Annotated in this window: 57 protein-coding genes (2 of these 57 only partly in view); 41 read left to right on the top strand and 16 right to left on the bottom strand. The window is 64.0% G+C overall.

Annotation, left to right across the window (positions count from 1 at the left end; all coding sequences use genetic code 11):
- The 4 genes in view from AWB79_RS24750 to AWB79_RS24735 are tightly spaced (at most 30 nt apart) and all read left to right on the top strand, a layout consistent with a single transcriptional unit that may run on beyond the window.
- Positions 1-449 carry the 3' end of an ABC transporter permease gene (locus AWB79_RS24750; protein ID WP_061170068.1) on the top strand. It extends 1,432 nt beyond the left edge of the window, so the window shows 449 of its 1,881 coding nt (coding positions 1,433-1,881); its start codon lies off the left edge, out of view; it ends in the stop codon at positions 447-449.
- Positions 446-1,231 carry an ABC transporter ATP-binding protein gene (locus tag AWB79_RS24745; protein ID WP_061170067.1) on the top strand — a complete coding sequence of 262 codons (786 nt, stop codon included), beginning with the start codon at positions 446-448 and terminating at the stop codon, positions 1,229-1,231. The genes AWB79_RS24750 and AWB79_RS24745 overlap by 4 nt, the downstream gene beginning before the upstream one ends.
- Positions 1,228-1,935: an ABC transporter ATP-binding protein gene (locus AWB79_RS24740; RefSeq protein WP_061170066.1), complete on the top strand. Its 708-nt coding sequence runs from the start codon at positions 1,228-1,230 to the stop codon at positions 1,933-1,935. Before AWB79_RS24745 ends, AWB79_RS24740 begins: the two co-directional genes overlap by 4 nt.
- Positions 1,936-1,965: 30 nt before the next feature.
- Entirely contained in the window at positions 1,966-3,153 is a 1,188-nt protein-coding gene (locus AWB79_RS24735; RefSeq protein ID WP_061170065.1) for an ABC transporter substrate-binding protein, read from the top strand.
- A gap of 3 nt (positions 3,154-3,156) precedes the next feature.
- On the opposite strand, the gene AWB79_RS24730 is transcribed toward AWB79_RS24735, so the two are convergent.
- A complete protein-coding gene (locus tag AWB79_RS24730) occupies positions 3,157-3,729 on the bottom strand; it encodes a DNA-3-methyladenine glycosylase (protein ID WP_061170064.1) in 573 nt (190 codons plus the stop codon).
- 59 nt (positions 3,730-3,788) lie between these two features.
- On the opposite strand from AWB79_RS24730, the gene AWB79_RS24725 reads away from it, so the two are divergent.
- The 15 genes from AWB79_RS24725 to AWB79_RS24655 all read left to right on the top strand — a co-directional run bounded on the left by AWB79_RS24725 (position 3,789) and on the right by AWB79_RS24655 (position 17,506).
- Complete coding sequence (locus AWB79_RS24725) at positions 3,789-4,232, top strand: low affinity iron permease family protein (protein ID WP_061170063.1); 444 nt, start codon at positions 3,789-3,791, stop codon at positions 4,230-4,232.
- Between the two features lie 462 nt (positions 4,233-4,694).
- Positions 4,695-4,868 (top strand): Flp family type IVb pilin, encoded by a 174-nt coding sequence (locus AWB79_RS24720; RefSeq protein WP_061170062.1) that lies wholly within the window; start codon positions 4,695-4,697, stop codon positions 4,866-4,868.
- Positions 4,869-4,944: 76 nt separating this feature from the next.
- Positions 4,945-5,472 (top strand): A24 family peptidase, encoded by a 528-nt coding sequence (locus tag AWB79_RS24715; protein ID WP_061170061.1) that lies wholly within the window; start codon positions 4,945-4,947, stop codon positions 5,470-5,472.
- Positions 5,473-5,484: 12 nt separating this feature from the next.
- Positions 5,485-6,432: a Flp pilus assembly protein CpaB gene (gene cpaB / locus AWB79_RS24710; RefSeq protein ID WP_061170060.1), complete on the top strand. Its 948-nt coding sequence runs from the start codon at positions 5,485-5,487 to the stop codon at positions 6,430-6,432.
- Between the two features lie 275 nt (positions 6,433-6,707).
- Positions 6,708-8,057: a type II and III secretion system protein family protein gene (locus AWB79_RS24705; RefSeq protein ID WP_061170112.1), complete on the top strand. Its 1,350-nt coding sequence runs from the start codon at positions 6,708-6,710 to the stop codon at positions 8,055-8,057.
- A gap of 10 nt (positions 8,058-8,067) precedes the next feature.
- Positions 8,068-8,442, top strand: coding sequence for a CpaD family pilus assembly lipoprotein (locus AWB79_RS24700; protein WP_061170059.1), 375 nt, complete (start codon positions 8,068-8,070; stop codon positions 8,440-8,442).
- Positions 8,443-8,461: 19 nt separating this feature from the next.
- Positions 8,462-9,682: a CpaE/TadZ family protein gene (locus AWB79_RS24695; protein ID WP_061170058.1), complete on the top strand. Its 1,221-nt coding sequence runs from the start codon at positions 8,462-8,464 to the stop codon at positions 9,680-9,682.
- Positions 9,682-11,103, top strand: a complete 1,422-nt coding sequence (locus AWB79_RS24690; protein ID WP_061170057.1) for a TadA family conjugal transfer-associated ATPase — start codon at positions 9,682-9,684, stop codon at positions 11,101-11,103. The genes AWB79_RS24695 and AWB79_RS24690 overlap by 1 nt, the downstream gene beginning before the upstream one ends.
- Positions 11,100-12,074 carry a type II secretion system F family protein gene (locus tag AWB79_RS24685; RefSeq protein WP_061170056.1) on the top strand — a complete coding sequence of 325 codons (975 nt, stop codon included), beginning with the start codon at positions 11,100-11,102 and terminating at the stop codon, positions 12,072-12,074. Before AWB79_RS24690 ends, AWB79_RS24685 begins: the two co-directional genes overlap by 4 nt.
- Positions 12,071-13,039: a type II secretion system F family protein gene (locus AWB79_RS24680; RefSeq protein WP_061170055.1), complete on the top strand. Its 969-nt coding sequence runs from the start codon at positions 12,071-12,073 to the stop codon at positions 13,037-13,039. Before AWB79_RS24685 ends, AWB79_RS24680 begins: the two co-directional genes overlap by 4 nt.
- Positions 13,036-13,911 (top strand): tetratricopeptide repeat protein, encoded by an 876-nt coding sequence (locus AWB79_RS24675; RefSeq protein ID WP_061170054.1) that lies wholly within the window; start codon positions 13,036-13,038, stop codon positions 13,909-13,911. Before AWB79_RS24680 ends, AWB79_RS24675 begins: the two co-directional genes overlap by 4 nt.
- A 26-nt stretch (positions 13,912-13,937) precedes the next feature.
- Positions 13,938-14,399 carry a TadE/TadG family type IV pilus assembly protein gene (locus tag AWB79_RS24670; protein ID WP_232470994.1) on the top strand — a complete coding sequence of 154 codons (462 nt, stop codon included), beginning with the start codon at positions 13,938-13,940 and terminating at the stop codon, positions 14,397-14,399.
- A complete protein-coding gene (locus AWB79_RS24665) occupies positions 14,396-15,076 on the top strand; it encodes a TadE/TadG family type IV pilus assembly protein (protein WP_061170052.1) in 681 nt (226 codons plus the stop codon). Before AWB79_RS24670 ends, AWB79_RS24665 begins: the two co-directional genes overlap by 4 nt.
- Positions 15,073-16,929: a TadE/TadG family type IV pilus assembly protein gene (locus AWB79_RS24660; protein WP_061170051.1), complete on the top strand. Its 1,857-nt coding sequence runs from the start codon at positions 15,073-15,075 to the stop codon at positions 16,927-16,929. Before AWB79_RS24665 ends, AWB79_RS24660 begins: the two co-directional genes overlap by 4 nt.
- A gap of 73 nt (positions 16,930-17,002) precedes the next feature.
- Entirely contained in the window at positions 17,003-17,506 is a 504-nt protein-coding gene (locus AWB79_RS24655) for a DUF6496 domain-containing protein (RefSeq protein ID WP_061170050.1), read from the top strand.
- Here AWB79_RS24655 and AWB79_RS24650 read toward each other — a convergent pair.
- Positions 17,491-18,423 (bottom strand): LysR family transcriptional regulator, encoded by a 933-nt coding sequence (locus tag AWB79_RS24650; RefSeq protein ID WP_061170049.1) that lies wholly within the window; start codon positions 18,421-18,423, stop codon positions 17,491-17,493. The genes AWB79_RS24655 and AWB79_RS24650 overlap by 16 nt on opposite strands.
- Before the next feature lie 115 nt (positions 18,424-18,538).
- Between AWB79_RS24650 and AWB79_RS24645 the strand changes: the two genes are divergently transcribed.
- Together AWB79_RS24645 and AWB79_RS24640 are read left to right on the top strand one after the other, a co-directional pair.
- The gene (locus AWB79_RS24645) at positions 18,539-19,309 is read left to right on the top strand and encodes a transporter substrate-binding domain-containing protein (protein WP_061170048.1); all 771 of its coding nucleotides are present in this window, start codon (positions 18,539-18,541) and stop codon (positions 19,307-19,309) included.
- 10 nt (positions 19,310-19,319) lie between these two features.
- On the top strand, positions 19,320-20,447 hold the full coding sequence (locus AWB79_RS24640; protein ID WP_061170047.1) for a succinylglutamate desuccinylase/aspartoacylase family protein: 1,128 nt from the start codon (positions 19,320-19,322) through the stop codon (positions 20,445-20,447).
- A gap of 15 nt (positions 20,448-20,462) precedes the next feature.
- On the opposite strand, the gene AWB79_RS24635 is transcribed toward AWB79_RS24640, so the two are convergent.
- Positions 20,463-21,530 (bottom strand): tartrate dehydrogenase, encoded by a 1,068-nt coding sequence (locus tag AWB79_RS24635; protein ID WP_061170046.1) that lies wholly within the window; start codon positions 21,528-21,530, stop codon positions 20,463-20,465.
- A 134-nt stretch (positions 21,531-21,664) separates the two neighbouring features.
- On the opposite strand from AWB79_RS24635, the gene AWB79_RS24630 reads away from it, so the two are divergent.
- From AWB79_RS24630 to AWB79_RS24615, 4 genes are all read left to right on the top strand, one after another.
- Complete coding sequence (locus AWB79_RS24630; protein WP_061170045.1) at positions 21,665-22,555, top strand: alpha/beta fold hydrolase; 891 nt, start codon at positions 21,665-21,667, stop codon at positions 22,553-22,555.
- 186 nt (positions 22,556-22,741) lie between these two features.
- A complete protein-coding gene (gene uvrA, locus AWB79_RS24625) occupies positions 22,742-28,555 on the top strand; it encodes an excinuclease ABC subunit UvrA (RefSeq protein WP_061170044.1) in 5,814 nt (1,937 codons plus the stop codon).
- Entirely contained in the window at positions 28,545-28,964 is a 420-nt protein-coding gene (locus AWB79_RS24620) for an ACT domain-containing protein (protein ID WP_061170043.1), read from the top strand. Before uvrA ends, AWB79_RS24620 begins: the two co-directional genes overlap by 11 nt.
- Before the next feature lie 11 nt (positions 28,965-28,975).
- Entirely contained in the window at positions 28,976-30,256 is a 1,281-nt protein-coding gene (locus AWB79_RS24615; protein WP_061170042.1) for a DUF445 domain-containing protein, read from the top strand.
- A gap of 624 nt (positions 30,257-30,880) precedes the next feature.
- Here the strand turns inward: AWB79_RS24615 and AWB79_RS24610 are convergent.
- Together AWB79_RS24610 and AWB79_RS24605 are read right to left on the bottom strand one after the other, a co-directional pair.
- On the bottom strand, positions 30,881-31,369 hold the full coding sequence (locus AWB79_RS24610) for an NUDIX domain-containing protein (RefSeq protein WP_061170041.1): 489 nt from the start codon (positions 31,367-31,369) through the stop codon (positions 30,881-30,883).
- 551 nt (positions 31,370-31,920) lie between these two features.
- The gene (locus tag AWB79_RS24605) at positions 31,921-32,853 is read right to left on the bottom strand and encodes a M23 family metallopeptidase (protein WP_061170040.1); all 933 of its coding nucleotides are present in this window, start codon (positions 32,851-32,853) and stop codon (positions 31,921-31,923) included.
- A gap of 514 nt (positions 32,854-33,367) precedes the next feature.
- On the opposite strand from AWB79_RS24605, the gene AWB79_RS38940 reads away from it, so the two are divergent.
- Positions 33,368-33,709 (top strand): OmpA family protein, encoded by a 342-nt coding sequence (locus AWB79_RS38940; protein ID WP_061170039.1) that lies wholly within the window; start codon positions 33,368-33,370, stop codon positions 33,707-33,709.
- Positions 33,688-35,139, top strand: a complete 1,452-nt coding sequence (locus tag AWB79_RS24595) for an aldehyde dehydrogenase family protein (RefSeq protein ID WP_061170038.1) — start codon at positions 33,688-33,690, stop codon at positions 35,137-35,139. Before AWB79_RS38940 ends, AWB79_RS24595 begins: the two co-directional genes overlap by 22 nt.
- A 102-nt stretch (positions 35,140-35,241) precedes the next feature.
- Here AWB79_RS24595 and AWB79_RS24590 read toward each other — a convergent pair whose 3' ends face one another.
- Positions 35,242-35,580, bottom strand: coding sequence for a hypothetical protein (locus tag AWB79_RS24590; RefSeq protein WP_061170037.1), 339 nt, complete (start codon positions 35,578-35,580; stop codon positions 35,242-35,244).
- Between the two features lie 87 nt (positions 35,581-35,667).
- Complete coding sequence (locus AWB79_RS24585) at positions 35,668-36,624, bottom strand: LysR family transcriptional regulator (RefSeq protein WP_232470993.1); 957 nt, start codon at positions 36,622-36,624, stop codon at positions 35,668-35,670.
- A gap of 464 nt (positions 36,625-37,088) precedes the next feature.
- Between AWB79_RS24585 and oxlT the strand changes: the two genes are divergently transcribed.
- The 5 genes from oxlT (at position 37,089) to AWB79_RS24560 (ending at position 41,630) form a co-directional block, all read left to right on the top strand.
- The gene (oxlT, locus tag AWB79_RS24580) at positions 37,089-38,435 is read left to right on the top strand and encodes an oxalate/formate MFS antiporter (protein ID WP_061170035.1); all 1,347 of its coding nucleotides are present in this window, start codon (positions 37,089-37,091) and stop codon (positions 38,433-38,435) included.
- A gap of 12 nt (positions 38,436-38,447) precedes the next feature.
- Complete coding sequence (locus tag AWB79_RS24575) at positions 38,448-39,386, top strand: LysR family transcriptional regulator (protein ID WP_061170034.1); 939 nt, start codon at positions 38,448-38,450, stop codon at positions 39,384-39,386.
- A 161-nt stretch (positions 39,387-39,547) separates the two neighbouring features.
- Positions 39,548-40,561: a 2-dehydropantoate 2-reductase gene (locus tag AWB79_RS24570; protein ID WP_061170033.1), complete on the top strand. Its 1,014-nt coding sequence runs from the start codon at positions 39,548-39,550 to the stop codon at positions 40,559-40,561.
- 114 nt (positions 40,562-40,675) lie between these two features.
- The gene (locus AWB79_RS39660) at positions 40,676-40,897 is read left to right on the top strand and encodes a hypothetical protein (protein ID WP_061170032.1); all 222 of its coding nucleotides are present in this window, start codon (positions 40,676-40,678) and stop codon (positions 40,895-40,897) included.
- Positions 40,887-41,630, top strand: a complete 744-nt coding sequence (locus AWB79_RS24560; protein ID WP_061170031.1) for a GntR family transcriptional regulator — start codon at positions 40,887-40,889, stop codon at positions 41,628-41,630. The genes AWB79_RS39660 and AWB79_RS24560 overlap by 11 nt, the downstream gene beginning before the upstream one ends.
- A gap of 258 nt (positions 41,631-41,888) precedes the next feature.
- On the opposite strand, the gene sucD is transcribed toward AWB79_RS24560, so the two are convergent.
- Together sucD and sucC are read right to left on the bottom strand one after the other, a co-directional pair.
- Entirely contained in the window at positions 41,889-42,761 is an 873-nt protein-coding gene (gene sucD, locus AWB79_RS24555) for a succinate--CoA ligase subunit alpha (RefSeq protein ID WP_061170030.1), read from the bottom strand.
- Entirely contained in the window at positions 42,758-43,960 is a 1,203-nt protein-coding gene (gene sucC / locus AWB79_RS24550) for an ADP-forming succinate--CoA ligase subunit beta (RefSeq protein WP_061170029.1), read from the bottom strand. Before sucC ends, sucD begins: the two co-directional genes overlap by 4 nt.
- A 38-nt stretch (positions 43,961-43,998) precedes the next feature.
- Between sucC and AWB79_RS24545 the strand changes: the two genes are divergently transcribed.
- The 5 genes from AWB79_RS24545 (at position 43,999) to AWB79_RS24525 (ending at position 49,511) form a co-directional block, all read left to right on the top strand.
- Complete coding sequence (locus tag AWB79_RS24545; protein WP_157695837.1) at positions 43,999-44,235, top strand: hypothetical protein; 237 nt, start codon at positions 43,999-44,001, stop codon at positions 44,233-44,235.
- 144 nt (positions 44,236-44,379) lie between these two features.
- On the top strand, positions 44,380-45,642 hold the full coding sequence (gene frc, locus AWB79_RS24540) for a formyl-CoA transferase (RefSeq protein WP_061170027.1): 1,263 nt from the start codon (positions 44,380-44,382) through the stop codon (positions 45,640-45,642).
- A 98-nt stretch (positions 45,643-45,740) separates the two neighbouring features.
- Entirely contained in the window at positions 45,741-47,945 is a 2,205-nt protein-coding gene (locus tag AWB79_RS24535; protein WP_232470992.1) for an acetate--CoA ligase family protein, read from the top strand.
- Positions 47,946-48,018: 73 nt separating this feature from the next.
- Positions 48,019-48,798 (top strand): fumarylacetoacetate hydrolase family protein, encoded by a 780-nt coding sequence (locus AWB79_RS24530; RefSeq protein ID WP_061170026.1) that lies wholly within the window; start codon positions 48,019-48,021, stop codon positions 48,796-48,798.
- An 11-nt stretch (positions 48,799-48,809) separates the two neighbouring features.
- Positions 48,810-49,511, top strand: a complete 702-nt coding sequence (locus tag AWB79_RS24525) for a hypothetical protein (RefSeq protein ID WP_061170025.1) — start codon at positions 48,810-48,812, stop codon at positions 49,509-49,511.
- A gap of 97 nt (positions 49,512-49,608) precedes the next feature.
- Here AWB79_RS24525 and AWB79_RS24520 read toward each other — a convergent pair whose 3' ends face one another.
- From AWB79_RS24520 to AWB79_RS24510, 3 genes are all read right to left on the bottom strand, one after another.
- On the bottom strand, positions 49,609-49,863 hold the full coding sequence (locus tag AWB79_RS24520) for a CsbD family protein (protein WP_061170024.1): 255 nt from the start codon (positions 49,861-49,863) through the stop codon (positions 49,609-49,611).
- 85 nt (positions 49,864-49,948) lie between these two features.
- Complete coding sequence (locus AWB79_RS24515; RefSeq protein ID WP_061170023.1) at positions 49,949-50,305, bottom strand: response regulator; 357 nt, start codon at positions 50,303-50,305, stop codon at positions 49,949-49,951.
- Positions 50,302-51,831 (bottom strand): ATPase domain-containing protein, encoded by a 1,530-nt coding sequence (locus tag AWB79_RS24510; RefSeq protein ID WP_061170022.1) that lies wholly within the window; start codon positions 51,829-51,831, stop codon positions 50,302-50,304. Before AWB79_RS24510 ends, AWB79_RS24515 begins: the two co-directional genes overlap by 4 nt.
- A 254-nt stretch (positions 51,832-52,085) precedes the next feature.
- Here AWB79_RS24510 and AWB79_RS39655 point away from each other — a divergent pair, with 254 nt between their 5' ends.
- Positions 52,086-52,514, top strand: coding sequence for a hypothetical protein (locus AWB79_RS39655; protein ID WP_157695836.1), 429 nt, complete (start codon positions 52,086-52,088; stop codon positions 52,512-52,514).
- 115 nt (positions 52,515-52,629) lie between these two features.
- Positions 52,630-53,277 carry a DUF2968 domain-containing protein gene (locus tag AWB79_RS24500; RefSeq protein ID WP_061170020.1) on the top strand — a complete coding sequence of 216 codons (648 nt, stop codon included), beginning with the start codon at positions 52,630-52,632 and terminating at the stop codon, positions 53,275-53,277.
- Between the two features lie 20 nt (positions 53,278-53,297).
- Here AWB79_RS24500 and AWB79_RS40845 read toward each other — a convergent pair whose 3' ends face one another.
- Positions 53,298-53,429: a hypothetical protein gene (locus AWB79_RS40845; protein WP_269768002.1), complete on the bottom strand. Its 132-nt coding sequence runs from the start codon at positions 53,427-53,429 to the stop codon at positions 53,298-53,300.
- Between AWB79_RS40845 and AWB79_RS24495 the strand changes: the two genes are divergently transcribed.
- Positions 53,428-54,042: an OmpA family protein gene (locus AWB79_RS24495; protein WP_061170019.1), complete on the top strand. Its 615-nt coding sequence runs from the start codon at positions 53,428-53,430 to the stop codon at positions 54,040-54,042. The two genes, AWB79_RS40845 and AWB79_RS24495, sit on opposite strands and share 2 nt — an antisense overlap.
- 22 nt (positions 54,043-54,064) lie before the next feature.
- Here AWB79_RS24495 and AWB79_RS24490 read toward each other — a convergent pair whose 3' ends face one another.
- From AWB79_RS24490 to AWB79_RS24480, 3 genes are read right to left on the bottom strand one after another with little or no spacing between them, the layout of a single operon-like run.
- A complete protein-coding gene (locus tag AWB79_RS24490) occupies positions 54,065-54,580 on the bottom strand; it encodes a methylated-DNA--[protein]-cysteine S-methyltransferase (protein WP_061170018.1) in 516 nt (171 codons plus the stop codon).
- Positions 54,581-54,608: 28 nt separating this feature from the next.
- On the bottom strand, positions 54,609-54,869 hold the full coding sequence (locus AWB79_RS24485; RefSeq protein ID WP_061170017.1) for a hypothetical protein: 261 nt from the start codon (positions 54,867-54,869) through the stop codon (positions 54,609-54,611).
- On the bottom strand, positions 54,862-55,620 hold the full coding sequence (locus tag AWB79_RS24480; RefSeq protein WP_061170016.1) for a DNA/RNA non-specific endonuclease: 759 nt from the start codon (positions 55,618-55,620) through the stop codon (positions 54,862-54,864). Before AWB79_RS24480 ends, AWB79_RS24485 begins: the two co-directional genes overlap by 8 nt.
- A gap of 211 nt (positions 55,621-55,831) precedes the next feature.
- On the opposite strand from AWB79_RS24480, the gene AWB79_RS24475 reads away from it, so the two are divergent.
- Positions 55,832-56,446: the 5' portion of an alpha/beta fold hydrolase gene (locus tag AWB79_RS24475; RefSeq protein WP_232470997.1), read on the top strand. Its footprint extends 390 nt past the window's final position; only the first 615 of its 1,005 coding nucleotides appear in the window; it begins with the start codon at positions 55,832-55,834; the stop codon falls past the right edge of the window.

The following is a 56,446-nucleotide window of genomic DNA, read 5'->3' as shown; positions in this document are numbered from 1 at the left end:
TGTTCGCGGTCGTCGGCGTGTGGGTGTTGAGGCGCATGCTGTTCGCACCACTCGGTCTCGCGATGCGCGCGGGACGCGATTCGCCGTTGCGCGCCGAAGCCATCGGCATGAACGTCGCGCGCGTGCAGTGGGCGGCGTTCGTCGTCGCGGCGCTCGTGTGCGGCCTCGCGGGTTCGCTCTATGCGTTCTCGAAGGGCAACATCTCGCCGGAGGCGATCAGCGTGAGCCGCTCCGTCGATGGCCTCGTGATGGTCCTGCTCGGCGGCATCCAGACGCTCGCCGGGCCGGTCGTCGGCGCGAGCGTGTTCACGTGGCTGCAGGATACCGTCGCGCGTCAGACCGACTATTGGCAGGCGCTGCTGGGCGCTGCGATCCTCGTGCTGGTGATCGCGTTTCCGCAGGGCATCGCGGGCTTCGTGCGCGATCGCTTCTCGTCGGAGGCGCAATGAGTCTGCTATCGGTTGCGCATCTTTCGAAATCGTTCGATGGCGTGCAAGCCGTCGACGATGTGTCCTTCGAACTCGAACCAGGACAACTGCTCGCGCTGATCGGTCCGAACGGCGCGGGCAAGTCGACGTGCTTCAACATGATCAACGGCCAGCTCGCGCCGAGCTCAGGCTCAGTCCGTTTCGACGGTCACGAGATCGCCGGCATGCGTCCGCGCGATATCTGGCGACTCGGCGTGGGCCGCACGTTTCAGATCGCCGCGACCTTCAATTCCATGACCGTGCTCGAAAACGTGCAGATGGCATTGCTCTCGCACGAGCGGCGTGTCTTCAGCCTGTTCGGCCGCGTCGCGTCATGGAAGGAAGACGAAGCGATGGCCTTGCTCGATCTCGTCGGCATGAGCGCGCATGCACGCCGCAGTTGCGCGGTGCTCGCTTATGGCGACGTGAAGCGCGTCGAACTGGCGATCGCGCTGGCCAATCATCCGAAGCTCTTGTTGATGGACGAACCGACCGCGGGCATGGCGCCGCAGGAACGCAACGAACTGATGTCGCTCACCGCGCGTCTGGCGAAAGAGCGCAATATCGGCGTGCTCTTCACCGAGCACAGCATGGACGTGGTGTTCTCCCACGCGGACAGGCTGATCGTGTTCGCGCGTGGTCGTCTCATCGCACAAGGCGACGCCGATGCGATCCGCAACGATCCGCGCGTGCGCGAGGTCTATCTCGGCACGGGCGCATCGTTCGCGCCGCGCGCGGCCTTGAATGCGGGAGATGCGGCATGAGCCTGCTGAAAGTCGCCGCGCTGAACGCGTTCTATGGTCGCGCGCAAATCCTGTTCGACGTGAGCTTCGAAGTCGGGCGCGGCGAAGTCGTCGCGCTGATGGGCCGCAACGGCGCAGGTAAATCGACCACGATGAAAGCGGTAATGGGACTCTTGCCTCGGGTGTCGGGCGCGATCTCGTTCATGGACGATAGCATTGCGGGCATGACGCCGTATCGCATCGCGCGAAAGGGGCTTGGCTACGTGCCCGAAGATCGCCGCGTGTTCGGCGATCTCACCGTCATGGAGAATCTCGACACGGGCCGCCAGCCGCCGCGCGAGCACGCGCCGCCATGGACGCCGGACAAGCTGTTTCGCGTGTTCCCGAATCTCGGCGAGATGCGTGATCGCCGCGCGAGCCGCATGAGCGGCGGCGAGCAGCAGATGCTCACGGTATCGCGAACGCTGATGGGCAATCCGCGTCTCGTGCTGCTCGATGAACCATCGGAAGGCGTGGCTCCCGTGATCGTCGAGCAGATGGCCGATATGATTCTCGAACTGAAGCGTGAAGGACTCGCGATCCTGCTGTCCGAGCAGAACCTGCACTTCGCGGAGCTGGTCAGCGACCGCGTCTATGTGCTGGAGAAAGGTCAGGTGCGTTACGAAGGCGCGATGCAATCCTTCGTCCGCGACGACGCCGCGCGCCGCGCGTTTCTCGGTGTTTGAAAACGAAGAGTCGAAAGAGGAGAGAACTACATGACGATGCGCTTCACCATCCTGGCGGCCGCCGCAGCCTTGAGCTTCGCCGCGCACGCCGACACCATCAAGATCGGCGAGATCAACAGCTACAAGGTCGTGCCCGCGTTTCTCACGCCGTACAAGAACGGCTGGAATCTCGCGCTCGATGAAATCAACGCAGCGGGCGGCGTCAACGGCGAGAAGCTCGAAGTTATCTCGCGCGACGACAACGGCAATCCCGGCGACACGATTCGCGTCGCGCAGGAGCTCGTCGCGCGCGAGCAGGTGAAGCTTCTGTTCGGCGGCTATCTGTCGAATACGGGCCTCGCGCTCACCGACTATGCGAAGCAGCGGCGCATCTTCTTCCTCGCGGCGGAACCGCTCACCGACAAGATCGTCTGGCAGGACGGCAACAAGTACACGTATCGTCTGCGTCCATCCACCTACATGCAGGTCGCGATGCTCGTGCCCGAAGCCGCGAAGCTCAAGAAGAAGCGCTGGGCGCTCGTGTATCCGAACTACGAGTACGGACAGTCCGCGGTGGCTACGTTCAAGCGTTTGCTGAAGGCCGCGCAGCCGGATGTCGAATTCGTCGCGGAGCAGGCCACGCCGCTCAACAACATCGATGCCGGCGCGGTCACGCAGGCGCTGGCGGACGCGAAGCCCGACGCCATCTTCAACGTGCTCTTCAGCGCGGACCTGGGCAAATTCGTGCGCGAGGGCAATACGCGCGGGCTGTTCAAGGATCGCGCGGTCGTGTCGCTGCTGACGGGCGAGCCGGATTATCTCGATCCGCTCGGCAAGGAAGCGCCGGTCGGCTGGATCGTCACGGGTTATCCGTGGTACTCGATCGATACGCCCGCCAACAAGAAGTTCGTCGCGGCGTATCAGGCGAAGTATCACGACTATCCGCGCCTCGGTTCGGTGGTCGGCTACACGGCGATGATGTCGCTTGCCAACGGCCTGAAGAAAGCCGGCTCCACCGACCCCGACAAGCTCGCCGCCGCGTTCAAGGGCTTGCCCGTCGATACGCCGTTCGGGCCGATCACGTATCGCAAGCAGGACAATCAGTCGACCATGGGCGCGTATGTCGGCGTCACGGGCCTGAAGGACGGCAAAGGCGTGATGACTTCGTTCCGCTATGTCGATGGCGCGAGCGTGCAGCCATCGGATGATGAAGTGAAGAAGCTGCGTCCGGCGGACTGAGTTCTACGTCTTGGGAAAGGGCTTGCTGACGAACTTCGATCCGGCGAGCCCGAAGCGCCACGGCACATCCATCGCCTTGCTGATGCCGATGCGCGGCCCCTGCACGATGGCGAACGCTTCTTCCGGCGGCTCGATCTGGAACGGCGCATCCATTAGCGACATGCCGTTGTTCCGGTGCGTGATGCCAAGCGCCTGCGCGACGCGCCCCGGCCCCGAGCACAGCAGCCGGATCGGTTCCAGCCCGCGCCGCTCGCGCATGATGTCGATGCCCACGAGCGGCTCGATTGCGCGGATCAGCACTCCCGCGCCGTGGCCGGCTTCGCGGCACACGAAATTCATGCACCAGTGAATGCCGTAGGAGCGGTACACGTAGACATGCGCGGGCGGTCCGAACATTGCTGCGTTGCGTGGCGTCGGACCTGAGAAGCTGTGCGAGGCAGGATCTTCGCGGTCGTAGGCTTCCGTTTCGACGATGCGGCCGCCGACACCGTCGACAGTCACGATGGCGCCGATCAGGCGTTTCGCGACTTCGTCGGACGGTGCGTGGAAATCGATGGGTTTGGGCTTGGCGTTCACAAGCGGTATTCTAGCCGCGCTGCCCTGCCTGGTCCCACGAACGATTCAGGAGACGCCGAATGAAAACGTCATGGTTTCTCAGGTTCTCGAATGGGCTCGCTCAAGTGTCCGGGCGCGCCTCGACCTTCGTCATTGCGGTCGCGCTGGTGATCGTGTGGGGCGTGTCGGGGCCGTTCTTTCACTTCAGCGATACGTGGCAACTCGTCATCAACACGTCGACGACCATCGTCACGTTTCTGATGGTCTTCCTGATCCAGAACACGCAGAACCGCGACACCGCCGCGATGCAGATCAAACTCGACGAGCTGATTCGCGCGATCGACCGCGCGCATAACGCGCTGCTCGATCTCGAGGAACTCGACGAAAAGGAACTCGCTGTTTTTCGCAAGCGCTACGAGAAGCTCGCGCAAGAAGCGCGCGATAACTTTCGCTCGGCGAGCGATGACATAGAAATGCCGTCCTTTCCCGAAGACGAGGAAAGGCGCGGCAAGAAAGAACGATAGCCTTGCATGGCGAGCAAGGATCGGCGCGAGATAACTTATTCCTTGCAGCTCTCGCAAAGCGCGTGACAAAAGCGGGGAAACAAATGTAAGCTTCTACTTCGCTGCCCCGAACGCAATGTTCGCTGCGCGCGGAGTTCTGAAGATCATCCGGCAACAGCCACACGTTCCGAATCGGAACCCTAAGAATCCGCAAACGTTTTCCGCATGCCTGCGGGAACATCTGCACCATCCGGCGCTGACCGGATTGGTCAAGAAAAACACAAAAAGAAAAAATCCTCTCCCTAAAGCTTTTTGAATTTCTGCCGATAAGGGCGCGCCGCGTGAGTTTCTAAACCTCGGAAAGAGGCCATTTTTGGCCGCTAATTCGCGAAGTTATTCCTTCCCGAAATGGCTAGGATGTGTCCTGCCCGGTAGTCCTTTTTTGCCGGGTCCACACCTACTCAAACCTTTGAAGGAAGAAAAATGCGCAAACTCATGAAGGCATTCGTGCGCGACGAGCGCGGTGTCAGCGCGATGGAATATGCGGTTCTGGCAGGCATCATCGTCGTTGCCCTGGCGGGTCTGAGCACTGTGTTCACCAACGGCTTCACCGGGGTGTTCAACAGCATGTTCTCGAAAGTGAGCGCTCAGCAGTAAGGCGATCCACTTCAGTTCGGGCGTTTCGCGTCCGTAATCAAGGATCAAACCGCCTACTTCTAATAACAAGACCATCGTGCAGCTTCTGTCTCTTGCCATTCGCCTGATCGTGCTCTGCGCGCTGTTATGGCTCGCGGTCATCGACGTACGCGCCCGACGCCTGCCGACCAAAATCGTGCTGGCCGTCGGTGCGCTCTTCTTCGTCGACGCGCTTGCCCGCAAAATGCCGGTCGACGATGTCATCGTTCATCTGCTGCTCGCCCTTGGCGTATTCCTGGTCTGCGCCGTGTTGTTCGCGGCAAGGATGCTGGGCGGAGGCGACGCGAAACTCGCCTCCGTTATCTTTCTCTGGGCCGGCCTCGCCTTGTCGCTGCCCGCCCTGACTCTGATTTCCGTGATCGGGACCCTCGTGTCCCTGGTCAGTCTCGCGACGCGCTCCATGAATCCCGTGCAGCGTCTCATGCCGATGAGGGCGCTCGCGATGTTCTCCGGCGCACGCGGCGTTCCGTACGGCGTAGCCCTCGCGCTCGGCGGTGGCGCCGTGATCGTGCTCCCGGCGCTCCTGCCTTACTTCGCGAACCTTGCGAACCCTGCGACCCATTAGGAAGGCGCGCTCATGTCCAACATCATCAAGTTCGCCGTGCTGCTGATCGGCGCTTTGCTTATCGCGCTGATCGTACGTGTCGTGGTTGCGAGTGCTTCGCGACCGGCCAACCGTCCGGTCACGACGGAGAAAGTGCAGGTGAGCGCCGCCAGCCTGCCGCAAGGTCTCTTGCTGCGCGACGAAGACCTCGGCTGGAAGGCGCTGCCCGCCAACCAGATGCCGCCCAACGCGATCGTGTCCGGCGCGCCGAACGCGCTCGACATCAAGGGCGCGCTGCTGCGCCATCCGGTCGAAGAGGGCGCGGTGCTCACTGCCGCCGACGTCATTCTGCCGAGCGCGCCAGGCTTTCTCGCCGCCACGCTCAAGCCCGACATGCGCGCCGTGTCGGTCGCGGTGGACGACGTGTCCGGCAACGCGGGCCTGATTCAGCCGGGCGATTACGTCGATCTGCTGCTCACGCAACAGATGGACCGCCGCACCGATTCGCCGGACCTGGCCGTGTCGAGCGAGACGGTGGTCGAGCATGTGCGCGTGCTCGCGGTCGGCTCCGAAATCCAGCGCCCGAAGCTCAACGGCGACACGGCCGAAGCCGTCACGCGCGCTCGAACCGTGACGCTCGAAGTGTCGCCGCGCATGGGCGAAGTCGTCGCCGTCGCGGCGCGTCTCGGCTCGCTCTCGCTGGCGTTGCGCAGCTTTGCGACCGAATCGCGCGACAAACCCGCGTCCGCCGCGGTGGCCGCGTCGGCCTCGCAACGCGTGCCGATCTGGGCCGGCGACATCTCCCGCGCGGTGCGCGACCTGCCACGCTCGAAGCCGGTGTCAGGTGGAGGGCCGGTGCACGTCGCGGCGGCCGCGCGTCCGGTCACGATCTATCGCGGCTCGGAGAAGTCGGACGCGGTCGCGCAAGCTGGCCCGACGCCGGATGGCGCACCGCCTCTGCCGGTCGTGCCGACCCGTTGAGGACTCAACGCGCCGCGTGTAACCGAAACACGCGGCGACGAAAAACAGCAGCAATACGTGACGGCAGCACAGTGCCAGGATCGAATCTCATGAGAACGCAGTTGGACTTCAGCAGCATCGAAAGACGGGGCGCGCGAATCGCGCTCGCGTGCGCCGGCGTGCTGCTGGCGTGGTCCGTATCCGCTCAGGCGGCGCAGCCGGTCATGCCGGCCACGTCCGTGCAAGACGCCACGGCCGCGCAAATGCAGATCGCGCAGGCGCGCGTGCGCAATCCCATGTATCAGCGCACCGCGGTCGCGGCGCCAGGCGTGGAAATCGGGCAGGGGGCGCTGACGCTCGACGCCGGCAAGGGCACGATGCTGCGCCTGCCGGAAGACGCCACCTCCGTGTTCGTGGCCGATCCCGCCATCGCCGACGTGCACGTGCCGTCGCCGAAAACCGTGTTCGTGCTCGGCAAGAAGTCCGGTACGACGACCCTCTATGTGCTCGGTCCGGGCAACAAGACGCTGCTGCAGCGCACCGTGATCGTCGCGCGCGACATGATGACCCTGCGCAACATGCTCTCGGCGCGCTTTCCGAACCTGAACGTGCAGGCGACATCGAGCCAGGGCTCGCTGCTGCTGTCCGGCCAGGTACCGAATTCATCGGATGCCGATGCGATCGTCCAGGCCGTCACGCCGTTTCTCAGCGAGCACGAGGTGCTGATCAACCGCATGACGATCGACCGGCCGCTGCAGGTTCAGTTGCGCGTGCGCATCACGGAAGTGGACCGCAACGTGACGCAGCAGCTCGGCATCAACTGGCAGGCGCTCGGCACCTCGGGCAACTGGCTGGGGGGCCTGTTCAGCGGCCGCTCGATCCTGAACCTGAATCAGCCGATCGCCAACGGTTCGGGCGGCATCACCTATCCGGTGAATCTGCCGACCAACAACGCGTTCTCATTCCTGACGGGCTTCAAGACCGGCAACACCGATATCCGCGCGCTCATCGACGCGCTCAATCAGGAAGGCCTGCTCACCGTGCTCGCGGAGCCGAACCTGGTGGCCATGTCCGGCCAGACCGCGAGCTTCCTCGCGGGCGGCGAATTCCCGATTCCGGTCTCGCAGACCAACGGTGCGATCACGGTCGAATTCAAGCAGTTCGGCGTCAAGCTCGACTTCACGCCGACCGTGCTGAACGAGCGCCGCATCAGCCTCAAGGTGCGCCCGGAAGTGAGCCAGATCGACACCACCGCGAGCGTGACCACCGGCGGCGTGACCGTGCCGGGCCTCTCCGTGCGCCGCGCCGACACGACGGTTGAGCTGGCGAGCGGCCAGAGCTTCGCGATCGGCGGTCTTCTGCAGAGCAACACCACCGATATCGTGGCGCAGGTGCCCGGCATCGGCTCGATTCCGGTGCTCGGCAAGCTGTTTTCGTCGTCGAACTATCAGAACAACAAGACCGAGCTGGTGATCATGGTGACGCCGTATCTCGTCGAGCCGACCGATCCCGCGAAGCTGCGCTCGCCGCTCGATTCGCTGATCTCGCCGTCGAGCGATGTCGAATACAGCTTCCAGCGCAAGGCCGGCGCGCAGCCGTCCGCATCCGAACCGCGTCTCGTCGGCGCGGCGGGCTACGTCTATTGAGCGCCCAGCCATGAAACTCGCACGTCATCTCACCTTCGCGGCGCTCGTCGCCTTCGCCTTCGTCGCGGCCGGCTGCATCCACCCGCCACGCAACATGCCCAACGAGTCGGTGATCGGTTACGACGGCCATGACGCCGTGCCGCCCGATTGCAATGCGCTCTCGCGCGGCGCGGTCCTGAGCGACGCCGGCCGGCGCCGCCCGGCGATGCAATGGGGTTGCGCCACGTTCACGAACCTCGCGGCGCAGCTCGCGCATCCGGCCGACATCGTCGCGCCGCAAACGCTCGGCCCGGCCGACGCCGCCGTCGCGGCGAGCGCCGTGCGCCGCTACGAGACCGGTCGCGTGATCCCGCTCGACAAGACGTCGACGCGCGACACGAAGTAACGCCCACACGAAGGACATCATGAGCACCACAGAGATCAGCTTCTTCAAAGGCAAGCAGGGCGTCCGGATCGCCGACTTCATCGCGTTCGTGGCGGACCGCAAGACCGAGCAGGTCCTGAAGAGCTTCGTGCTCGAACAGGCGATGCCGCACGTGCACATCGCCGTGGGCAACGTGGACGACGCCATCGCGCATCTGTCGAAGATCGAGCGCTCGCCGCTGTTTCTGCTCGTCGACCTCGAAGGCTCGGTGATGCCGCTCTCGGACCTGGGCCGTCTCGCCGAAGTGTGCGAGCCATCGGTGCAGGTCGTGGCGCTCGGCGAGCGCAACGACGTCGGCCTGTTCCGCAGCCTGCTCAAGATCGGCGTGCGCGACTATCTCGTCAAGCCGCTGACGGTCGAGCTGCTCAAGCGCACCGTCAACGTATCCGAGGGCAAGGTGAGCCCGGTGACGCTGGCCCGCGCGGGCAAGACCATCGCGTTCGCGGGCGCGCGCGGCGGCGTCGGCGTGACCACGCTCGCGCTCAATCTCGCGCGCTATCTCGCGGAAGACACGCACCGGCGTGTCGCCTACGTGGATCTGACGCTGTGCGGCGGCGCCGCCAACAGCATGCTCGGCACGCAGAGCAACAACGGCCTCGTCGACGTGCTGCAGAACGTCCACCGGCTCGATCCGCAATACGTGGAGCGCACGCTGGTCGCGAACGGCAGCCGCATGTTCGTGCTTTCCGCGGATATCGATTACGGCTCGGCGAAAGCCTTCGAGCCGGGCGCGCTGCGCCGCGTGGTCGAACTGCTGTGCGACAGCTTCCACTATGTGATTCTCGATATCGGCGACCCGAACGGGCCGCTCGCCGCCGAAGCCTTCGATCACGCGTCGCGCGTGTATCTCGTCTCGGACCGCTCGGTGCATGCGACGCGCGAGACGATCCGCATGCTGCGCTACATCGAGGACCGCGACAACAATCCGCCGACCTCGGTGCTGCTCAACAATCCGCACGCCGTGAGCTCGGGCAAGGTGCAGCAATCCGATTTCATGACGGCGATCGGCCGCAGCGTGCTGCATGAAGTGCAGTTCGAACCGAAAACACTCGCAACCGCCGAGAATCTCGGCGAAGCGCCGGTCGAGCGCGGCCAGAACGGCTTCACGCAGACCATCGCGCGCATTGCCAACGACCTGACCGGTCAGCACGCGATGGTCGAGCGCACTTTCCTCAGCAAGTTCAAGCTCCGGAGGGCGTGATGTTCGGGCAAAAGCAGGTGCGCGCCAATACGTCGTCGGAACTCGAAGACGGCGCAAACGGACAGCCGCCGGCCGAGACGCCGCCGCTTTCGCTCGTCGAGAAGCAGGCTGCCGCGGCCCCGGCGCCCGCGCGCTCGCAGCCGTCCGAAGGCCACGAAGCGCTGGTCCGCTCCGAACTCTTCAAGACGATCCGCGCGGGTGTGTTCGCGGCGATGAATCCGTCGGCGGCGGTCGGCAAGACGCGCGAGCAGATGAAGCCGGCCGTCGAGACGCTGGTGCTCGACGTGGCGGAGCGCGAGCGCCTGAACGTCACGATTGCGGAGCAGGTGCAGATCGTCGGCGAGTTGCTGAACGACATGTTCGGTCTCGGCCCGATCGAGCCGCTGCTCGCGGATGAAACCATCACCGACGTGCTCGTCAACGGCCCGGATCAGGTGTGGGTCGAGCGGCATGGCCGGCTGGAGCTGACCAACTGCAAGTTCCGCGACAACGCGCACGTGGTCAACGTCGCGCAGCGCATCGCGGCGGGCGTCGGCCGGCGTGTCGACGAAAGCAGCCCGATGGTCGATGCGCGTCTCAACGACGGCAGCCGGGTGAACGTCGTGCTGCCGCCGCTTGCGATCCACGGCGCGTCGATCTCCATTCGTAAGTTTTCCAAGCGCAACATTACGCTGCATCGCATGGCGCAGCAGGGCAACATGTCGCCCGCCATGGCGACCGTGCTCAAGCTCGCCAGCACCTGCCGGCTCAACGTGATCGTGTCTGGCGGCACGGGCTCGGGCAAGACGACGCTGCTCAACGCGCTGTCGCACTTCATCGGCCACGGCGAGCGCACGGTGACGATCGAGGATGCGGCCGAACTGCAACTCGTGCAGCCACATGTGGTAAGTCTGGAGACGCGCCCCGAAAACGCCGAAGGCTTAGGCGCGGTGACGCAGCGCGATCTCGTGCGCAATGCGCTGCGGATGCGTCCGGACCGCATCATCCTCGGCGAAACGCGCGGCTCTGAAGCGTTCGACGTGCTGCAGGCGATGAACACCGGCCACGACGGCTCGATGACCACGATCCACGCGAACACGCCGCGCGACGGCATCACGCGTCTGGAGTCCATGGTGATGATGGCGAACGGCAACCTGCCGCTGCTGTCGATCCGCCGCCAGATCGCGAGCGCCGTGCATCTGATCGTGCAGATCGAGCGCATGCGCGACGGCATGCGGCGCGTCACGCGCGTGACCGAGCTGGTCGGCATGGAGGGCGAGGTCATCATCACGCAGGATCTGTTCGCGTTCCGCTACGACGCGAGCGCCTACAGCGAGGAAGTGAAGGGCGTATTCGAAACCGCCGCCGTGCGTCCGGCCTTCGCGCAACGCGCGGCGTATTACGGCCTCGAGGACGCGCTGCTGGAGGCCATGAAGCCATGAGTCTCGTCGATCTGATCACGGTCGCCTCGTTCATCTGCGTGCTGCTCGCCGGCGTGATGATCGTCGTCATGCAGGACATGCGGCGCAATCAGCCGGGCTCGCGTATCAGCCAGCGCATGAAGGACTCGTTCGCCGCATATGGCGCGAAAGGCGCGCAGGGAAGCAAGCTCGATCTCGACCTCTTCAAGGTGAGCCGAAAGGACAATGTCTTTACGCACTGGACCGGCCCGCGGCTTGCGCGCCTGCGCACGGTGGCCGGGGCCAACGGCCTGCGCATCGTGATCGTCACGGCGCTGGCGGCGGAGCTGATCGGTCTTTTGATCGTCAAGTTCCTGCCGTTGCCCGATTTCTCCCGGCCGCTGATCGTCGTGGCCATGCCGGTGATCGGCGTCATGCAGTCGTATCGCTTTCTCCTGAACCGCTTTCGCAGGCGTTTTCTCGACGGCTTCCCCGACGTGATCGACATGATCGTGCGCGCCGTGCGCGCGGGCGTGCCGGTGACGCAGGTGATCGGCTCGGCGGCGAGCGAATGCCGCGAGCCGCTCAAGAGCGAATTCCAGCTGATGGCGGACTCGCTGCAGGTCGGTCTCGATCTGGACGAAGTGCTCGAAGTGGCGATGCGGCGCATCGAGATCGCCGATTTCTCGTTCTTCTGTGTGTGTCTCCTGTTGCAACGCGAAACCGGCGGCCAGCTCGGCGAGACGCTCGAGAACCTGTCGGCCATCGTGCGCACGCGCCGCGAGATTCGCCAGAAGACCAAGGCGCTCACCGGTGAGGCGCGCATCACGACGAAGATTCTCGCCGCGATTCCCGTCGTCATCATGTTGTCGATGTACAGCCTGAACAAGTCCTATCTTTTCGTGCTGTTCAACACCGAGGCCGGCCACAAGACGCTCACGTTCGGCACGTTCTCGATCGTGATGGGGCTGATCGTGATCGGCAAGATGTCCAAGCTGGATACTTCGCGATGAATCAGGAAAACGTCGAAACGCTCGTCAACCTGCTGATGTTGCTCGGACTGCTTGCCGGTCTCGCGGTGTGGTGGGCGCACAAGCACGGCGGCAATCGCGGCCGCATCGCGGAGCGTACGCGCATGGCCGCCGCCATGCATCGCGGCGAAGGCGCCGCCGAAGACGACGACGGCGAAGAGGTTTCGCGCCGCGAACGCCTGTTGCGCCGGCTTGCGCGCATCGGCGACAAGATTCCGCTCTTCGACGCCAAGTATCGTCTCAAGCTGCGCAAGGAGATGGTGCGCAGCGGCTACCGCAGCAGCGCGGCCGTGTCGATCCTGCTCGCGGTGAAGTTCTTTGTGGGCCTTGTCTGCGCGGCCGCCACGGTGATGCTCGGCACGCATATTCCGATGGTGGGCGCGCATCCGGCAGGGCGCGGCGTCGCGATGCTGATGGTGTTCATCGTCGGGATGATCGTGCCGGAGTACATCGTCGCGATCAAGGCTTCGTATCGTCGAAAAGCCATGGCGGCGTGTCTGCCCGACGCGCTCGACCTGCTCGTGATCTGCACCAACGCGGGTAATAGTCTCGGCGTGTCGATCCGGCGCGTGGGGGACGAACTGAAGACGATCTGCCCGCCGCTCTCCGACGAGTTTTCGCTCGCCGCCGACGAGCTCAAGCTCTCCGGCGACAGCACGCGCGTGCTGAACAATCTGGCCGACCGCATCGACCTGCCGTCGATCCGCGCGCTGATCTCCACGCTCAACCAGTCGATGCGCTACGGCACGCCGATCACGCAGGCGTTGCGCACGCTGTCGCGCACGGAGCGCGTCGCGCATATCGTGGCGCTCGAGGAAAAGGCCGCGAAACTCGCGCCGAAGATGGTCGTGCCGATGTTGCTGTTCATTCTCCCCGCGATCATCGCGATCGCGGCGGGCCCCGCTGTCATTCAGTTGCTTGCGTTCATCGCGAAAGATGCAAAATGAAGTCATCGATCCGCATTACCTTGAGCACCATCCTGCGCCACGCGGCGCTCACCGGCGCCGTTGCCTGCGTGTTCGGCGCATCGGGCTGCACGACCTCCGTGCGTCAGGTCACCGATACGCGTCCCGTGCTGCGCAACTCCGCGCCGAGCACCATGAGCGAGCTGCGTATCGCCGACACCGCGCTCGAATCGAACAACTTCGATCTCGCGACGACGCTCTATGAAAAGGCCCTGCAGGCCGACCCGAAATCCGTGCCGGCTTTGACCGGCCTCGGCAATACGCTGTACGGCGTCGGCGACTACACGCGCGCCGGTGTCTACTATCAACGCGCGAGCGAGCTCGATCCGAAGGCGACCCCGCCGCTCATCGGCACCGCGCGGGTGGCGATTCATCAGCGTCGCTTCGACGACGCGATCGCCACGTATCACCGCGTGCTCGCGCTGAAGCCGAACGATCCGCTCGCGTGCGCGGGCCTCGGCGCCGCGCTCGATCTGTCCGGCGATCACGCGCACGCGCAAGCCTTGCTGCGCGAGGCGCTGATCGCCAATCCTGGCGACCCGATGCTGTCGGTGAATCTCGGTCTCTCGCTCACGCTCGGCGGCGATCCGCGCCAGGGCGCGAACGTGCTGCTCGACGTGACGCGCTTCCCGGCCGCGCCGCCGCAGGCGCGTCAGAATCTCGCGCTCGCTTACGGCCTGCTCGGCAACGAAGACGCCGCGGCCGCGATCCTGTCGCGCGATTTGCCGAAGTCGTCGGTGCAGGACAACCTGCGCTATTACGAGCTGCAGCGCGGGCGCGACGTTCAGCCGTCGAAGGGCGTGTCCGTGTCGGCGGTCGCGCTGCCGCGCGTGCAGACGGCGAGCGCGAAGTGACGATGCGGCGCGGCGGCGCGTCTCTCGTGCGATTGGTGCGTTGCGCGCGCGACGAGCGCGGCGTCACGGCCATCGAGTTCGCGCTGGTCGCGCCGCTGTTGCTCCTGATGATTCTCGGCACGGTGGAGATGGCGCTCGACATGATCGTCGACGCCTCCGTGCAGTACGCGGCGCAACAGGCTTCGCGCGCGGGGCTGACGACGGCCGTTCCGTCATCCGGCACGCGCGACGCGCAGGCGCGCCAGATCGTGAACAACATCCTCGACCCGTGGACGAAGTTCGGCGGCGTCATCAACATCGCGACGCTGTCGTACGCGACGTACAACGACATCGCCGCCGGCAACTCGCAAAAGACGATGGGCGGTCTGGGCGACGTGGTGGCCTACAACGTCAGCGTGACGATACCGCCGTTCTCGGGCATTCCGAAGCTCATCGGCATCACGTCGATGACCTTCCAACGCAATTACATCGTGCAGAACGAAAAATGATGAAGCGCAGCACGAAGGGGACAACGCGCCGCTCTTTTCTCGGCCGACTCGCGCGCTCGGAAAGCGGCGTCTCGGCGATCGAGTTCTCGCTCATCGTGCCGATGATGCTGCTGCTCATGCTCGGCTTCACCGAGCTGTATCTGTACATGCGCGCGAAGAGTCTCGTCGAGCACACGGCGTTCACGCTGGCGGATTCCATCGGCCAGATGACGCAGGTGATCAACGATCAGAGCAGCGTCACGCAGGCGAACAGTCTCGCCTCGATCTGGGCCGCAGCCATCCAGCTCGGCACGCCCAACGACCTGAGGAAGTACGGCGGCGTGATCGTCACGTCGATCTGCGAGACCAATTCGACCTGCAATGGGCTGGTGTATCCCAATTCGACGCAGGCTCAGTGGCGTCTGACCGGCACGCCGAAAGTGCTCTGGTCGAAGGCGCCCGTGTGGCAGCCGTCGGGCATGGCGACCAATATTTCGACGACGAATCCGCTGCCCACGGGCTGGCCGTTCCGGCAGGGCGATTCCGCGATCGCCGTCGAAGTGTTCTATACGTACACGCCGTTTTCCATGACCGCGCCGTTCTGGCACAACGCGCCTGGCGCGGTGACGTTCCATATGCGCGTCTTCGTGCGCCCGCGCAACGGGCAGGCGCTCAATCTCGTGAGTCCCTCGACATGAGCGCGAAGCGAAATCCGGGCGGTCCATCGGGCGTGCGCAATGCGCATGGTCTGTTTTGCGGCGACGAGGGCGCGGTCGCGATGTTGTTCGCCGCGTGCGCGAGCCTCATGGTCGGCGCCATGTGCACCGCGATTGACTCGATCCATTACGAGATGACGCAGGCGCGCATGCAGATGGCGCTGGACGTCGCGACGCTGTCGGCGGGCGCGAATCTCGCGCACTTCGACACGACCAATTCCGCCGATCTCACCGCGTGGAAAAACGACGCGCGTTCGTACTACAACATCAACATGCCGTCGGGCTATATGGACCTGAGCATGCCCGACGCGAACTTCAGCGCGCAGGTGACGGGCACGCCCGCGACCGGCCAGAACATCCAGCTTTCGGCGAAGGGCTCGGTGCCGCTGCTCGCGCCGCTCATCTGGGCGAAGAACGGCAGCACGACCAGCAACGGTTCCGGCTCGGGCGGCGGCAATGCCACGCCGACGCCGGACACCGCGACCGTCAGCGCGAGCAACTCGGCGCTGCGTCTGCCCAAGAGCACGCTCGAACTCGTGATGGTGCTCGACAACTCGACCTCGATGAACCAGAAGGCGAGCAGCAGCGATTCGACGTTGAAGATCGACGGCCTGAAGGCGGCGGCGAAGAATCTGGTGACGAACCTCTTCAGCCAGACCACCAACGATTCCTACGTGGCGCTCGTGCCGTTCACGACGATGGTCAACGTGGGGAGCGTCTTGCCTTCGACCGGCACGACGTGGCTCAGAAACGACTTCACCGCCTACAACTCGCAAGGCACGAACATATCCGCGTGGCGCGGCTGCGCGGTGGAGCCGCGCGACGCGAACAAGAACATGTATCCGAAGGCCTACGCGCCGAAGGACAACCCCGGCTTCACGCCGTGGTACTGGAACGTGCCGCCCGCCGGATACACGGTGCAGAACTACACGACGAGCTACGACAGCAAGGGCCGCGTCGTCTCCTCGTGCAACGTCGGCACGAAGACGATCGTTCCGGGCGTGCCGCTCGTCGAGCAGACCAATGGCTCGCTCACGTACTGCAAGGGCGGCGGCAACACCGGCAACATCTACGACTGGTGGGGACAGCCCGACGCCGGCGGCGCGTTCACGCCGACCAAATCGTACGATCAGAACTACAACTACCTCACGTCGTCGCAGAAGAACGGCAAGACCACTTATACGCAGACGCTCTCGGGTCCGTGCGAGATTGCAGCGGCGCAATTCCTGTCGAAGGATTCGGGCACGCTCACGTCGTCCATCACGGCCATGCAGCCGAATGGCAACACGCTCATCCCGACCGGATTGCTGTGGGGCTGGCGCATGTTGTCGTCGGCCTGGTCGCAGAACACGGCGGGCACGGCCAATGGCTTCAAGTCGACCGATCCAACGCTGCCGCGTCCCGAATCGACCGCAGGACTGCAGCGCGTGGCGATCGTGCTGACGGACGGCGAGAACGCTTTCGGCTCCAGCACGGGTCTGATGGCGCCGCCGTATTTCAACGGGCTTTCCGGCGTCGGCACCAAGGCGCTGAAGGCGCCGACGGTCCAGCGCACGCTCAACAACACGATGCTGACCGACGGCGACATGACTTCGATCGATGACATCAACGCGTTCCAGCTCGGCGTCTGCACGGCGATGAAGCAGGACGGCGTCATCATCTATGCGATCACCTTCGGCACCTACGGCACGGATACCGACAGCCAGCGCGCACAGGCGACGATGCAGGCCTGCGCGAGCCCCGGCAACTACTATCACGCGCCGTCGAGCACCACGCTCAACACCATCTTCCAGCAGATCGCGGGCAACCTCGGCGTGCTGCGTCTCACGCAGTAAGGGATCGCGACGAAGGCGGGCACGCACGTTGCTCGCCTTGTCCGGGCAAGTCAACTTCACAAGGAGTACCGACATGCCCGAAAAGAAAACTCTCGATCGCGCGGCGAAGGCGAAGCGCGAAGGCAAGTCCCCGAGCACGCAGGCCGGCGCATTCGTGAAGGAACAGATCGACCACATTCGCGAGGGCAAGCACGGCGCGAAGTCGGCGAAGCAGGCCATCGCGATCGGCTTGTCCGAAGCGCGCCGCTCCGGCGTGAAGATGAAGCCGCCCAAGAAGGGCACGACTTCCGAGGCGACCCGCAAGAAGGCCGCGCAGGACACCAAGGCCGCGCATCGCACGAAGAAGAGTCCCAGCACCGAATCGAAAGCGAAGCGCTCGGCCACGTCCACGCGCGTGCTGAAGCGCGAGAGCACCAAGGCGGCGTCGCACAAGTCGCTGTCGCGGCAGACGCATGCCGCGGCGAGCCGTCGTTCGGCGGCGGATCGCTCGGCTGCGGCGAAAAAGGGCTGGGCGACGCGACGCGCGAACGCGGCCGCGAAGTCGAAGGGATCGCGCGCGCGTCACGCGTCGCGCTGAGGCGGCAGCATCCGCGAGAACGATACGGCCATCGTCGCCAGTTCCTGCGCGGCGGGCGTGAGCGGCACGCCCGCGCGCCGCAGCAGACACACGGGCGTTCTCGCGGCGCGCTCGGCGATTCGCACAATGCTCACGTGGTCGCGGAAGAACGGGTGGTCGGCGAGACTCGCGGGTTCCAGACCGAGATAGTCGCTCGCCGCGATGCAGTGCAGCGTGTCGAACACCGCTTCGGTCGTCGCGGCGATGCGCGGCGGCGCGAGTCGTGCGCTTTCGAACAGCGCCGAGAGTTTGTTGCCCGGCTTGCTCTCGACCTCGCTGCCGCGCTGGCGCGTGCTGACCCATTCCGCATGTTGCAGGTCCGCCAGTTTGTCCGAGCCCACAAGCGGATGTCCGCGCCGCACGAGCACGGCGACTTCGGAATCGAATAGCGGCGTGGATTCCATGTCGTGGATATCGGCGTCGGGCGCGATCAGCGCGAGCGCGAAATCCAGACTGCCGTCGCGGACCCACGAAGTCAGCACGCGCGACGTCGCGCTCGTCAGATGCACATCGATGCGCGGACAACGTTCCCGATAACTCGCGAGCAACGCGGGAAACAGGCGCATCGTCGCTTCGGCTGCGAGTCCGAGCGACACCTGTCCCGTCAGTTCGCCGCGTAGCTGACGCAATTCGTCTTCCGTTTTCCGGCACTCGCCGAGAATCAGATCGGCGCGCACGCGCAGCCGCTCGCCGATCGGAGTCAGGCGCGCGCCCCGCACATCGCGCTCGAACAGCGGGCCGCCCGCCTGCGCCTCGAGCTTGCGCAACTGCTGCGTGATGCCGCTTTGCGCGACGCCGAGCCGCCGCGCGGCGGCGCGCAGGCTGCCCGCCTCGGCGACGGCGATGAACATGCGCAGTTGCGTCAGAGTCAGCTCCAACTGAATTCCTCCGTCGAGAGTGATCTCAAAAAGTGATCATGATAATTAAGGCGCGTCTTTTTGTGCGCGCTTCGCGCTCGTACCATCGGTGGCCTGTTCGGGAGACACCGCCTTCATGCTCAAACTCAGTTCCTTGCTGCTCGCCGCCGCGCTCGCGGCCGCCGCGCCGGTCCACGCGAAAGACGCCGACACGCTGCGCCTGGGCATCGACCCCGGCTATCCGCCGATGGACGTCAAGACACCGGACGGCCATGTCGCGGGCTTCGACGTCGATCTGGGCGACGAAATCTGCCGTCGCATCGCGATGCGCTGCCAGTGGGTCGAGCTCGAATTCTCCGGGATGATCCCGGCGCTTCAGGCGCGCAAGATCGACGGCATCATGTCGTCGATGGCGATCACCGACAAGCGCATGAAGCAGATCGCGTTCTCCACCAAGCTGTTCCAGTTCCGCTCGCGTCTGATCGCGAAGCAGGGCGCGCCGCTCACGGCGAGCGCGGATGGCTTGCGCGGCAAGCGCATCGGCGTGCAGAGCGGCAGTCAGTTCGAAACGTACGCGATGAAGAACTGGCAGCCGGGCGGCGTCGAAGTGGTCGCGTATCAGAGCATGGAAGGCGTGCTGAACGACCTGACCGCCGGCCGCATCGATGCAGCGCTGCTCGGCTCGGTCGAAGCGGAACACGGCTTTCTGAAGACGCCGCGCGGCGCGGGTTTCGCGTTCGTCGGCGAGCCGCTTTCGATGGGCGATCACGGCGTCGGCATGGGTCTGCGTCAGGACGACACGGCGCTGAAAGCGAAGGTCGATCGCGCCGTCAAGGACATGCGCGCGGACGGCACGTATCAGAAGATCGCGCGCAAGTATTTCGATTTCGACGTCTACGGCGACTGAGGCTTTCCCGATGCAGACAAAACGACACGCCCTGGTTTCGACGACGCTCGGCACATCGCGCGAACTCGTCAGCTTTCATTTCGGCGAAGCGAACGCGGCGCGCGAAAAGATCTACATTCAGGCATCGCTGCACGCCGACGAGACGCCCGCGATGCTCACCGCGTGGACCCTGAAGAAGCGTCTTGGACAACTCGAAGCACAAGGGCGCATGCGCGGCGAAGTCGTGCTCGTGCCGGTGGCGAATCCGATCGGCCTGTCGCAGCATGTGCTCGGGCAGTTTCTCGGTCGCTTCGAGGCGAACAGTGGCCACAACTTCAATCGCGGCTTTCCGATGCCGTCGGCGGCGGCGCTGATCGAACGTGCGGGCGCGCGCCTTTCGTCGGACGACGAAGCGCATAACAAGCACGTGCTGCGTGGCGCGCTGGTGGAGTTGCTCGGCGAAATGCGCGCGAAGAACGAGTTCGAATCGCTGCGGCTCGCGCTGCTCACACTGGCGTCTCAAGCCGATATCGTGCTCGACCTGCACTGCTCGCTCGAAGCGACGATGCACGTCTACACGAGTCCGGCGAGCTGGCCCGCGATCGAACCGCTGGCGCGTTATCTCGGCGCGAATGGCGTGCTGCTCGCGACCGATTCGGGCGGCCAGTCGTTCGATGAAGTTCACGCGTTGTTATGGAGCGAACTGCGCGAGCGTCTCGGGGCGCGCGCGCCGCTGGGCGCGCCGAATATCGCGGCGACGATGGAGCATCGCGGGCAGCGGGACGTCGATTACGACACGGCCGCGCACGATGCCGAAGCGCTCATCGACTTTCTGGTCGCGCGCGGCGTGATCGAAGGCGACATCACGGAGACGCCGCCGCTCGCGCAGGCCGCGACGCCGCTCGCGGGCAGCCAGCAACTGATCGCGCCGATGAGCGGCATCGTCGTGTATCGCGCGAAGGTGGGCGCGGCGCTGAACGCCGGCGATCCGGTGTTCGATATCGTCGATCCGGTCACCGATGAAGTCACCACCGTCACGACCAGCAACGACGGCGTGTTCTACATGCGGCGCGCGATCCGCTTCGTGCAGGCGGGCGCGCCGATGGGACGCGTGACGGGCGCGACGCCGATCAGAAGCGGCGTGCTGATCGGCGCCTGATGCAATAAAAACGCTTCAGGCAAGCCGTTGCGCAACGGCTTCGCCGACTTCCCGCGTGTTTGCTTGGCCGCCGAGATCGCCGGTATGCGGGCCTTGCTTCAGCACATCGGTGATCGCGGCGAGCATGGCGTCGTGCGCCTGCTGTTCGCCCAGGAATTCGAGCATCATCGCCGCCGACCAGATCATCGCGACGGGATTGGCGATGCCCTTGCCTGCGATATCCGGCGCCGAGCCATGCACCGGCTCGAACAGCGACGGGAACTTGCGTTCCGGATTCATGTTGGCTGAAGGCGCGATGCCGATCGTGCCGGTACACGCCGGCCCGAGATCCGAAAGAATGTCGCCGAAGAGATTGGTCGCGACGACCACATCGAAACGATCCGGATTCAGCACGAAGCGCGCGCACAGAATGTCGATGTGCTGCTTGTCCCACGTCACGTCGGGATAGTGCGCGGCGATTTCCGCCGCGCGCGCGTCCCACCACGGCATGCTGATCGAGATGCCGTTGCTCTTGGTCGCCACGGTGATCTTCTTGTCGCGCTGCTGCGCCAGATCGAACGCGAACTTCAGCACGCGCTCCGCGCCGTGACGCGTGAACACGGAAGTCTGCGATACGAACTCGCGCTCCGTGCCTTCGAACGACACGCCGCCGACCGCCGAATACTCGCCCTCGGTGTTCTCGCGCACGATCATGAAGTCGATGTCGCCCGCCTTCCGGTTCGCGAGCGGTGAGGGCACGCCATCGAAAAGACGCGCGGGCCGCAGGTTGATGTACTGATCGAACTCGCGGCGGAACTTGATCAGCGAACCCCACAGCGAAACGTGATCGGGCACCGTGTCGGGCCAGCCGACCGCGCCGAACAGGATCGCGTCGGCGTCCTGCAATTGCGCTTTCCAGTCGTCCGGCATCATCTGGCCGTGTTGCGCGTAGTAATCGCAGCTCGCCCACTCGATATGCCGGTATTCCAGCGCGATATCGAAGCGCTTGCTGACGGCATCGAGCGCGCGCAGGGCTTCGGGCATCACTTCCTTGCCGATGCCATCGCCGGGAATCACGGCGATGCGGTATGCGTTGCGGGTCATGTGGGTCTCCCTTTTTCGTGAAATCGGCGAACGGAAAGTGGAGATTATTTCATCGATCGCCATGCCGAGCGCGCGTTTCCCTTGCTCGCTAGAATGGCTTTTCCCTTTCGCGTTCCCAGAAAAGGAGTCTCGCCATGCTGGACTTCGGACGCCACGCGCGCACGCCGACGCTCGATATCGCCTACGCCGATTCCGGTCCCGCCGACGCGCCCGTCGTCATCCTGATCCACGGCTGGCCCGACGCCGCGCGCGCCTGGAATCCGGTGGCGGCGCGTCTCAACGCCGCGGGCTTTCGGACCGTCGTGCCGGAATTGCGCGGCGCGGGCGGCACGCGCTTTCCGCGCGACGACACCGTGCGCGACGGCTCGGGCGTCGCGCTCGCGAACGACGCCGTCGAGCTCGCCGACGTGCTCGGCATCGCGCAGTTCGATGTCATCGGCCACGACTGGGGCGCGCGCGCCGCCTATACGCTCTCCGCGCTGTTCCCGGAGCGCGTGCGCCGCATGGGCGCGCTGGCGCTCGCGTATCAGCCGCGCGGCGTGTTCAGCCTGCCGGATTTCTCGCAGGCGCGGCGCTTCTGGTATCAGTGGTTCATGTCGCTCGACGGCGGCCCGGACGCGGTCGCCGCCGACCCCAAAGGCTTCGCCCGCATCCAGTGGGACATGTGGTCGCCGCCCGGCTGGTTCGACGAAACCGAATTCGCGACGACCGCGCGCGCCTTCGAAAATCCCGACTGGGTGCCGATCACGCTCAACGCTTACCGGCGGCGCTGGCGCAGCGATCAGCCATCCGATCCCGCGCTTTCGGCGCTATACGCGCGTCTCGGGACGATCGAGCGCATCGGCGTTCCGGCGCTGATGATCCAGGGCGGCGCGGATTCCTGCGACGAACCGGCAAGCTCGGAAGGACAGGATCGGTATTTCACGGCGGGCTACCGGCGCGTGGTGATCGACGGCGCGGGGCATTTTCCGCTGCGCGAAGCGCCCGATGCAGTTGCGGACGCGGTCATCGCGCATCTGAAATGAACGGCGAGCAGGCGAGTGTTTTGCGCGACTGTTTGCCAACCCGAGCGGACAGTCCCCACAGTTTGGCGACAACTACTGTATGCGTGTACAGTACTGAACGCTACGGCGGCTGCGCGGAGCCAAACACTCGCGCCACTCCGCCGACGGCTCCCGAGAGCCGCCTAACTCATTGAACCGGTTGAAAAATTGGCATCGAACAACGCAATCCGCATTCGCGGCGCCCGTCAACACAATCTCAAAAATCTCGACCTCGACCTGCACACCGGCCAGATGACGGTCGTGACCGGCCCGTCCGGTTCCGGCAAGTCGAGTCTCGTGTTCGACACGCTCTACGCGGAAGGTCAGCGGCGCTACGTCGAGACCTTCAGCGCGTACGCGCGCCAGTTTCTCGACCGGATGGACCGGCCGCAGGTCGATCGCGTGGACGGCGTGCCGCCCGCCATTGCTATTGATCAGACAAATCCGGTGCGCAGCTCCCGCTCGACTGTCGGCACGATGACCGAGCTGAACGATCACCTGAAGCTGTTTTATGCGCGCGCCGCCGAGCTTTTCGACAAAAAGACCTCTCATCGCGTGCGCCACGACATGCCCGAGACGATCTACGCCGAGCTGCTCGAACGCACGCGCGCCGACGATCCGCGTCTCGCGATCACGTTTCCGGTCGAATTGCCCGATACCGCGAGCGACGAAGAAGTCGCGCAATGGCTGTCGGCGAGCGGTTACACGCGCGTGCAGGCCAAGCGGCATGTGAAGACGGAGTCCGGCGCGCGCCAGATGCTCGATGTCGTCGCGGACCGTTTCCGTTTGCAGAACACCGAGCGTTCGCGTGCGCTGGAGGCGATCGAAAGCGCGCTTTTGCGCGGCACCGGGCGCGTGGACGTGTATGTGCTGAAGGATGAAGGCGAGCCGGAAATCTGGCGCTTCTCCACCGGCCTGCACAGCCCCGAAAGCGACCTGCGCTACGCGGACCCGCAGCCGGCGTTGTTTTCCTTCAATTCGGCATACGGTGCGTGCGAAACATGCCGCGGTTTCGGCCGCGTGATCGGCGTCGATTACGGTCTCGTCATTCCGGACGAGAAGAAGACGCTGCGCGAAGGCGCGGTCAAGACGCTGCAAACGCCCGCGTGGAAAGAAAACCAGGACGATCTCGTGCGCTACGGCGCGAAAGCGGGCATTCGTCTCGGCGTGCCCTGGAACGAACTGACGCAGAAGGAACGCGACTGGGTCATCAAGGGCTCGCCCGACTGGACCGGCAAGTGGCAGAACCAATGGTACGGCGTGCAGCGCTTCTTCGACTATCTGGAGTCGAAGGCGTACAAGATGCACATCCGCGTGCTGCTGTCGAAATATCGCAGCTATACGACGTGTCCGGTCTGCGCCGGCGCGCGCCTGAAAACCGAATCGCTGCTGTGGCGTCTCGGCACGAAAGAGCAGGCCGATGCGGTTCTGTCGCCCGCCGATCGCTTCATGCCGGAAGGCGTCGACTGGACGCGCGATCAACTTGAAGCGCTACCGGGTCTCACGCTGCACGACATCATGCTGATGCCGATCGAACGCATCCGCCGCTTCTTTGATTCGCTGACGCTGCCGTCCACCTTGCTCGACGAAGCGCTGAAGCTGCTGCACGCCGAAGTGCGCACGCGTCTGAAATATCTCTGCGACGTCGGTCTCGGCTATCTGACGCTGGACCGGCAATCGCGCACGCTGTCGGGCGGCGAAGTGCAGCGCATCAACCTGACGACCGCGCTCGGCACCTCGCTCGTCAACACGCTGTTCGTGCTCGATGAACCGAGCATCGGTTTGCATCCGCGCGACCTGAACCGCATCGTCGAGGCGATGCATCGGCTGCGCGATGCGGGCAACACGCTCGTCGTCGTGGAGCACGATCCATCGGTGATGCTCGCGGCGGATCGTCTGATCGACATGGGACCGGGACCGGGCGAGCGGGGCGGACAGATCGTCTATGACGGCACCCCCGGCGAGATTCAGACCACCGACACGCTCACCGGCGCGTACCTCGGCGGACGCAAGCATGTGGCGCATGCGTCGAACTGGAACCGCCGCATCGTCGACGCGAACACGCCGCGTCTCACGCTCGAGGGCGCGAGCGATCACAACCTGCAAGACGTCACCGTCGATATTCCGCTGCAACGTCTCGTCTGCGTGACGGGCGTGTCCGGCTCGGGCAAATCGACGCTGATCCAGGACGTGCTCGCGCCCGCGCTGATGCGTCACTTCGGAAAGGCGACCGAAGCGCCCGGCGCGTTTCGCGCGCTCAAGGGCGCGGAGCAACTGAGCGATGTCGTGTTCGTCGATCAGTCGCCGATCGGCCGCACGGCGCGCTCGAATCCGGCGAGTTATGTCGGCGCGTTCGATGAGATCCGCAAGCTCTACGCGAAGGCGCCGCTCGGGTTGCAGCGCGGCTACAGCGCGAGCATGTTCAGCTTCAACTCGGGTGACGGACGTTGCCCGACCTGCGGCGGCTCGGGCTTCGAGCACGTCGAGATGCAGTTCCTGAGCGATGTCTATCTGCGCTGCCCGGACTGCGACGGACGCCGTTATCGCGCGGAAGTGCTCGAAGTGAAGATCGAGCGCGGCGGTCGTCAACTGAGCGTCGCGGACGTGCTCGAACTGACGGTGAGCGAAGCCGTCGAACTCTTCGCGGACGACAGGGAAGTGCTGCGCGTGCTGCAGCCGATCGTCGATGTCGGTCTCGAATACGTGAAGCTTGGCCAGCCGGTGCCGACCTTATCGGGCGGCGAGGCGCAGCGTCTCAAACTCGCGGGCTTTCTCGCGGAGACCTCGCAGGAGAAGAAGAGCGAAAGCCGGCTCTTCATGTTCGACGAGCCGACCACCGGCCTGCATTTCGACGACATCGCCAAGCTGATGCAGGCGCTGCGCCGTCTGCTGGAACGCGGTCATTCGCTGATCGTGATCGAACACAATCTCGACGTGATTCGCGCGGCGGACTGGATCATCGATCTCGGTCCCGAAGGCGGCGATGGCGGCGGGCAAGTGGTGTGCGTCGGCACGCCGGACGATGTGGCCGCGTGCGAGCAGTCGCATACGGGCCGCGCCTTGATCGAATACGAAGAAGCGATGCAGCCGGGCGCCGCGGAAAAGCGCGCGGGCGTGCCCTTGCAGCTCGCGGCCGAAGTGGCGAGCGCGCGGCGCGCCTTGCAGGGCGAGGATGTGGTGCGCATCGTCAATGCGCGCGAGCACAATCTGAAGTCGCTCGATGTCGATATTCCACACAACAAGTTCAACGTGGTGACGGGCGTGTCCGGCTCGGGCAAATCTACGCTCGCGTTCGACATTCTCTTCCACGAAGGCCAGCGCCGATACCTCGAATCGCTGAATGCGTATGCGCGTTCCATCGTGCAGCCGGCGGGCCGTCCCGAAGTCGATGCCGTTTATGGCATTCCGCCGACCGTCGCGATCGAGCAGCGCCTGTCGCGCGGCGGACGCAAGTCGACGGTCGCGACGACATCCGAAGTCTGGCACTTCCTGCGGCTGCTCTATGTCAAGCTCGGCATTCAGCACTGCATTCATGACGGCACGCCGGTGCAATCGCAAAGCTCGGAGTCGATCGCCGCGCAGATCATGCGCGATTTCAAGGGCCAGCATGTAGGCCTGCTGGCGCCGCTCGTCGTGAATCGCAAGGGCGTTTATACCGATCTCGCGAAATGGGCGAAGGCGCGCGGCAATACGCATCTGCGTGTCGATGGCGAGTTCCTGCCGGTGAGTCCGTGGCCGAAGCTCGACCGCTTCCGCGAACATACGATCGAATTGCCGGTGGCCGATCTCGTCGTGTCCGCCGACAACGAAGCCGAGCTGCGTCGCCTGCTCGATGAAACGCTCGAAATCGGCAAGGGCGTGATGCATCTGATCGCGCCGCTCGACGATCTGCACGGTTCGTGGCAGGACGGCGCGCGTCGTGGCGCGGAAGAAACGCGCGTGTTCTCGACCAAGCGCGCATGCCCGGTGTGCGGCACGAGCTATCCCGAACTCGATCCGCGCATGTTTTCGTACAACAGCAAGCACGGCTGGTGTAATACGTGCGTGGGCACCGGCGTGAAGCTGACGCGCGAGCAGCGCGCAGCGTTCGACGACACGCTCTTCGCACAGGACGATCGCGGCCGGGAGCAGAGCATCGGTTCGGTGGATCAGGAGCCGGACGATATCGTCGATCAGCCGTGCCCGGATTGCGAAGGCACGCGTCTGAACGACGTCGCGCGCGCCGTCACTTTCGGCGACTATCCGATCACGGAGGTGGGACGCTGGACCGTGAGCGACACGCGCGCATGGATCTCGAAGCTGAAGCTCAAGGGTCGCGATGCGGACATTGCGCGCGATGTGGTCAGCGAGATCGAAGGGCGTTTGCAGTTCCTGGAAGAAGTCGGACTCGGATATCTGAGCCTCGATCGCGCCGCGCCGACGTTGTCGGGCGGCGAAGCGCAGCGCATTCGTCTCGCGGCGCAACTCGGCAGCAATCTGCAAGGCGTGTGCTATGTGCTCGATGAGCCGACCATCGGCTTGCATCCGCGCGATAACCTGATTCTGCTTTCAGCGTTGAAAAAGCTGAACGACAAGGGCAACACGCTCGTCGTCGTCGAACACGATGAAGACACGATTCGCCGCGCGGATCACATCATCGATATCGGGCCGGGCGCGGGCAAGCGCGGCGGCACCGTGGTCGCGCAAGGCAATGTGACGGATCTCGCGGCGCACAAGGCGTCGCTGACTGGACAGTTCCTCGCGAACCCGATCGTGCATCCGTTGCAGCCGCGCCGTGAAGTGCGCGCCGCGACCGCGAAGCGGCCCGCCGTGCCCGAGCAATGGCTGACTGTCGAAGGCGCGACGCTGCACAATCTGCGCAACGTGACCGCGACGATGCCGCTGAATCGCCTCGTCGCGATCACGGGGGTATCGGGTTCCGGCAAGTCGACGCTCGCGCGCGACGTGCTGATGACCAACCTGCTCGATGCGGTTGGCCGCTCGGTGCTGTCATCGCCTGCTGTGCGACGGGCGCGCAAGGCTGCGCAAAGCGATGCACCGGCGACGAAATCGCGCGCCAGCGTGCTCGCACGCGAAGCGCCGCGTCCGAAGTTCGATGTCGCGCACGCGTGGCAGGGATGCGCCGGCGTGACCGGTTTCGAAGCGATCGATCGCGTGCTCGAAGTCGATCAGACCCCGATCGGCAAGACGCCGCGTTCTTGTCCGGCGACATACATCGGCATGTGGGACACCATCCGCAAGCTGTTCGCCGATACGCTCGAAGCCCGCGCGCGCGGTTACACGCCGTCGCGTTTCTCGTTCAACACGGGCGAAGGGCGCTGTCCGGCATGCGAAGGACAGGGCGTGCGCACCATCGCGATGAGCTTCCTGCCCGACGTGAAGGTGCCGTGCGATGTCTGTCATGGCCAGCGCTTCAATCCGGAAACGCTGGCGGTCACGTGGCGCGGCAAGAACATCGGCGAAGTGCTGACGATGGAGATCGATGAAGCCGTCGAGTTCTTCTCGTCGATGCAGAGCATCGCCCATCCGCTGCAATTGCTGCGCGATGTGGGCCTCGGTTATCTGACGCTCGGCCAGCCTTCGCCTACGTTGTCTGGCGGCGAGGCACAGCGCATCAAGCTGGTGACGGAACTGTCGAAGGTGCGCGACGACATCACGCGACGCGGCCAGAAGCCGCCGCACACGCTCTACGTGCTCGACGAGCCGACGGTCGGCCTGCACATGGCGGACGTCGCGAAGCTGATTCGCGTGCTGCATCGTCTGGTGGATGGCGGGCATAGCGTGATCGTCATCGAACACGATCTCGATGTGATCGCCGAAGCCGACTGGGTGCTCGATCTCGGGCCGGAAGGCGGCGTGAACGGCGGCACGATCGTCGCGGCGGCGGACCCGGACACGCTCGCGACGCATCCGCGCAGCCACACGGGCGCGGCGTTGCGGCCGGTGCTCGGACGCACGCGCGAGGCCGAAAATGCTGCGTGATCTCGCCATGCTGATCGCGTCGATGGAGCCCGAGCTGCAGCCGGGCGTGTACGTGTTCGCGTCGCTGCCGCACGATGCGGTGGTGAGCGGCGCGGGCATCGTCGCCACGTTTCGCGAGCGTGAAGGCATGACGGTCGTGATGGAAGAAGAGGCGGCGCGTGCGGCGAACATCGAACCGCTGTTTCGCGCCGCGTGGATCACGTTGACGGTTCATTCCGATCTGAACGCGGTCGGGTTGACGGCGGCGTTCGCGCGTGCGCTGGGCGACGCCAACATCAGTTGCAATGTGATGGCGGCGGCGTATCACGATCACATCTTCGTGCCGCTCGAAGATGGCGGGCGCGCGCTCGACGTTCTTCGGGATTTGCAAGGCTCTGCTGGTAAGCTTTCGGCCTCTCCAGAACCATGATCAAAAAATAGATGGAAACGCAGGACAAAGCCGTCGCGCTCAGAAGAATGAAATGGTTTGCCGCCGCCTTGCTGGTCGCGGCGGGTGGTCTGTTCGCGCTCGCCAAGAGCCAGCACGACGCGGGCGCGTGGGCGTGGGTGTCGTCGTTCGCGGAAGCCGCGATGGTCGGCGCGCTCGCGGACTGGTTCGCGGTCGTCGCGCTGTTTCGCCATCCTCTCGGCGTGCCGATTCCGCACACGGCGATCCTTCCCGCCAACAAGGCGCGCGTCGCGGACAACCTCGCGGTGTTCGTGCGCGACCGCTTCCTCGGCACGGATGCGCTGGTCGCGCGCGTGAACGCGTTCGATCCGGCGAGCCGTTTGTCGGCCTGGCTCGCGGAGCCGAGAAACGCCGATCTGCTCGGCAGGAAAGCGGTGACGGCCGTGGGCCAGTTGCTGTCCTTCGTCGACGACGAGCGCATCAAGACGATGCTCTACGACACGCTGCGCCGTCGCGCGGATGCGTTCGATCTCGCGAATGCGGCGGGGAGCGTGCTGTCGACGCTGACATCGGACCGGCGTCATCAATTGCTGCTCGACGAAGGCCTGAAGCAGATGGCCGCGTGGCTCGACAAGCCCGAGGTGCAGGAGATGCTGGCGGAGCGCATCGTCGCGGTGGCGGGCGAGGAGTATCCGAAGCTCATCGGGATGTTGGGTTTTGTCGGATTGAATGCCGATGAACTCGGCGCGAAGTTCGCGGCGGGTCTCGTGCGCGGCGCGAACCAGTGGCTGCACGATGTGAGCAGCGATCCGGAACATGAGCGCCGGAAGGCTTTCGATGCGGCTGTCGAGCGGTTCGTCGAACGGCTCAGGACCGATCCTTCGTTCAAGGCGCGTATCGACGAACACAAGCGGGAGTGGCTCGAGCGGCCGGAATTGCGCGCTTATGTGAACGGGCTTTGGGATGAGTTCATCGGGTGGCTGGATGCCGATATCCGGCGGCCGGATTCATCGCTGCACGCGAAAGTGGTGGCGATGGCGGGCGGATTCGCTGAAGCGCTCGGCAGCGATCCGGCATTGCGGGATTCGATCAACGAGCATATGCGGGATGCGTTGAAGGCGCTGGCGCCGGAGTTGCGCGATGGCATCGCGAAGCATATTGCGGCTACTGTGAAGCAGTGGGATGACGCTACGCTCGTGAGGGATGTCGAGTTGAATATCGGCAGGGACCTGCAGTTTATTCGGGTGAACGGGACCTTGGTGGGCGGGGCGGTGGGGATTCTGATTCATGCGGTGACGGTTTGGCTGGGATGAGGGTTGTTGTCGCCGGGTCCCCGCCGCATCCGGTGGTCGTGTCGCTCTGCTAGCGTTGCCCCTCCCGGGGCGGGGGATTTCGGCGTTGGCGCCGACACGAGCGGCCGTAGCGGAATCCAATTCCTTGCGCTCGCGCTTCCCTCTGCGCGTGTTCCACCGGCCTTGTCTCGTCGCATTCAGCCATAGCGGAGTAGCGACTTGGCCCTACTCAGCGTGAGTCAATAAATTGCTGTTAATAAGCAATTTAAACGGGTCCGCATCGATTACCACGTCAGTCATGCCTAAAAAAGTGTGAATCCCTGAATTGGCACCTTTTTAACGATTACGTTGAGCATTTCCAACGAATTTCGGCAAGATGATTGACGCATTCATCACGTAATCCTAAATTTCGACAAAAGTGCAGAACTTGATTTTCTGGCTCTGCGACGTTGGCATTCCAAACGGTATCTTCCGCATGCTACGTGCCCCTATGTTCCCCAGCCACAGGGTTCGAGTCCCCCCGTCTCACCAAACACTTCCTGGAATTGACAGACTAGCTAGCACGGCCGCTCCTGGCGCTGCATCCTTCCGCTGGCTACCCCACCGGGTTGGTCCCGAGCGGTCCCGAACGAACAAAGTGCCCAATCAACCGCCGCGTTTTCCGGCGAGATACGCGACGACCGGCCCTGTCAGCGCGAAGCTGTGCAATTCTTCCGGCGCTGTGAGATGCGTATCGATAATCTCACGATTATCAAGCCGTAACTCGGGCAAGCTATCGAGGTGCAGTTCAAAGAAGTGGACTTGATCACGTCGGCCATCCCAAATGCCGCAGACGCTGTCCGTCGGGCGCAATGGATACGATGGGAGCCCGATCTCCTCTGCCAGTTCTCGTTGCGCCGCCGCATCAGGCCTTTCGCCCGGCTGGATGCTTCCGCCGGGGAAACTCCATTCCGACCGGTACGATGACTTCACGAGCAACAGTGCCCGCCCGACGTAGATCGCCACTAACGCGCCCTCGTGATCAGGCCGTCGAATGTGCCACCAGGCGCGAGCAAGCGGAAATCCGAGACGAAACACCAACCGCCAGGCAGCGTCGATAAGCGGAGTCGGTCGGTGGCGCTCAAGGTTCGGCACGGGGTCTTTCCTTTTGTTTCATGGTCAAACGAGCTTCGAAGTTGCTGGCCAGAGCGGCTTAAACCGTGCAGCGCCTGTCGCGCGACCGTTTGTGAATCGTAGTGTATCCCGTGGACCTGTCTGGGCCGGAATCGCGATGGTCGCTCGGTGGCTTGGCCTTCAGCCTAGTTCACGGTGAAGAGTCACAACTCGATTTCGGTTCCTGCAGTCGCGCGTTTCACGCTGTGCCGATCGCTCGCCGCGACGAGCGCTGCTCCAGTTGTGCACCGGCACGTTTGGCTACTTCGTAACGACGCCAACCCTATCGCTGATAGCGGCAACACCGGGCACGTCGAGCGTGCCGGCGCATAAGGTCGAGAGGACGGAGCTATCGTTACGATGGAAACGCCGGTAGACATGGCGCCGGCTAAGTCAGAGGCGCGTCTGACCGTATTGGAATTGCAGCAAATGAATGATTCGAATCGAAAACAGGCGCGTCGCTTGCGCGCTTCGATGCCGCTTCGTCCGCGTGAGCGCCACCTCGTCATCGTCCTAGCTTTGTGGCCTCGGACTCATGCGTTGGATGCGCTCGCGAATAGCGCGAGATAGTGGGCCGGATTGACTGCCCGGTTATCCACGCGTACCTCGAAGTGCAGGTGCGGTCCCGTAGAGCGACCGGTTGAACCGACCTTTGCGATCGGCTCGCCGGGTTGCACTGTCTGCCCGACGCGCACCTCGATCTTCGAAGCGTGAGCGTACCGCGTGATAAAGCCGTTGTTGTGATCGATGTCGACGGTGTTGCCATAGCCGGGCATCGGCCCGGCGTGGATCACGCGGCCGGCCGCGGCCGCGAGAATAGGTGTGCCCGTTGGGGCGACCAGGTCCACGCCTGGATGGAAACTAAGGTGGCCCGTGAACGGATCGGCTCGGTTGCCAAACGGTGAACCCGTGCGCCCGAGCGCAAGCGGGCGGCGTCCTGGAAAAGCGTTCCACGCCGCCTCGTGCTGTGCCGCGCCCTGTTCGAGCGCGGACAGCGTTGTCGAGACGCAGTCGAGTTCGGCGCGAGTGACTTGCGGATTCGAAGGCGTCCCGGTGGTTTCGCAACGCCGCGGCGGCAGTTCGGGGCCGCCCTCGGCATCGCTGGAGGACGCGCGTCGCGCTGCGGCCGTGCGGGTGGCGGTAGCGCGTGACGATGGTGCGCGCAGCCTCTGATCGAACGTGCTGAGGGCGTCGAGCTGCGCGGCGAGCCGATTAATGCGCGCATCCAGCGAAGCGTTCACGGCCTGCAGTCGCGCGAGCTCACCTTCGTTGTAGGGGGTGGGGGGGGCAGACTTCGCGGGCTCGTGGTGGACACGCGGCGCCGGAACACTGTTGTGCCCCAGTGCAACACCGATCGCTAACGCGAGCACGACCGCCGAGCACGCGGTGCTGACGATAGTGCGCAGCGCGCCGCGCCGCATGACTATGTACAGATCGTTTTTCGAGCGCGAGATGACTGAAGCCACCCTTACCTCCCAGCCGCTAGTGCGAATTTCAAGATGGTAGGGACGCGGCAGATCGTGGCCTATCGGACAAATCAGAGAAATTTGAGATGGATGCGCGTGCGAGCTGAAACAGAGTGGTTAAAAATGCGAAGGAAAGTCCTGTCCGGCCACGAGCACTCGCTCGATGCCGCTGGCGCCTTCCTTGAAATCCCAGCCCCGACCGCAATCAGAATTCGACGTAGGTAGCAATCTGCGCATCGGGCAGTCGCAAATCACGTTATCGTCCGCCCGTGACGGCGCGCGACGCACGGAATTCTCAATTCACCGCTGTGCCGAGAATCCGGCCGTTCTGCGGGGACACGGCGCCGGTCCCGTGTGATAAGGCGATGGGTTCGCCCTCGTCGAGCATTCGTCGCTGCTGCCTTCTGGTCGAAGTTTCGATTGCAGAATGGGTCATTCTGCGTGTTCCGCGCCACGCAGCCGGTCGATATTTGCCCGCTGTCTCTCACCGGGGCAGGCAGCTACGCGCGCGAGGATGGCCGCTCGGTGGTGCGCCTGCGATTCGCGCTCCGGGCGCAACATAACGAGCTCGACGTACCGCGCTTCGGTGTTGCGCGCCGACTCCGGTCCGGCCATCAATCGCGCGGTCGGGCTGCTGAACCGCAGCAAGAAGTCCGTGATCGTCGAAGGCCATACCGACGACAAGAGCACGCACGAGTACAACCAGGCGCTGTCACGCCTGCGCTATATCTGTCCATACATCACGTCCTATAAAAACAATAAAAATGTTTTGCTTTCATGGATCGTTTTTCTCCCGCACCATGAAGTGGTTCTGAAAAGCAAATGGAGCGAGACATGGAAAACACAGCGGAGCTGAAGCGCTACGAATTGCTGATCAACGGCGAGTTCGTGCCACCGGGCGGCGGCGAGTATTCGACGAACCTCGATCCCGCCACCGAAGACCCGATCGCCCGCGTGGCTCAGGGCACGTCCGCCGATGTCGACCGCGCGGTGCAGGCGGCGCGCGCCGCGCTGAAGCCGTGGAACGCGATCCGGGCCGCCGAGCGCGGCCGCATCCTGATGAAGCTCGCCGATCTGCTGCGCGAAAATCAGGACGAACTCGCGGCGCTGGAAAGCCTCGACGCCGGCAAGCCGATTTCGGGCGTCCAGCGTCAGGACGTGCCCGCCGCCATCGACACCCTTACCTACTACGCCGGCTGGTGCGACAAGATCAACGGCCAGGTCGTGCCCGCGCGGCCCGATGCGCTGACCTACACCGTGCGCGAGCCGGTCGGCGTCGTCGCGGCCATCGTCCCGTGGAATTTTCCGCTGATGATCGGCATGTGGAAAATCGCGCCGGCGCTCGCCTGCGGCTGCACGCTGATCGTCAAGCCGGCCGAAATCACGCCGCTTTCCGCGCTGATGGTCGGACGGCTCGCGCTCGAGGCGGGCGTGCCGCCGGGCGTGCTCAATATCGTGACGGGCAAGGGCTCGGTCGTCGGCGATTCGCTCGTCGCGCATCCGGGAGTCGACAAGGTGACGTTCACGGGCTCGCCGTCGGTCGGGCGCGGCATTCTGCAGGGCGCGGCGGGCAACTTCAAGCGCGTCACGCTGGAACTGGGCGGCAAATCCGCGAACGTGATCTTCGCGGACGCGAACCTCGACAGCGCCGTGCGCGCCGCGGCGTCCGGCATCTTCTTCAACGCCGGACAGGTGTGCTCGGCTGGCTCGCGCGTGCTGGTGCAGCGTGCGGTCTACGACGAAGTCGTCGAGCGCCTCGCCGAACGCGCCCGCACCATCAAGCTGGGCGATCCCTCGAAGCGCGAAACCAATATGGGACCGCTCATCTCCGCCAAGCAGATGAAGAGCGTGCTGGACTACGTGGACATCGGCAAGGGCGAGGGCGCATCGGTCGTGACGGGCGGCAAGCGTCTGGGCGAGCGCGGCTATTTCGTCGAGCCGACGGTGTTCGCGCACGTCGCGCACGAAATGCGCATATCGCAGGAAGAAATCTTCGGCCCGGTCGCGAGCGTGATTCCCTTCGACGATGAAGCCGACGCGCTGCGAATCGCCAACGGCACGGCCTATAGCCTCGCCGCGGGCGTGTGGAGCGCGGACATCGGCCGCGTGCATCGCATGGCGGCGGAACTGAAGGCGGGCACGGTCTGGGTGAATACTTACGGCTATACGGACGTACGTCTGCCGTGGGGCGGTTCGGGCGATTCGGGCTTCGGCCGCGAGCATGGCGATGTCGCCATCGAGAATTTCACGGAGCCGAAGGCCGTGTGGGTGTCGCTGGTGCCCTGAGCGTCACGGCCGCCGCGGTTCGCCGCGGCCAGCACGAAACCAGGGAAGGGCGGTCCGGAATCTCCGGATCGCCCTTTTTCTATGTCGAGATGCGGGAAATTCTCAGATGCGCGCGGTTTCCTCGTTGCGCGCCCGCCAGAGCCGCGCGCGCTGGGCGCTGTCCTCGTACTGAACGGTGTTCTGCCGGCACGCCTCGATCGTCGAATTCTTGCGTTCCACGATGGCCTGGCACAAAAACTCCGCGCTGTACGCCGTCAGCAGATGCGGACATTGCGTCTCGATGTACTGTGCGATCCTGCCGTAGTCGCTGTCCGCCGAGGCGAGCGCGCGATAGGTATGCGCATCCCAGCGGAACATCAGGTCGAGTTCTTCGAAAGCGGTATTGAATGCGCAGACCTGCGCCTGAACTTCGCGGTCTTCGCCGTGCATTGCATGGATCATGATCGTCTCCTGAAGGGCCGTGGGGCTTGAATGCAGGATAGGAAACTCGATCCATATACGATAGTTAAACCTTTTTTGATTATATATTCATAATTCGTTATGTGTTGGCTTCCCCGTTTTCGCGACGATCTGGGTAATCGCCTCGATCTGCGCCGCGCCTTCCTCGACGAGAAACTGCTTGAACGCAAGCGCCACCGGCGGCAGGCGCTTGTTGTTCCGGTGCACTACGAACCAGTTGAGCATCACGGGAAAGCCTTCGATGTCGAGCACCGCCAGCTTGCCGACCTGCAGTTCCATGCTGATCGTGTGCGCGGACAGAAAAGTCAGACCCATGCCCGCGATCACCGCCTGCTTGATCGTTTCCGTGCTCGTGATTTCCATCGCGACGTTCAGGTTCGATAAGCGGCCCGCGAAGCCTTCCTCCATCGAATTCCACGTGTCCGAGCCGCGCTCGCGGACGATGAACGGCTCATCGGCCAATGCTTCCAGCGGAACGTCCTTTCGTCCGACGAGCGGATGATCCGGCGGCGCGACGATCACATACGGATGGGGCGCGAACGAGATGTTGACGGTGTCCATGTCGCGCGGCGGGCGCACCATGACGGCGAGATCGGTGAGATTGTCGGTGAGCTGATGCAGCAATTCCTCGCGGTTATGGACGGCGAGATTCAGTCTTACATCGGTATTACGGTGCGTGAACGCTGCAAGGAGCCGGGGGAAGAAGTAATCGCCCGCGCTGATCACCGCGACATTCAGTGTGCCTCCGGAAATACCCTTGAGCCGGGCCATGGCATCGTCGGCTTCGCGGAACTGCTCGAGGATCGACCGGCTGTAATGGAGCATTTCATTGCCGGCCGGCGTGAGGTAGATTTTTTTCCCTAATTGCTCAAAGAGCGGCAAGCCGGCATGCTCCTCCAGCTGTTTGACCTGCGTCGAGACGGCGGGCTGAGTGAGGTACAGCTCCTCGGCGGCGCGAGAAAAACTCAGCCGGCGCGCGACGGTTTCGAAGATCTTCAATTGACGCAGAGTGGCGTTGCGGAGCACGGCGATCCTCATCCATTAACGATACCTAATTTATACAATAATTTTTTCTTACTTTCCTTAATCGTTTTTCTCCTCCACGATGCTTTCACGTCCCGCAAAGTTGTAAGGCGGACAGATGCGGACAGCACGAACGGCCATGCTAAACCCCACGCATGCACCGGCTGCCGCCAGGCGTTGCAAGCGAAAAAACGCAGTACAAGAAGCCTGCAAGGGCTGCACCGAACGTCCGGACCTAATTGGGAATCGCTTTAAATGATTCGATCGCTTGACTCGGACGCCCGCCAGATGTGCGAACCGATCGCTCTCTTCAAGACGCGCGAAATGCGCGCCAAGCGGCCACAAGCCCACGCCGCCTGGACCGAGCACTTCCCCTGACCGACCGCTCGCCGCCGACGCAACGCGTCGGTGTTCTCGCAGCACATCAAGCGCCGTACGAGCGCTGAGAAGACATAACGGAGACAGACATGGCAAGCGCAGACACGGTTGTGTCCGGGCAATCGCACGGGCGTCATCACAACAGATGGATCCAGCTGGCGGTGGGCATCCTATGCATGGGACTCGTCGCCAACCTGCAGTACGCGTGGACTCTATTCGTCGTTCCAATGGATGCGAAACATCATTGGGGACAAGCGGCGATTCAAACGGCTTTCACCATCTTCATCGTCACGGAAACGTGGCTCGTGCCCGTCGAGGGCTGGCTCGTCGATAAATTCGGGCCACGCCCGGTGGTCATCGGCGGTTCCATCTGCGCGGCGATCGGCTGGGTTATCGACGCGCACGCCACCAGCCTCATGCATCTTTACATCGCGGCTGTGATCGCCGGTATCGGCGCGGGCTGCGTGTACGGCACGTGCGTTGGCACGGCGCTCAAGTGGTTCCCGGACAAGCGCGGTCTCGCTGCCGGTCTGACGGCGGCGGGCTTCGGCGCCGGCGCGGCCGTCACGGTGATTCCGATCTCCAACATGATCCAGAGCTCGGGCTACGAGCACGCGTTCATGTTCTTCGGCATCTTCCAGGGCGTGTGCATCTTCCTGCTGGCGCTCTTCCTGGTGCGTCCGAATCCGCCGAAGGGCATCGTGCCGGCCAAGCGCATCGTGGCGACGAAAATCGACTACACGACCGGACAGATGGTGCGCTCGCCGCTCTTCTGGGTGCTCTATCTGATGTTCGTGTTCGTCGCGGCGGGCGGCGTGATCGCCACCGCGCAGTTCGGGCCGATCGCCAAGGAATACGGCTTCGCGAAGATGCCGGTGAACATCCTGGGCGTCACACTGCCGCTGCTCGCGATGACGCTGTCCATCGACAATCTGTGCAACGGCTTCACGCGTCCGCTGTGCGGCTTTATCTCCGACAAGATCGGCCGCGAAAACACGATGTTCATCATCTTCCTGGGCGAAGGCGTGGCGCTGCTCGGGCTGATGGAGTTCGGCCACAACCCGTATCTCTTCATGCTGTTTGCGGCCATGACCTTCCTCTGCTGGGGAGAGATCTTCTCGATCTTCCCGGCGACGTGCGCGGACACCTTCGGCAGCAAGTACGCCGCCGCCAACGCGGGCACGCTGTACACGGCGAAGGGCACAGCCTCCATGCTCGTGCCGCTCGCCTCGGTGCTGGCGTCGTTCGGTTCGTGGAACGCGGTGTTCATCGCGACGGCTGTGACGTCGATCGCGGCGGGCCTGTGCGCGAAGTTCATCCTCGCACCGATGCGCAAGCGCTGGATCGAGAACACCCACGCCGCAACGACGAGCGCCGAGTCGGTCAACGCGTCGTTCCAGTCGGGCTGGGACGCATCGCGCAACACGGTTCAATAAGGCGATCGGGGCATGGCGCGCGAACAGCCTCCGTCGCTCAGCGTATCGCTGCATCAATTGAGGCTGTTCGTCACGCTCGCGCGGCAGCGCAGCTTCACGCGCGCGGGCGATGAATTCGGCATCACGCAATCGGCGGTCAGCCGCAGCATCCGGGAACTGGAAGACGAAATCTCGCTGCGGCTCTTCGATCGCACCACGCGCCAGGTCGCGCTGACCGAGACCGGGCGCAAGCTGCTGGCGCGCATCGCGCCGCTTGTCGAGGAACTGGAGGCGACGCTCAGGCCGCGACCGCAGGAGGGCGGCGAGTCGGGCGTCGTGCATCTCGCAAGCAGTTGCGGGCTGACGGCGAGCGTCCTGCCCGCGATGCTCGCCTCATGCCGCGAGCGCCTGCCGGACACGACCGTCGTCGTGCTGGACCGGCCGCAGAGCGCGGTGCTGCAACTCGTGCGATCCGGTGAGGCGGAATTGGGCGTGGTGATCGCGCCCGAACATCTGGACGAACTGGCCGCCGAACTTCTTTTCGCCGATGGCCTCGCGGCCGTCGTCGGCGCGTCGCATCGGCTGGGCGGGGCGGCGCGCATCGACTGGCAGCAACTGCGCGGCACTCCACTGCTCCTGCTCGAAGACGATACCGGCAGTCTGAGCGCCATCGAAGCGGCGCTCGCCCTGCACGGCGTCACCGGCGCGGTGCGTCAACGCCTCGCGCAACCGGCGGCGGTCGCGCGCATGGCCGAAGCGGGCCTCGGCGTCGGCATCTTGCCGATGCACGCCCGCGCCGCCTGCGACAGCGCGCAGGCGCGCTTCATCCCGCTCGTGCCGAACACGCCGCGCACCATCATGCTCGTGCGGCGCAAGAACCGCGCGCTGCGCGCGAGCGCGGCGCAGGTCTGGTCACACTTCGCCGCATACTCATCGCATACTCTCGGTTCCGGTCAAGCCATCGAGGCTTGACGGCCTCATCCCCAAATTCCTCTCGCGGACCCGCTGCGCGCCCTGCGCATGCGGGTTTTCGCTCGTACGCAATCGCACGATTCGCCTTGTCCTCATTGCACTCGGAATGTAGTATCTTGTATATCAGAAAGATATAAGGCTACAACCCTCAGGAGACGACCATGAAAATCTGCGTGTACGGCGCCGGCGCGATCGGCGGCTATATGGGAGCGCAACTGGCGCGCGCCGGTGCGGATGTCAGCTTCGTCGCGCGCGGGCCGCATCTCGCGGCCATGCAGGCGAACGGCGTGAAGCTGCGGATCGATGGCGAGGAGCACACCGTCAAGGTGCGCTGCACAAACAATCCCGCCGAGCTCGGTCCGCAGGACTTCGTCATCATCGCGCTGAAGGCGCATTCGATTCCCGGCGTGGTCGATCTCATTCCGCCGCTGCTCGGTCCCGAAACGTCGATCATCACCGCCGTGAACGGCCTGCCTTACTGGTACTTCTACAAGCACGGCAACGAGCTGGAAGGCACCAAGCTGCAGAGCGTCGATCCGGGCGGCCGGCAGTGGGACGTGTTCGGGCCGGAACGCGCAATCGGCTGCGTGCTGCTGCCGGCTGCAGAGATCGCGGAGCCTGGCGTCATCGAGCATCACTACGGCAAGAAATTCCCGATCGGCGAGCCGAGCGGCGAGATCACGCCGCGTCTGCAGGCCTTCCACGACATGATGGCGAAGGCCGACATGGAAGCGCCGATGCGCGACAACATCCGCGACGAGATCTGGCTCAAGCTTTGGGGCAACCTGTGCTTCAACCCGATCAGCGCACTGACCGGCGCGACGCTCGACGTCCTCACGAGCGACCCCGGAACGCGCGCGCTCTCGAAGGCGATGATGCTGGAGGCGAAGGCGATCGGCGACAAGATCGGCGTGAACTTCCGGGTCGACGTCGAGCGGCGCATCAACGGCGCGGGCGCGGTCGGTGCTCACAAGACCTCGATGCTGATGGACTGCGAAGCCGGACGTCCGATGGAAATCGATCCGCTCATGACCGTCGTGCAGGAAATCGGCCGCCTCGTGCACGTCGATACGCCGATGCTCGATGCGGTGCTCGCATTGATCAAGCTGCGCGAAGGGGTAAACCAGGGGACGGCGAAGGCTTTGCCGCTCCCGCAGTCGCAAAAAGCCGCCTAAACTCCAGAAAAAGGCACCGGCGTTGTTTCTGATATACAAGATGCAAAATATGTTGCGCGCTGTTGCGATGCAGCATATACTGAGGGCTCTTGAGTGATTTAACCGGAGCCTGAAATGAGCATCGCCCTGTTGGTTGTTGTCGGATTCGCGCTGGTTGCCGTGGGTGTAAGCGTTACGTTTATGATTGCGTCGGCGGTGCCGCAGAGCATGCTGCAGCGCGCACAGGATCACGGTCGCTTCGCCGGTCTCGCGGCGGACGACCAGAACGGCGGTTCGGGCAAGCGTGTTGTCGCTAGCCGTCCGCATTTGGGAAATCAAGCCATCAATGCCATCTGATACTCAATCCGTAGACAGCCCGGAAGTCCGTCCTGAAGCGCGCGCCTCGGGACTCACGCTTTCGCTGGAACCGATCAACGCCACGGTGTCGCTGCGTGATCAGGCGTACGCGAAGCTGCGGCAGGCAATTGCCGACGCCGATATATACCGTTCGCGGGAAGAGATCCGTCTCGACGAGAAAGAGCTGACCGAGGCGCTGGGCGTCTCGCGCACGCCGATCCGCGAGGCCATGACGCTGCTTGAGCAGGAAGGCTTTCTGCGCACGGTGCCGCGGCGGGGCGTCTATATCCTGCGCAAGACCAAGCGTGAGATCGTCGAGATGATCCACATGTGGGCGGCGCTGGAGAGCATGGCTGCGCGCCTCGCCACCCAGCGCGCGACGGACGAAGAAATCGCCCAGTTGCGCCACATGTTCGACAACTTCCGCGACACGACGCCCGCCGACCACATCGACGAATATTCGGATGCGAACATCACGTTCCATTCGGCCATCGTGCGGCTGTCGAAGTCGGAGATCATCTTCGAGACGATCAAGAACATCTTCGTGCACGTGCGCGCCATCCGGAAGATGACGATCTCGCAGAGCGACCGGGCATCGCGCTCGATCGCGGATCACATGCGCATCATCGAGGCGCTGGAGCAGCGCGACACGGAGCTGGTCGAGCGGCTCGTGAAGCAGCATTCGCTCGATCTGGCGGCGTTCGTCGAGGCGAACTGCGACTTTCTGGACTGAAAATGGATTGAGCTGGGAAAGAAAAAGCCGCATGGCGTTTGCCATGCGGCTTTTTGCGTTTCGGTTACAGAACGGATAACGCCAGCGCTTGTTCGATCGTCATCGAAAGCAGCAGCGCGGCGACTGAAGCGTAGAACAGGCGGTTCATGACGACTCCGTCGGATGAGATTGAAATCAACCTGAAAGTATAAGCCGCCATCGTAATGATAATGTAAAAAATGGGTGCGGCACGGTGGCGCGCCGTACCCTCGCCAGTGCTCAGCGCATCGCACGCAGCATGGTTTCCCCAAGCGCGGCGGGAGAATCGGCGACATGAATGCCGGCCGATTTCATGGCATCGATCTTGGCGCTCGCGGTGCCCGAGCCGCCCGAGATGATTGCGCCCGCGTGACCCATGCGGCGTCCCGGCGGCGCGCTCGTGCCGGCGATGAAGCCGACCACGGGCTTGCTGGTCTGCGAGTCCTTGAGGAACTGCGCCGCTTCCTCCTCCGCCGATCCGCCGATCTCCCCGATCATGATGATGCCTTCGGTCGCGTCATCCTCCAGGAACAGCGACAGACAGTCGATGAAATTGGTCCCGTTCACCGGGTCGCCGCCGATGCCGATGCACGTCGTCTGCCCGAGCCCGGCGGCGGTGGTTTGCGCGACGGCTTCGTAAGTGAGCGTGCCCGAGCGCGACACCACGCCGATCTTCCCCGGCTGATGGATATGCCCCGGCATGATGCCGATCTTGCACTGCCCCGGTGTGATGACGCCCGGGCAGTTCGGCCCGACGAGCCGGCTGTTCGAGCCGGCGAGCGCGCGCTTCACGCGCAGCATGTCGAGCACCGGAATGCCCTCCGTGATGCAGACGATAAATGGCACGTCGGCGTCGATGGCTTCGAGAATCGCGTCGGCGGCGAAGGGTGGCGGGACGTAGATCACGGACGCATCGGCGCCGGTTTTCTCGACCGCGTCAGCGACGGTGTCGAACACGGGCAGGTCCAGATGCGTCGTGCCGCCTTTGCCGGGCGTCACGCCGCCGACCATCCGCGTGCCGTACGCGATCGCCTGCTCGGAGTGGAAGGTGCCCTGCGCGCCGGTGAAGCCCTGGCAGATCACTTTCGTATTCTTGTTGATGAGAACGCTCATTTGGACTCTCCTGCGGCAACGGCGGTGACGATCTTGTCGGCGGCATCGGCGAGATTTTCGGCGGGAATGATGGCGAGGCCGGACGCGCGCAGAATTTCGCGGCCCGCGTCGACATTGGTGCCCGCGAGGCGCACGACAAGCGGCACGCGCAGATCGACTTCGCGCGCGGCCGCGACGACGCCCTGCGCGATCACGTCGCAACGCATGATGCCGCCGAAGATGTTGACCAGAATCCCGCGCACTTTCGGATCGCGCAGGATCAGCTTGAACGCGGTCGCGACGCGCTCCTGGGTCGCGCCGCCGCCCACGTCGAGAAAGTTGGCCGGCTCGCCGCCGTAGAGCTTGATGATGTCCATGGTGGCCATCGCGAGGCCGGCGCCGTTCACCATGCAGCCGATGCTGCCGTCGAGCTTCACGTAATTGAGGCCATGCTTCGCTGCTTCGATTTCAGCGGGATCTTCCTCGTCTTCGTCGCGCAGCTTTTCGATATCCGGATGGCGATACAGCGCGTTGTCGTCGAAATTGAGCTTGGCGTCGAGCGCGATGACATCGCCCGAGCCGGTCACGACGAGCGGATTAACCTCGACGATGGACGCATCGAGATCGACGAACGCCTGATACAGCGCCGTGATGAACTTCGATGCCGCACCGACCTGCTTGCCCGTGAGCCCAATCCCGAACGCGATCTGCCGCGTGTGGAACGGCTGAAGCCCGGTCGCCGGATCGATCGCGACCTTCAGAATCTTCTCCGGCGTGCGATGCGCGACTTCCTCGATTTCCATGCCGCCTTCGGTCGACGCCATGATCGTGATGCGCGACGTGGCGCGATCGACCAGCATGCCGAGATACAGCTCGCGCGCAATATCGCAGCCTTCCTCGATATAAAGACGCTTCACTTCCTTTCCGGCCGGCCCGGTCTGCTTCGTCACGAGCACCGACGAGAGCATCTTCTGCGCGTTCTCGCGCACCTCGTCCACCGACTTCACGACCCGTACGCCGCCTTTGCCGTCGGGATCATTGGAAAAGCGGCCGGCGCCGCGGCCGCCCGCGTGAATCTGCGATTTGACGACCCAGACCGGGCCGCCCAGCGCGCTCGCCGCGTCAGCGGCTTCCTGCGCCGAAAAGGCGACACGGCCCTCTGGAACCGCGACGCCGTACTTTCGTAGCAGCGTCTTCGCCTGATATTCGTGGATGTTCATTGCGTCTCCTGAATCCTCTGATGGGAACTGGCGCGGCCATGAAAAAACGCGTCATTGGCGGCGCGCTGAAATACTGTATATCAGATTTCACGGCGATCAAAAATTTTTCATCGCCGAGTCGGAGAGATGATCGGAAGGATTGGGGTAGAGGAACGAGGGACACAGTGATTGATGCAATGCAATATGACACCCGCCGGGAAGCAGACTGGACGGGCATGACGGCGATTTTCGCAGTGCGTCACAGGGTTTTCGCCGATCGGGATACAGTTGACTAATACTGTGTGTGGAATATTGTATATCACACCAGCGAGACGAAACCGCGACTCGATCCGACCGTCTGCGCGCCGGAGACGAAGGCGCAGACGATGTACGAATAAATGTGAACCTATAAACGCAATCGAAAGTTTGGGAGACAAGCCATGACGGTAAACAATTCTGGCAAGGCGCTGGACGGCGTGCGCATCCTGGATTTCACGCACGTTCAATCGGGACCGACCTGCACGCAGTTGCTCGCGTGGTTCGGCGCGGACGTCATCAAGGTGGAGCGCGCCGGCGCGGGCGACATCACGCGCGAGCAGTTGCGCGATATTCCCGATGCCGACAGCCTCTACTTCACGATGCTGAACCACAACAAGCGCTCCATCACGATCGACACGAAGAATCCGGAAGGCAAGAAAGTGCTCGAGTCGCTCGTCAAGAAATGCGACGTGCTCGTCGAGAACTTCGCACCGGGCGCGCTGGATCGGATGGGCTTCACGTGGGAGCGCATCCAGGAGTTGAATCCGCGCATGATCGTCGCGTCCGTGAAGGGCTTCGGGCCGGGACCGTACGAGGATTGCAAGGTCTACGAGAACGTGGCGCAGTGCGCGGGCGGCGCGGCCTCGACCACCGGCTTCGAGGACGGCCCGCCGACGGTCACCGGCGCGCAGATCGGCGATTCGGGCACGGGCCTGCATCTGGCGCTCGGCATCGTCACGGCGCTGTATCAGCGCAACACGAGCGGGCGCGGCCAGAAAGTGCTCGCCGCGATGCAGGACGGCGTGCTCAATCTCTGCCGCGTGAAGCTGCGCGATCAGCAGCGCCTGGAACGCACGGGCGTCATGAAGGAATATCCGCAGTACCCGAACGGCAGCTTCGGCGAAGCGGTGCCGCGCGCGGGCAACGCCTCGGGCGGCGGCCAGCCGGGCTGGATCCTGAAGTGCAAGGGCTGGGAAACCGATCCGAACGCGTACATCTACTTCATCACGCAGGCGCCGGTGTGGGGCGAGATCTGCAAGGTGATCGGCCGCGAGGAGTGGATCGATCATCCGGACTACAAGACGCCGAATGCGCGCCTGCCGCACCTGAAGCAGATCTTCGACGAAATCGAGCGCTGGACCATGTCGAAGACCAAGTTCCAGGCCATGGAAATCCTCAACAAGCACGACATTCCGTGCGGCCCGATCCTCTCGATGAAGGAGATCGCCGAAGAGCCGTCGCTGCGCAAGACCGGCACCGTGGTCGAGGTGGATCATCCGGTGCGCGGCAAGTACCTCACGGTCGGCAACCCGATCAAGCTGTCCGACAGTCCGACCGAAGTCGTGCGCTCGCCGCTGCTCGGCGAACATACCGACGAGGTCATGGCCGAACTCGGCTACACGCCTGACCAGATCGCCACGCTGAAGAGCCTCGGCGCGATCTAGCCGCATTTCACGCAAATCGCTTTGCCTCCCGCCGCCTTTCACGAGAAGGCGGCGCGGACCCGGCACGTCCAGATAAATCCAAATCGGAGACACAAGACATGAACAGCACGGTTGTCCAGGAACGCAGCGACGCAGCCAATTCATCCACGAAAGCGGCGCCGGTGCCGCTGCACGCGCCCGATGCGCAACGCCGCGTCGCGGAGGTGTTCGATCGCGTGAGGGCCGAAGGCCGCACCTCGCTGACCGCGCCCGAAGGCAAGCTGGTCTGCGACGCATATGGCATCGCGGTGCCGCAGGAAGGCGTCGCGAAGTCGGCGGACGATGCCGCGAAACTCGCGTCGTTCATTGGCTTTCCGGTGGTGCTGAAGATCGTTTCGCCCGAAATCCTCCACAAGACCGAGGCGGGCGGCGTGCTCGTCGGCGTGAAGAATGAAGCAGACGTGCGCGCTGGTTTCGACACGATCATCTCCAATGCGAAGAAGTACGACCCGAAGGCGACCATCGTCGGCGTTCAGGTTCAGCAGATGGTCGGCGCGGGTCAGGAAGTGATCATCGGCGCGGTGACGGACCCGTCGTTCGGCAAGCTGATCGCGTTCGGGCTCGGCGGCGTGCTGGTCGAAGTGCTGAAGGACGTGACCTTCCGTCTCGCTCCCGTGACGCGCGACGAAGCCGCGTCGATGCTCGACGGCATTCAGGCCGCCGAAGTGCTGCGCGGCGTGCGCGGCGCGGAACCGGTGCATCGCGAGGCGCTCATCACGCTGATCGAGCGCGTGTCGCGTCTCGTCGACGACTTCCCGCAAATCTCCGAGATGGACCTGAATCCGGTCTTCGCGAGCCCGAACGGCGCGGTCGCGGCGGACGTGCGCATCGTGATGGATTTCGCGCCCGCCGAACCGCGTTACCGCCCGACGCAGGAGCAGATCGTCACGCAGATGAACCGCATCATGAAGCCGGATGCGGTCGCGGTGATCGGGGCGTCGAACGAGGACGGCAAGATCGGCAACTCGGTGATGAAGAACCTCATCAACGGCGGCTACCAGGGCGCGATCTATCCGATCCACCCGAAAGCCGACGAGATCATGGGCCGCAAGGCGTACAAGAGCGTGAAGGACGTGCCCGGCGTGATCGACGTGGCGGTCTTTGCGATTCCGGCGAAGTTCGTGGCGCAAGCGCTGGTCGAAGTGGGCGAGAAGAAGATTCCGGGCGCGGTGCTGATCCCGTCGGGTTTCGCGGAGACGGGCAATCACGAAGGTCAGGAAGAGATCGTCAGGATCGCGCGCCAGTACGACATCCGCATGATGGGCCCGAACATCTACGGCTTCTACTACACGCCGAAGAACCTCTGCGCGACCTTCTGCACGCCGTACGACGTGAAGGGGAAAGCCGCGCTGTCGTCGCAGTCGGGCGGCATCGGCATGGCGATCATCGGCTTCTCGCGCTCGGCGAAGATGGGCGTTTCCGCGATCGTCGGACTCGGCAACAAGAGCGATATCGATGAAGACGATCTGCTCACCTTCTTCGAGCAGGACGACAACACCGAGATCATCGCGCAGCACTGCGAGGACCTGAAGGACGGGCGTTCGTTCGCCGAGGCCGCGAAGCGCGTGTCGAAGAAGAAGCCGGTCGTGGTGCTGAAGGCGGGACGCACGAGCCTCGGCGCGCGCGCGGCGAGTTCGCACACGGGCGCGCTCGCGGGCAACGACAAGATCTACGAAGACGTGTTCGAGCAATGCGGCGTGATTCGCGCCCGCTCGCTGCGCGATCTGCTGGAATTCGCGCGCGGCATTCCCAAGTTGCCGACGCCCAAGGGCGAGAACACGGTGATCATCACCGGCGCGGGCGGCTCGGGCGTGCTGCTCTCGGATGCGTGCGTGGACAACGGCCTCTCGCTGATGTCGATGCCCGACGATCTCGACGCCGCGTTCCGCAAGTTCATCCCGCCGTTCGGCGCGGCGGGCAATCCGGTCGACATCACGGGCGGCGAACCGCCGTCGACGTACAAGAACACGATCCGCCTGGGTCTGGAAGACGAGCGCATCCATTCGATCATCCTCGGCTACTGGCACACGATCATCACGCCGCCGATGGTCTTCGCGAAACTCGTGATCGAGGTGAAGGAGGAAATGAAGGCGCTCGGCATCGAGAAGCCGATCGTGGCTTCGCTCGCAGGCGACGTGCAGGTCGAGGAAGCGGCCGAGTATCTCTACGAGCATGGCGTGCCAGCGTACGCGTACTCGACGGAACTGCCCGTCGCGGTGCTCGGCGCGAAGTACAAGTGGGCGCGCGGAGCGGGTTTGATCTGAGGTAGAGGAGGGGACGAGAGCGCGGGCCATTTCCACGGAAATGCAGCCCGCGCTCCTTATAAGGGAGACAAATATGACCACCTGGATTCGTTTTCGCGATGCCGAAGGCAGCATCGGTTTCGGCACGCTCGATCAGCACTCGGGCCGCGTCGTGCAGCACGACGGCGCGATGTTCGACAACCCGCGCCCGACGGACATCTCCTGGGCCGTCGACGATCTCACGCTGCTCGCGCCCTGCGAGCCGAGCAAGGTCATCGCGCTCTGGAACAACTACTACGCGCTGTCGCAGAAGCTCGACAAGGCACCGCCGCAGCATCCGCTGTTTCTCATCAAGCCGCCGATGTCGGTGATCGGGCCGAACGAATCGATTCGCCGGCCGAAGAGCTATCACGGCAAGATCGCATACGAAGGCGAGCTTGGCATCGTGATCGGCAAGACGGTGAGCGGCGCGTCGGTGGAAGAGGCCGAGGCGGCGATCTTCGGCTTCACCTGCGTGAACGATGTCACCGCCATCGAACTGCTGCAGGAAGATCCCAACTTCGCGCAATGGTGCCGCTCGAAGGGCTTCGACACGTTCACGTGTCTCGGGCCGTGCATCGCGACCGGGCTCGACTGGCGCCAGGCGAACGTCGTGACGACACTGGAAGGCGTCGAACGTCAGAACTATCCGCTCGACGACATGATCTTCTCGCCGGCCGAACAGGTAAGCATGCTGTCGCACGACATGACGCTCGTTCCGGGCGACGTGATCGCGTGCGGCACCTCGATCGGCGTCGGCTCGATCAAGGACGGCGCGCGCGTGGACGTGTCGATTGCAGGCATCGGCACGCTGTCGAACGTGCTGGCGGCCTGAAGGAGCGACACATGTCCGAGCTTCTGGCCGGCGCGTTGTGCGTGTTCGTGGCGCTTTCGGCGGGCGCATCGCTGCGCGCGGGCGCGATACGCTCGCGCGTGCTGTGGGAAATCGGCGCGGTCGTCATCATCGCGTGCGGCGTGAGCGGCGGAATGCGTGCGCTCGCGCCCGGCGGCATCGCGCTGCTGCTCGTCGCACTTGCGGGATTCGCGTCGTATCGGTCGGGCCGCGCCGCGTCGAATTCGCCGGCGTCGACGCAGGCCTTGCTCGCGACGATCGCGGTCGCCGCGTGCTTGTTGCCGCAGGCGCATGGCGCGCAATCCGTCATGCTGTTGCTCGCGGGCGGCGCGCTGGCGGCGGCGGGGCGTCTGGCGTCGCCGCGCGTGCTTCGAGAGGACCCGAACCACGTGTCGTTTCATCTTGCCTGCGCGGGCGCGTGCGCGGCGCTCGCCTACGTTTTCGGCGCGCAATCGGGTGCGCTCGCCGTGCTGCCGGTGCTCGCGCTGATCTCGTTGATCGGCGCGCATCTCGCCCTCGCGATCGGCGGCGGCGCTGGCGCGCCGGTGGCGAGCGTCATGAGCGGCGCGGGAGCGTGCGGGCTCGCATTGGCGCTGACAGCCGATGGATCGCATGCCGTGCTCGTCGTCGCCGCTGTGGCGCTTGCGGTCGGATGCTCGCAGGAAGCGCGCGGACTGCGTCGCGTGTCGGCCTGACGCGCGAGGCGCCGCATACGAAACAAGGCCGGCGCATTGCGCGCCGGCCTTGCCTTTCATGCCTCGGACTCACCGCCTGCAGCGGGCGTGGAGCGAATCAGCGATCGCGATTCCACAACGCGCCGAGCACGAAGCCCACCGCCGCGGCGATCAGCACGCCCTGAATCGGCTGACTCGCGACGGCCAGCCGCACGTTGTCGACGGTCTGTCCGTAGCTCTGCTGCAAGTTGCCGTACGCCTGCCGGACCTTGCCTTCGGCCTGTATGCTTTCGTCGCCCGTGAGCGCGCCGACCGCATCCTGCACCTTGCCCACGACCTTTTGCGCCGCGCCTTCCACTTGATCCTGCACCATGGTGCCTCCCTTTGGGTTGAGCGGTTTATCGTCAGTCCGGTTTCACCGGAACGCTGGTCAGCAGCACGTCGCGTGCCCGCGTCTCTCAGGCCGGACCGATCAGGCCTTTGACGGTGTCGAGCAGATCGTCGATAGAGAGCGGCTTGCGAAGAAACTGCGCATGCGGATGCGCGAGCGACGGCCCGTTGGCCGCCGCGCTCATCAGAATGATGGGCACGTCGGCGAGCCCGTCGTTCGCGCCGAGCGCGCGGATCAGCTCGACGCCGTCCATGTGCGGCATCATCCAGTCCGTGATGACCAGCGCCGGCGGATTCGAGCGCGCGGCGTCGAACGCGGCGCGTCCGTTGGACGCGGTCGAGACTTCGTAGCCCTCCATTTCGAGCACGAGCCGCCACGTGGTCAGGATGTCGAATTCGTCGTCGACGACGAGGATCTTTTTCATGCGCGCGTGCCGGGGTCCGACAGGGAGAGCGCGGGCGCCATCGACGGGTGTCCGGACAACAGACCCGTCGGGCCAATGAAGCCTTCGCTGATATGCAGGCCGCGCGAGTCGATCGTGAGTCGGCGGATCGACGCATCGTGCGAGCCTTCGCGCTGCTTGACGACCGACACCATGCGATGCAGCGAGGAATTCGCCTCGATGTAACGCATGAGCACGATGTTCTCCGTCATCGCGGAGGCGCGCAGCGTCGCGGGCGGCGTGGGATCGCCGTAGAGCGGCAGTTCCTCGGTGAGCAGCGTGGTCACGCCCGCATCGCGAAGACGATGCGTGAGCGCGTTCAGAAACAGCCCGAAGCGCTCGGCGCGATTGGCGGACTGAAGAAAGCCGTCGATGCCGTCGACCACGAGCCGCGATGCGTTCGCGTGCTGCACCGCGCCGATCAGCTCGGCGGCGAGCTCGTCGATCGCCAGCTCGACCGCGGGATGCCAGTGGATCGAGAGCCGCCCGTCCTGCACCGCTGGCGCGAGTTCGATGCCGACTGACTGCGCCTTCGCGACGAGCCGCTCGGGCGATTCGTAAAAGCCGAAATAGACGCAGCGCTCGCCCGCTTCGACGCCCGCCTGCAGGAATTTGAGCGACAACAGCGTCTTGCCGACTCCCGATGGTCCGACGAGCGTGGTCGTCGAGCCGCGCACCACGCCGCCGCCGAGCATCTGATCGAACTCGGAAAACGCGAAGCCGAGCCGGCTCTTGAAATCGGGCGTGCCGCGTTCGTCCGCGAGCGACGCCTCCATGCGCGGAAAAGTCTTGAGACCTTGCTCGGTGATCTTGAAGAAGTGTTTGCCGAGCAGGTGATCGCGGGCGCGCAGCTTGTGGACCTCGATCTCGCGCGCGCGCCGCATGCCGGTGTTGTACCGGTTCAGTTCGATGAGCCCGTCGACCAGCGTGTGTTCCGGATGCGGCTCGTTGCCCGACAGCGGAGCCAGAATCAGCGTCGTGCAGCGCGCGGCGCTGACGAACGCGGACAGCTCGTGGATGAACTGCGAGAGCTCGAGCTCGGTCGAGCTGAATTCGCGCGCGCTGCGAAAGCCGTCGATCACCATGAAGCGCGGCCGGCTCGTCTTGATGGTCGCGGCGATCAGCGCGAGAAAGCCGGACAGGCCGTCGCGCATCAGCTCGTGATAGCCGGAGACGAACAGCATGCGATCGGAGATGGCGTCGGCGTTGTAGAACGACAGCGCCTTCAGATGCGACAGAAGCTTGGTATGCGATTCGGCGATCAGCGTGATGTACAGCACCATGTCGCCTTGCGCCACGCGGTGAAAGCCGATTTGCGACGACAGGATCGTCTTGCCCGCGCCGGCCATGCCCTCGATCAGATACAGGCCGCCTTCGACGAGGCCCCCGCCCAGGATTTCGTCGAGGCCCGCGACGCCGGTCGTCACGTTGCCGTCGGAGGCGGGGCGCTTCCCGGTTTGACCGGCTGGATCGACTTGATCGGTGGAATGCTTGTCGTCTTGATTCATGGCATTTTCGTTTTTACTTGGCGTTCCGGCATTTTGCGAACGCGAATTATGGCTGACTCTTGGCAAGCCGTGGCTCGCCGCCATGTCGGATGTGTCCGTCGCCATGCCCGGACACGTGTGCTGCGCGCCGTATGGCGCGCTTTTCGAGTCGTCTCACTGAGCCTTTCGGACGCGCGTGGCCACGTCAACGCCGCGTCGGGGAACACGGGTGGCACGCATTTTTCACGCCCGGTTGGTTTTGCCGGCGTTTCGGAATGCCGTCGGTGAACCGGGAATCTTTGAGAACCTTCTCATGGGCAACGGACGGGTCGGCTGGTGAAATGTCGATCTGTGATGTACAGGGACGCCGTGTGTTCTTCCGGCCACTCCGTTTCCGGCGCTCGCGCGCCTTCATTGCCTCTCGTCCAGCCATGTTCCGTTCGCACTCGATTCCGGGCGCCGCCGCGCTTGTTGCCTGCTTTTTGTCATTTTCCGCCGTGGCTGCTGGCCCGGTTCACACCGCCGCTCCGCTGCCCGACGCGCGCATTCTTTCGGCCGCCCCTTTCGTATTCCAGGCCGACCGCGAGATTTTCTCGAACATGCAGGCGGAGCCGTCGGACTCGCGCATTTTCAAATCGATCGAACCGATGCGCAGCGTCGATCAATTTCCGGATAACCGTCTCAAACGTCAATCGATGATCTGAATCCGCCTACTTCAATCGTGCCTGGTTAAACATATCCGGACGATCTGGAATTAGCGGCTTCTCAGCGCCATAATGCTTTCCGAACGGCATGGTGTGCCGTAACGGAAAAATCGCAATGAAACGACTCGTAATTGCGAAAATCGTGCTGATTGCGGCCGGCTTGCCGAGTCTGCTGATTGCGCCGTGTTTTGCGGCGGGCGATTTGCCCCGCGATCCAGCCTCGAATATCTCCGACTCGCCCGGATCTTCGACCAATGGCGATGTCGCAGAACTGGAAACGCTGATCAGCGCCGGGAAAATCTCGGAATTGCGCAAGACTTACAACGGCAGTTATGGAGCGAGTCTTTCGTATTATGCCGAGCAGATGATTTATTACGTGGCGCTATTTCAGCAAAGTAAATTCTGGCGTGTTTTCAAGACCCAGAACGACGGGCGCGCCGAGGCGGTTTATGCGGATTTTTCCAAAACCTCGGGCACGCTGGGCGACGCGGAAATACGTCGAATCAAGCTGGAAGCGGAAAGGGCCTATGCGGACAAACAGATCGCGGCCCAGCAGGATCGTGCGAGCCGCTTGCAGGCGGACCTCGATATCGCCCGGACCCAGCAGACTCAGGTGACCACTTATCAGCTGGAGCAGCAGAACGCGATCCGGGAATTGCGCAACGAACAGGCCGCCGCGCAAACGCAACTTCGCGCGCTTCAATTGCGTGTTCTGGAATTGCAAAAGCAGGCCGATGGCGATCTTCCCGCGCCCGGCAAATAGCGCGCCGGTGAGTTCATTCTTCAGATCGGTGGCGTTCCAAACCCAATTCGGCTCCATTCCATCATGCGCACCCAATTCCTTGCTGTCTGCGCGGTCACCTTGGCCTTGCTTTCAGGTTGTTCTTCGACGACCGGGCCGACCTTCAATGCCATGGAGATCCAGACGTCGACTGGACAGAAGGCGTATCGCGCGGAATGTCATGGCGTATTCGAGAACGGCAGCGCATGCATGGCGGCCGCGAAAAATCTGTGCGGCAGCCGGAATGTGCATGTGCTCCAGACGCTCGAGGGCACCAACACGAGCGGCGACGCGCGAGAAGTGATCTTCGATTGCGTGCAGCCCGCACCGGTCGCGGCGACGCCGCCGCCCGTGCCGGTTCCGGCGTCCGTTCCTGCACCCGCGCCCGCACCCACACCCGCGCCACGGAAGATCGTGCTGGACGGAAAGACCAATTTCGACTTCGACAGCGCGGCGTTGACGCTTAATGCGAAGGCACTTTTGGAGCGCCTCGTCGCGGAATCGCAGGGAGCGAAATTCGCCGCCGTGACGGTGGAAGGTTTCACCGACTCGTCGGGTTCGGATGCCTACAACCTGGCCTTGTCCGAGCGCCGGGCACAGGCGGTGCTCGATTATCTGCGTGATCGCGGCCTGAGCGCGGACCGCTTCTTGGCAAAGGGCTACGGCCGGGCGAATCCGGTCGCGTCGAACGCGACGGCTTCGGGGCGCGCCGAGAATCGCCGCGTGGAAGTCACGCTCGTGCCGTAGTTCCGGACCGAAAGGGGCCGGCTCAGAAGAGCGCTAGCTGCTCGCGTCCCGGACCGCCTTCCAGCGTCAGCAGATGACGCTTGCGTTCGACACCGCCGGCGTAGCCGGTCAGGTCGCCGTCGACACCGATCACGCGATGGCACGGCACGATGATCGCCACGGGATTGCGGCCGTTCGCGCCGCCCACCGCGCGCGAGGCGCCCGCGGGCAAACCGAGCCTGCGCGCGAGATCGCCGTAGGTCCAGGCGTCACCGAAGGGAATCTGCTGTAGTGCGTTCCAGACCTGCTGCTGAAACGTCGTGCCATTCAGCCGCAGCGCAATGGAGAAATCCTGCCGCGCGCCGGCGAAGTACTCGGCGATCTGTTCCCGCGCCTCGCCAATGACGCGCGACACGGGTGTTTCGTCCGAAAGCGCGCGCTCCGCGATTCCGTCCGGGAAATGCTTCTGCCCGACGAAGAAGAGTCCCGTCAGGCAGTTCTCTTCGGCCCGATACAGAATGTTCCCGAGCGGGCTTGGGCCGACATGGCATTCGATCACTTCGATTCTCCGCGCGGCGCGCCGGTGCTCAGATGAACGGGTTGTCGGCGTGGCCGGCGGGGGCGGGCGGCTCGTCCGCCAGTTTTGCGGGCAGCGCGGCATCGCCTTGCAGCGCTTCGACGATTGCGTCGAGTGCTTGTTTCAGCGCGAGCGCATTCGCGAGTCCGACCTGGTCGCGGGCGATGGTCAGGTCGCCGCTGATCGACAGCCGCGTCTTGCCGTTCGCGATGTTGAGCGCGTCGCCGGCGATGTTCATCACATCCGTGTCGTTGGCAAATGGCTTAAACACCTCTCAATCCTCCGATTCGCTTGTCCTTCAGTTCATCCGGTATGCCGGGAAAGGTGATCCCGCTCATCGCTTCCAGCTCGCGCACGGTTTTCATCGTGTAGGTGTCCGTCGGCGTGTTGTCCACCACGACCGCGAACGCGATCTTGCGGTCCGGCAGATAAACCACCTTATACAACTGCGTGGGCACCAGCACGCGCGAGTCACCGATGGTTTGCAACTGGCGACCCGAGAACAGCGGCCCGGTGACGACATACGCCTCGCCCGACTCTTCCGTCAGCCGGCGCACCGCTTCCTCGATACGCGACCAGATGCGCCGGTTGTTGGACGGATCCTGCGGCACGATGTTCGCGAGCGAGAACGATTCGGCCATGCCTTTCTTGCTCGCGCGGTCGCCTGCGGGACTCATGTGGCCACGGTCGTAGCCGCTTCTTTTGTAGTCGGCGAGTTGCGCGCTTTCGCCGGGCGGCAGCCGCTTGTCGACGAAAAAGCGATTGGTGCGCGTGTTGTTCTTCGCCTGATCGACACTCCGAGCGGTCAGATGTTCCGCCGACCAGAGCGGACCGTGCGTGACTCCCGAATGGAGCAGGGCGAAGTCGGAGTAGCACATCTCCTGCGTCGCCGCGCGCATCTTCGGATTGACGACGACCGGCGCGCGGCCGCCCGGGCTGAATTGCGCGCAGTCGCCCGCCCACGCGCTGATGCACGTGAAGCCGATGAGCGCGGCGGTGAATGCCTTGATGCGAAATTGCATGCGTTTGAAGTCTGAACGGAAGACGATGCGACAGGGGCCGCAAAGTATAAGCGCTGCCGATGCGTGGAGCAGGCGAATCGCGTGAATGGCGCGGCGCGCGCGAATTTGAGCCGCGCTAGAATGCGTCGGCCGAAGTCAACCTGCACACTCGAATATGAATCCCGCGCGCAGCAAGCTGTCCGTCGTTCGATCCCTGTTGTTGTCTCTCGCAATGTCCTGCGCGTTTCACGCATATGCCGACGAGCCCGCCCGGCCGGCCACCGATGACGGCCCCGCCTACGGCCCTGAATTGCAGGGCTTCGATTACCCGTATCCGGTGGCGCGCTTCGCGCTCACGTCGCAGCGTCAGGTCGTGCGCATGGCTTACATGGACGTGCATCCGGCGCATCCGAACGGTCGTACTGCGGTGCTGCTGCACGGCAAGAATTTCTGCGGCGCGACCTGGAAACAGACCATCGATACATTGAGCGATGCGGGCTATCGGGTGATCGCGCCGGACCAGATCGGCTTTTGCAAGTCGACCAAGCCCGCGCGGTATCAGTACAGCTTCCAGCAACTGGCGCGCAATACGCATGCGTTGCTCGCCGCGCTCGGCGTGTCGCGCGCGACGATCATCGGACACTCGACGGGCGGCATGCTCGCGGTGCGCTATGCGCTCATGTATCCGCGCGAGACGGAGCAGCTCGTGCTCGTCAATCCGATCGGGCTCGAAGACTGGAAGGCGAAAGGCGTGCCGTCGATTTCGATCGACGACTGGTACGCGCGCGAGCTGAAAACGAGCGCCGACGGCATTCGCCGCTACGAGCAGAACACCTACTACGCGGGG

The sequence above is a fragment of the Caballeronia hypogeia genome (genome assembly GCF_001544875.2).
Lineage (GTDB): Bacteria > Pseudomonadota > Gammaproteobacteria > Burkholderiales > Burkholderiaceae > Caballeronia > Caballeronia hypogeia.
This window is presented reverse-complemented; position numbering and strand designations above follow the sequence as displayed.

Coding starts and splice junctions, on each gene's coding strand:
- AWB79_RS24655 (WP_061170050.1), top strand. CDS start 17,003: ATGCCCGAAAAGAAAACTCTCGATCGCGCGGCGAAGGCGAAGCGCGAA.
- AWB79_RS24510 (WP_061170022.1), bottom strand. CDS start 51,831: ATGAATCAAGACGACAAGCATTCCACCGATCAAGTCGATCCAGCCGGT.
- AWB79_RS24630 (WP_061170045.1), top strand. CDS start 21,665: ATGCTGGACTTCGGACGCCACGCGCGCACGCCGACGCTCGATATCGCC.
- AWB79_RS24620 (WP_061170043.1), top strand. CDS start 28,545: ATGCTGCGTGATCTCGCCATGCTGATCGCGTCGATGGAGCCCGAGCTG.
- AWB79_RS24665 (WP_061170052.1), top strand. CDS start 14,396: ATGATGAAGCGCAGCACGAAGGGGACAACGCGCCGCTCTTTTCTCGGC.
- AWB79_RS24495 (WP_061170019.1), top strand. CDS start 53,428: ATGGAGATCCAGACGTCGACTGGACAGAAGGCGTATCGCGCGGAATGT.
- AWB79_RS24745 (WP_061170067.1), top strand. CDS start 446: ATGAGTCTGCTATCGGTTGCGCATCTTTCGAAATCGTTCGATGGCGTG.
- oxlT (WP_061170035.1), top strand. CDS start 37,089: ATGGCAAGCGCAGACACGGTTGTGTCCGGGCAATCGCACGGGCGTCAT.
- frc (WP_061170027.1), top strand. CDS start 44,380: ATGACGGTAAACAATTCTGGCAAGGCGCTGGACGGCGTGCGCATCCTG.
- AWB79_RS24530 (WP_061170026.1), top strand. CDS start 48,019: ATGACCACCTGGATTCGTTTTCGCGATGCCGAAGGCAGCATCGGTTTC.
- AWB79_RS24500 (WP_061170020.1), top strand. CDS start 52,630: ATGAAACGACTCGTAATTGCGAAAATCGTGCTGATTGCGGCCGGCTTG.
- AWB79_RS24685 (WP_061170056.1), top strand. CDS start 11,100: ATGAGTCTCGTCGATCTGATCACGGTCGCCTCGTTCATCTGCGTGCTG.
- AWB79_RS24575 (WP_061170034.1), top strand. CDS start 38,448: ATGGCGCGCGAACAGCCTCCGTCGCTCAGCGTATCGCTGCATCAATTG.
- AWB79_RS24595 (WP_061170038.1), top strand. CDS start 33,688: ATGGAAAACACAGCGGAGCTGAAGCGCTACGAATTGCTGATCAACGGC.
- AWB79_RS24740 (WP_061170066.1), top strand. CDS start 1,228: ATGAGCCTGCTGAAAGTCGCCGCGCTGAACGCGTTCTATGGTCGCGCG.
- AWB79_RS40845 (WP_269768002.1), bottom strand. CDS start 53,429: ATGGCATTGAAGGTCGGCCCGGTCGTCGAAGAACAACCTGAAAGCAAG.
- AWB79_RS24645 (WP_061170048.1), top strand. CDS start 18,539: ATGCTCAAACTCAGTTCCTTGCTGCTCGCCGCCGCGCTCGCGGCCGCC.
- AWB79_RS24640 (WP_061170047.1), top strand. CDS start 19,320: ATGCAGACAAAACGACACGCCCTGGTTTCGACGACGCTCGGCACATCG.
- AWB79_RS24725 (WP_061170063.1), top strand. CDS start 3,789: ATGAAAACGTCATGGTTTCTCAGGTTCTCGAATGGGCTCGCTCAAGTG.
- AWB79_RS24560 (WP_061170031.1), top strand. CDS start 40,887: ATGCCATCTGATACTCAATCCGTAGACAGCCCGGAAGTCCGTCCTGAA.
- AWB79_RS24535 (WP_232470992.1), top strand. CDS start 45,741: ATGAACAGCACGGTTGTCCAGGAACGCAGCGACGCAGCCAATTCATCC.
- sucC (WP_061170029.1), bottom strand. CDS start 43,960: ATGAACATCCACGAATATCAGGCGAAGACGCTGCTACGAAAGTACGGC.
- AWB79_RS24675 (WP_061170054.1), top strand. CDS start 13,036: ATGAAGTCATCGATCCGCATTACCTTGAGCACCATCCTGCGCCACGCG.
- AWB79_RS24720 (WP_061170062.1), top strand. CDS start 4,695: ATGCGCAAACTCATGAAGGCATTCGTGCGCGACGAGCGCGGTGTCAGC.
- AWB79_RS24520 (WP_061170024.1), bottom strand. CDS start 49,863: ATGGTGCAGGATCAAGTGGAAGGCGCGGCGCAAAAGGTCGTGGGCAAG.
- AWB79_RS24660 (WP_061170051.1), top strand. CDS start 15,073: ATGAGCGCGAAGCGAAATCCGGGCGGTCCATCGGGCGTGCGCAATGCG.
- AWB79_RS24525 (WP_061170025.1), top strand. CDS start 48,810: ATGTCCGAGCTTCTGGCCGGCGCGTTGTGCGTGTTCGTGGCGCTTTCG.
- AWB79_RS24680 (WP_061170055.1), top strand. CDS start 12,071: ATGAATCAGGAAAACGTCGAAACGCTCGTCAACCTGCTGATGTTGCTC.
- AWB79_RS39660 (WP_061170032.1), top strand. CDS start 40,676: ATGAGCATCGCCCTGTTGGTTGTTGTCGGATTCGCGCTGGTTGCCGTG.
- cpaB (WP_061170060.1), top strand. CDS start 5,485: ATGTCCAACATCATCAAGTTCGCCGTGCTGCTGATCGGCGCTTTGCTT.
- AWB79_RS24570 (WP_061170033.1), top strand. CDS start 39,548: ATGAAAATCTGCGTGTACGGCGCCGGCGCGATCGGCGGCTATATGGGA.
- AWB79_RS24615 (WP_061170042.1), top strand. CDS start 28,976: ATGGAAACGCAGGACAAAGCCGTCGCGCTCAGAAGAATGAAATGGTTT.
- AWB79_RS24735 (WP_061170065.1), top strand. CDS start 1,966: ATGACGATGCGCTTCACCATCCTGGCGGCCGCCGCAGCCTTGAGCTTC.
- AWB79_RS24635 (WP_061170046.1), bottom strand. CDS start 21,530: ATGACCCGCAACGCATACCGCATCGCCGTGATTCCCGGCGATGGCATC.
- AWB79_RS24705 (WP_061170112.1), top strand. CDS start 6,708: ATGTATCAGCGCACCGCGGTCGCGGCGCCAGGCGTGGAAATCGGGCAG.
- AWB79_RS38940 (WP_061170039.1), top strand. CDS start 33,368: ATGGCCGCTCGGTGGTGCGCCTGCGATTCGCGCTCCGGGCGCAACATA.
- sucD (WP_061170030.1), bottom strand. CDS start 42,761: ATGAGCGTTCTCATCAACAAGAATACGAAAGTGATCTGCCAGGGCTTC.
- AWB79_RS24690 (WP_061170057.1), top strand. CDS start 9,682: ATGTTCGGGCAAAAGCAGGTGCGCGCCAATACGTCGTCGGAACTCGAA.
- AWB79_RS24480 (WP_061170016.1), bottom strand. CDS start 55,620: ATGCAATTTCGCATCAAGGCATTCACCGCCGCGCTCATCGGCTTCACG.
- AWB79_RS24545 (WP_157695837.1), top strand. CDS start 43,999: ATGAAAAAACGCGTCATTGGCGGCGCGCTGAAATACTGTATATCAGAT.
- AWB79_RS24515 (WP_061170023.1), bottom strand. CDS start 50,305: ATGAAAAAGATCCTCGTCGTCGACGACGAATTCGACATCCTGACCACG.
- AWB79_RS24700 (WP_061170059.1), top strand. CDS start 8,068: ATGAAACTCGCACGTCATCTCACCTTCGCGGCGCTCGTCGCCTTCGCC.
- AWB79_RS39655 (WP_157695836.1), top strand. CDS start 52,086: ATGCCGTCGGTGAACCGGGAATCTTTGAGAACCTTCTCATGGGCAACG.
- AWB79_RS24695 (WP_061170058.1), top strand. CDS start 8,462: ATGAGCACCACAGAGATCAGCTTCTTCAAAGGCAAGCAGGGCGTCCGG.
- AWB79_RS24590 (WP_061170037.1), bottom strand. CDS start 35,580: ATGATCCATGCAATGCACGGCGAAGACCGCGAAGTTCAGGCGCAGGTC.